The organism is Cypionkella sp. PAMC25878 (assembly GCF_058135695.1).
Genome location: NZ_CM176871.1, coordinates 2,657,177 through 2,714,193 on the forward strand (window position 1 = coordinate 2,657,177; position 57,017 = coordinate 2,714,193).

50 protein-coding genes and 2 pseudogenes (1 of these 52 cut by a window edge) are annotated in these 57,017 nt (G+C 60.0%); 22 read left to right on the top strand and 30 right to left on the bottom strand.

The window, feature by feature from the left end; translation table 11 throughout:
* From ACS5RD_RS12875 to ACS5RD_RS12885, 3 genes are all read right to left on the bottom strand, one after another.
* Window positions 1–233, bottom strand: partial view of a hypothetical protein gene (locus ACS5RD_RS12875; protein ID WP_489927759.1) — the 5' portion only. Its footprint begins 169 nt before the window's first position; the window shows 233 of its 402 coding nt (coding positions 1–233); the start codon lies at window positions 231–233; its stop codon lies off the left edge, out of view.
* Window positions 230–1,258, bottom strand: coding sequence for an ABC transporter permease (locus ACS5RD_RS12880; RefSeq protein ID WP_489927760.1), 1,029 nt, complete (start codon window positions 1,256–1,258; stop codon window positions 230–232). The genes ACS5RD_RS12875 and ACS5RD_RS12880 overlap by 4 nt, the downstream gene beginning before the upstream one ends.
* Window positions 1,259–1,364: 106 nt before the next feature.
* Window positions 1,365–3,437: an ABC transporter substrate-binding protein gene (locus tag ACS5RD_RS12885; RefSeq protein WP_489927761.1), complete on the bottom strand. Its 2,073-nt coding sequence runs from the start codon at window positions 3,435–3,437 to the stop codon at window positions 1,365–1,367.
* 193 nt (window positions 3,438–3,630) lie between these two features.
* On the opposite strand from ACS5RD_RS12885, the gene ACS5RD_RS12890 reads away from it, so the two are divergent.
* Together ACS5RD_RS12890 and ACS5RD_RS12895 are read left to right on the top strand one after the other, a co-directional pair.
* Window positions 3,631–4,545: a helix-turn-helix domain-containing protein gene (locus ACS5RD_RS12890; protein WP_489927762.1), complete on the top strand. Its 915-nt coding sequence runs from the start codon at window positions 3,631–3,633 to the stop codon at window positions 4,543–4,545.
* Window positions 4,546–4,634: 89 nt separating this feature from the next.
* Window positions 4,635–6,053: a trehalase family glycosidase gene (locus ACS5RD_RS12895; RefSeq protein WP_489927763.1), complete on the top strand. Its 1,419-nt coding sequence runs from the start codon at window positions 4,635–4,637 to the stop codon at window positions 6,051–6,053.
* A gap of 140 nt (window positions 6,054–6,193) precedes the next feature.
* On the opposite strand, the gene ACS5RD_RS12900 is transcribed toward ACS5RD_RS12895, so the two are convergent.
* From ACS5RD_RS12900 to ACS5RD_RS12910, 3 genes are all read right to left on the bottom strand, one after another.
* The gene (locus ACS5RD_RS12900; RefSeq protein WP_489927764.1) at window positions 6,194–7,195 is read right to left on the bottom strand and encodes an Lnb N-terminal periplasmic domain-containing protein; all 1,002 of its coding nucleotides are present in this window, start codon (window positions 7,193–7,195) and stop codon (window positions 6,194–6,196) included.
* A gap of 90 nt (window positions 7,196–7,285) precedes the next feature.
* The gene (locus ACS5RD_RS12905; RefSeq protein WP_054008760.1) at window positions 7,286–7,567 is read right to left on the bottom strand and encodes a YiaA/YiaB family inner membrane protein; all 282 of its coding nucleotides are present in this window, start codon (window positions 7,565–7,567) and stop codon (window positions 7,286–7,288) included.
* A 45-nt stretch (window positions 7,568–7,612) separates the two neighbouring features.
* Window positions 7,613–8,281, bottom strand: a complete 669-nt coding sequence (locus ACS5RD_RS12910) for a PspA/IM30 family protein (RefSeq protein ID WP_489927765.1) — start codon at window positions 8,279–8,281, stop codon at window positions 7,613–7,615.
* A 106-nt stretch (window positions 8,282–8,387) separates the two neighbouring features.
* On the opposite strand from ACS5RD_RS12910, the gene ACS5RD_RS12915 reads away from it, so the two are divergent.
* Window positions 8,388–9,002, top strand: a complete 615-nt coding sequence (locus ACS5RD_RS12915) for a TetR/AcrR family transcriptional regulator (RefSeq protein WP_054008822.1) — start codon at window positions 8,388–8,390, stop codon at window positions 9,000–9,002.
* Here the strand turns inward: ACS5RD_RS12915 and ACS5RD_RS12920 are convergent.
* Together ACS5RD_RS12920 and ACS5RD_RS12925 are read right to left on the bottom strand one after the other, a co-directional pair.
* Window positions 8,999–9,871, bottom strand: coding sequence for a DMT family transporter (locus tag ACS5RD_RS12920; protein WP_489927766.1), 873 nt, complete (start codon window positions 9,869–9,871; stop codon window positions 8,999–9,001). The genes ACS5RD_RS12915 and ACS5RD_RS12920 overlap by 4 nt on opposite strands.
* On the bottom strand, window positions 9,868–11,358 hold the full coding sequence (locus ACS5RD_RS12925) for a GMC oxidoreductase (RefSeq protein WP_489927767.1): 1,491 nt from the start codon (window positions 11,356–11,358) through the stop codon (window positions 9,868–9,870). The genes ACS5RD_RS12920 and ACS5RD_RS12925 overlap by 4 nt, the downstream gene beginning before the upstream one ends.
* An 809-nt stretch (window positions 11,359–12,167) precedes the next feature.
* On the opposite strand from ACS5RD_RS12925, the gene ACS5RD_RS12930 reads away from it, so the two are divergent.
* Genes ACS5RD_RS12930 through ACS5RD_RS12940 form a run of 3 tightly spaced genes read left to right on the top strand, consistent with a single transcriptional unit; the run spans window position 12,168 to window position 15,249 of the window.
* The gene (locus ACS5RD_RS12930; protein WP_489927768.1) at window positions 12,168–13,364 is read left to right on the top strand and encodes an efflux RND transporter periplasmic adaptor subunit; all 1,197 of its coding nucleotides are present in this window, start codon (window positions 12,168–12,170) and stop codon (window positions 13,362–13,364) included.
* Complete coding sequence (locus tag ACS5RD_RS12935; protein ID WP_489927769.1) at window positions 13,364–14,572, top strand: ABC transporter permease; 1,209 nt, start codon at window positions 13,364–13,366, stop codon at window positions 14,570–14,572. The genes ACS5RD_RS12930 and ACS5RD_RS12935 overlap by 1 nt, the downstream gene beginning before the upstream one ends.
* On the top strand, window positions 14,569–15,249 hold the full coding sequence (locus ACS5RD_RS12940) for an ABC transporter ATP-binding protein (RefSeq protein WP_489927770.1): 681 nt from the start codon (window positions 14,569–14,571) through the stop codon (window positions 15,247–15,249). The genes ACS5RD_RS12935 and ACS5RD_RS12940 overlap by 4 nt, the downstream gene beginning before the upstream one ends.
* A 39-nt stretch (window positions 15,250–15,288) precedes the next feature.
* Here the strand turns inward: ACS5RD_RS12940 and ACS5RD_RS12945 are convergent, their stop codons facing one another.
* From ACS5RD_RS12945 to ACS5RD_RS12955, 3 genes are all read right to left on the bottom strand, one after another.
* Window positions 15,289–16,149 (bottom strand): DUF6920 family protein, encoded by an 861-nt coding sequence (locus tag ACS5RD_RS12945; protein ID WP_489927771.1) that lies wholly within the window; start codon window positions 16,147–16,149, stop codon window positions 15,289–15,291.
* Between the two features lie 100 nt (window positions 16,150–16,249).
* Entirely contained in the window at window positions 16,250–17,362 is a 1,113-nt protein-coding gene (locus ACS5RD_RS12950) for an Acg family FMN-binding oxidoreductase (RefSeq protein ID WP_489927772.1), read from the bottom strand.
* Window positions 17,363–17,416: 54 nt separating this feature from the next.
* Window positions 17,417–20,035: a cation-translocating P-type ATPase gene (locus ACS5RD_RS12955; protein WP_489927773.1), complete on the bottom strand. Its 2,619-nt coding sequence runs from the start codon at window positions 20,033–20,035 to the stop codon at window positions 17,417–17,419.
* Window positions 20,036–20,222: 187 nt separating this feature from the next.
* Here ACS5RD_RS12955 and ACS5RD_RS12960 point away from each other — a divergent pair, with 187 nt between their 5' ends.
* Genes ACS5RD_RS12960 through ACS5RD_RS12980 form a run of 5 tightly spaced genes read left to right on the top strand, consistent with a single transcriptional unit; the run spans window position 20,223 to window position 26,032 of the window.
* On the top strand, window positions 20,223–21,671 hold the full coding sequence (locus ACS5RD_RS12960; RefSeq protein WP_489927774.1) for a YfcC family protein: 1,449 nt from the start codon (window positions 20,223–20,225) through the stop codon (window positions 21,669–21,671).
* Window positions 21,672–21,679: 8 nt separating this feature from the next.
* Window positions 21,680–22,903 (top strand): arginine deiminase, encoded by a 1,224-nt coding sequence (locus tag ACS5RD_RS12965; RefSeq protein ID WP_489927775.1) that lies wholly within the window; start codon window positions 21,680–21,682, stop codon window positions 22,901–22,903.
* A gap of 10 nt (window positions 22,904–22,913) precedes the next feature.
* Window positions 22,914–23,912 (top strand): ornithine carbamoyltransferase, encoded by a 999-nt coding sequence (argF, locus tag ACS5RD_RS12970; protein ID WP_489927776.1) that lies wholly within the window; start codon window positions 22,914–22,916, stop codon window positions 23,910–23,912.
* 36 nt (window positions 23,913–23,948) lie between these two features.
* Entirely contained in the window at window positions 23,949–24,935 is a 987-nt protein-coding gene (gene arcC, locus ACS5RD_RS12975) for a carbamate kinase (RefSeq protein WP_489927777.1), read from the top strand.
* Window positions 24,936–24,994: 59 nt separating this feature from the next.
* On the top strand, window positions 24,995–26,032 hold the full coding sequence (locus ACS5RD_RS12980; protein WP_489927778.1) for a zinc-dependent alcohol dehydrogenase family protein: 1,038 nt from the start codon (window positions 24,995–24,997) through the stop codon (window positions 26,030–26,032).
* A 27-nt stretch (window positions 26,033–26,059) separates the two neighbouring features.
* Here the strand turns inward: ACS5RD_RS12980 and ACS5RD_RS12985 are convergent.
* A pseudogene (locus ACS5RD_RS12985) lies at window positions 26,060–26,798 on the bottom strand (Crp/Fnr family transcriptional regulator).
* 195 nt (window positions 26,799–26,993) lie between these two features.
* Here ACS5RD_RS12985 and ACS5RD_RS12990 point away from each other — a divergent pair.
* The gene (locus ACS5RD_RS12990) at window positions 26,994–27,233 is read left to right on the top strand and encodes a hypothetical protein (protein ID WP_054008774.1); all 240 of its coding nucleotides are present in this window, start codon (window positions 26,994–26,996) and stop codon (window positions 27,231–27,233) included.
* A gap of 12 nt (window positions 27,234–27,245) precedes the next feature.
* Here ACS5RD_RS12990 and ACS5RD_RS12995 read toward each other — a convergent pair whose 3' ends face one another.
* Entirely contained in the window at window positions 27,246–27,602 is a 357-nt protein-coding gene (locus tag ACS5RD_RS12995) for a hypothetical protein (RefSeq protein WP_489927779.1), read from the bottom strand.
* Window positions 27,599–28,537 carry a DnaJ C-terminal domain-containing protein gene (locus ACS5RD_RS13000; protein ID WP_489927780.1) on the bottom strand — a complete coding sequence of 313 codons (939 nt, stop codon included), beginning with the start codon at window positions 28,535–28,537 and terminating at the stop codon, window positions 27,599–27,601. Before ACS5RD_RS13000 ends, ACS5RD_RS12995 begins: the two co-directional genes overlap by 4 nt.
* Window positions 28,538–29,359: 822 nt before the next feature.
* On the opposite strand from ACS5RD_RS13000, the gene ACS5RD_RS13005 reads away from it, so the two are divergent.
* The 5 genes from ACS5RD_RS13005 to ACS5RD_RS13025 all read left to right on the top strand — a co-directional run bounded on the left by ACS5RD_RS13005 (window position 29,360) and on the right by ACS5RD_RS13025 (window position 33,820).
* A complete protein-coding gene (locus ACS5RD_RS13005; RefSeq protein WP_489927781.1) occupies window positions 29,360–31,003 on the top strand; it encodes a flavin monoamine oxidase family protein in 1,644 nt (547 codons plus the stop codon).
* Between the two features lie 277 nt (window positions 31,004–31,280).
* A complete protein-coding gene (locus tag ACS5RD_RS13010) occupies window positions 31,281–31,406 on the top strand; it encodes a hypothetical protein (protein ID WP_489927782.1) in 126 nt (41 codons plus the stop codon).
* Entirely contained in the window at window positions 31,403–32,182 is a 780-nt protein-coding gene (locus ACS5RD_RS13015; protein WP_489927783.1) for an SDR family NAD(P)-dependent oxidoreductase, read from the top strand. The genes ACS5RD_RS13010 and ACS5RD_RS13015 overlap by 4 nt, the downstream gene beginning before the upstream one ends.
* Before the next feature lie 18 nt (window positions 32,183–32,200).
* On the top strand, window positions 32,201–32,941 hold the full coding sequence (locus ACS5RD_RS13020) for an SDR family NAD(P)-dependent oxidoreductase (protein ID WP_489927784.1): 741 nt from the start codon (window positions 32,201–32,203) through the stop codon (window positions 32,939–32,941).
* A gap of 141 nt (window positions 32,942–33,082) precedes the next feature.
* Window positions 33,083–33,820 (top strand): GntR family transcriptional regulator, encoded by a 738-nt coding sequence (locus ACS5RD_RS13025; RefSeq protein WP_489927785.1) that lies wholly within the window; start codon window positions 33,083–33,085, stop codon window positions 33,818–33,820.
* Between the two features lie 31 nt (window positions 33,821–33,851).
* Here ACS5RD_RS13025 and ACS5RD_RS13030 read toward each other — a convergent pair whose 3' ends face one another.
* The 6 genes from ACS5RD_RS13030 to ACS5RD_RS13055 form a co-directional block, all read right to left on the bottom strand.
* Window positions 33,852–34,619 (bottom strand): amino acid ABC transporter ATP-binding protein, encoded by a 768-nt coding sequence (locus ACS5RD_RS13030; RefSeq protein ID WP_489927786.1) that lies wholly within the window; start codon window positions 34,617–34,619, stop codon window positions 33,852–33,854.
* Window positions 34,616–35,584 carry an amino acid ABC transporter permease gene (locus ACS5RD_RS13035; RefSeq protein WP_082351815.1) on the bottom strand — a complete coding sequence of 323 codons (969 nt, stop codon included), beginning with the start codon at window positions 35,582–35,584 and terminating at the stop codon, window positions 34,616–34,618. Before ACS5RD_RS13035 ends, ACS5RD_RS13030 begins: the two co-directional genes overlap by 4 nt.
* Before the next feature lie 5 nt (window positions 35,585–35,589).
* Entirely contained in the window at window positions 35,590–36,891 is a 1,302-nt protein-coding gene (locus ACS5RD_RS13040) for an NAD(P)/FAD-dependent oxidoreductase (protein WP_489927787.1), read from the bottom strand.
* 77 nt (window positions 36,892–36,968) lie between these two features.
* The gene (locus tag ACS5RD_RS13045; protein ID WP_489927788.1) at window positions 36,969–37,784 is read right to left on the bottom strand and encodes a transporter substrate-binding domain-containing protein; all 816 of its coding nucleotides are present in this window, start codon (window positions 37,782–37,784) and stop codon (window positions 36,969–36,971) included.
* Window positions 37,785–37,882: 98 nt separating this feature from the next.
* Window positions 37,883–38,686, bottom strand: a complete 804-nt coding sequence (locus ACS5RD_RS13050) for a PfkB family carbohydrate kinase (RefSeq protein ID WP_489927789.1) — start codon at window positions 38,684–38,686, stop codon at window positions 37,883–37,885.
* A gap of 21 nt (window positions 38,687–38,707) precedes the next feature.
* Entirely contained in the window at window positions 38,708–39,721 is a 1,014-nt protein-coding gene (locus ACS5RD_RS13055) for an SIS domain-containing protein (RefSeq protein ID WP_489927790.1), read from the bottom strand.
* A gap of 365 nt (window positions 39,722–40,086) precedes the next feature.
* Here ACS5RD_RS13055 and ACS5RD_RS13060 point away from each other — a divergent pair, with 365 nt between their 5' ends.
* Complete coding sequence (locus tag ACS5RD_RS13060) at window positions 40,087–41,643, top strand: D-aminopeptidase (protein ID WP_489927791.1); 1,557 nt, start codon at window positions 40,087–40,089, stop codon at window positions 41,641–41,643.
* A gap of 179 nt (window positions 41,644–41,822) precedes the next feature.
* Here the strand turns inward: ACS5RD_RS13060 and ACS5RD_RS13065 are convergent, their stop codons facing one another.
* The 7 genes and pseudogenes from ACS5RD_RS13065 to ACS5RD_RS13095 form a co-directional block, all read right to left on the bottom strand.
* On the bottom strand, window positions 41,823–42,698 hold the full coding sequence (locus ACS5RD_RS13065; protein ID WP_489927792.1) for a metallophosphoesterase family protein: 876 nt from the start codon (window positions 42,696–42,698) through the stop codon (window positions 41,823–41,825).
* A 79-nt stretch (window positions 42,699–42,777) separates the two neighbouring features.
* Window positions 42,778–43,080: a DUF6634 family protein gene (locus tag ACS5RD_RS13070; RefSeq protein WP_489927793.1), complete on the bottom strand. Its 303-nt coding sequence runs from the start codon at window positions 43,078–43,080 to the stop codon at window positions 42,778–42,780.
* Complete coding sequence (locus ACS5RD_RS13075; protein ID WP_489927794.1) at window positions 43,077–43,220, bottom strand: hypothetical protein; 144 nt, start codon at window positions 43,218–43,220, stop codon at window positions 43,077–43,079. Before ACS5RD_RS13075 ends, ACS5RD_RS13070 begins: the two co-directional genes overlap by 4 nt.
* A 219-nt stretch (window positions 43,221–43,439) precedes the next feature.
* Window positions 43,440–43,817, bottom strand: coding sequence for a M41 family metallopeptidase (locus ACS5RD_RS13080; RefSeq protein WP_489927795.1), 378 nt, complete (start codon window positions 43,815–43,817; stop codon window positions 43,440–43,442).
* 192 nt (window positions 43,818–44,009) lie between these two features.
* Window positions 44,010–44,767 (bottom strand): IS5 family transposase gene (locus ACS5RD_RS13085; protein ID WP_489927796.1). Its coding sequence is split into 2 segments (ribosomal slippage): window positions 44,010–44,449 and window positions 44,449–44,767, totalling 759 coding nucleotides; the frame shifts between segments, so codons are not numbered across the junction.
* A 270-nt stretch (window positions 44,768–45,037) separates the two neighbouring features.
* Window positions 45,038–46,007, bottom strand: a pseudogene (locus ACS5RD_RS13090) (IS5 family transposase).
* A gap of 328 nt (window positions 46,008–46,335) precedes the next feature.
* Window positions 46,336–47,364, bottom strand: a complete 1,029-nt coding sequence (locus tag ACS5RD_RS13095; protein WP_489927797.1) for an IS110 family RNA-guided transposase — start codon at window positions 47,362–47,364, stop codon at window positions 46,336–46,338.
* A gap of 656 nt (window positions 47,365–48,020) precedes the next feature.
* Here ACS5RD_RS13095 and ACS5RD_RS13100 point away from each other — a divergent pair.
* The gene (locus ACS5RD_RS13100) at window positions 48,021–48,551 is read left to right on the top strand and encodes a LuxR C-terminal-related transcriptional regulator (RefSeq protein WP_054008894.1); all 531 of its coding nucleotides are present in this window, start codon (window positions 48,021–48,023) and stop codon (window positions 48,549–48,551) included.
* Window positions 48,552–48,959: 408 nt separating this feature from the next.
* Here the strand turns inward: ACS5RD_RS13100 and ACS5RD_RS13105 are convergent, their stop codons facing one another.
* Genes ACS5RD_RS13105 through ACS5RD_RS13115 form a run of 3 tightly spaced genes read right to left on the bottom strand, consistent with a single transcriptional unit; the run spans window position 48,960 to window position 52,752 of the window.
* On the bottom strand, window positions 48,960–50,489 hold the full coding sequence (locus ACS5RD_RS13105; protein ID WP_489927798.1) for a nucleoside/nucleotide kinase family protein: 1,530 nt from the start codon (window positions 50,487–50,489) through the stop codon (window positions 48,960–48,962).
* Window positions 50,486–51,910: an MATE family efflux transporter gene (locus tag ACS5RD_RS13110; protein ID WP_489927799.1), complete on the bottom strand. Its 1,425-nt coding sequence runs from the start codon at window positions 51,908–51,910 to the stop codon at window positions 50,486–50,488. Before ACS5RD_RS13110 ends, ACS5RD_RS13105 begins: the two co-directional genes overlap by 4 nt.
* Window positions 51,907–52,752 (bottom strand): AAA family ATPase, encoded by an 846-nt coding sequence (locus ACS5RD_RS13115; RefSeq protein WP_489927800.1) that lies wholly within the window; start codon window positions 52,750–52,752, stop codon window positions 51,907–51,909. The genes ACS5RD_RS13110 and ACS5RD_RS13115 overlap by 4 nt, the downstream gene beginning before the upstream one ends.
* A 615-nt stretch (window positions 52,753–53,367) precedes the next feature.
* Here ACS5RD_RS13115 and ACS5RD_RS13120 point away from each other — a divergent pair.
* The 3 genes from ACS5RD_RS13120 (at window position 53,368) to ACS5RD_RS13130 (ending at window position 56,768) form a co-directional block, all read left to right on the top strand.
* Window positions 53,368–54,213, top strand: coding sequence for a hypothetical protein (locus tag ACS5RD_RS13120; protein ID WP_489927801.1), 846 nt, complete (start codon window positions 53,368–53,370; stop codon window positions 54,211–54,213).
* Between the two features lie 43 nt (window positions 54,214–54,256).
* Window positions 54,257–55,513 carry a glycosyltransferase gene (locus ACS5RD_RS13125; protein ID WP_489927802.1) on the top strand — a complete coding sequence of 419 codons (1,257 nt, stop codon included), beginning with the start codon at window positions 54,257–54,259 and terminating at the stop codon, window positions 55,511–55,513.
* 97 nt (window positions 55,514–55,610) lie between these two features.
* Window positions 55,611–56,768, top strand: coding sequence for an O-antigen ligase family protein (locus ACS5RD_RS13130; protein ID WP_489927803.1), 1,158 nt, complete (start codon window positions 55,611–55,613; stop codon window positions 56,766–56,768).
* Window positions 56,769–57,017 lie beyond the last annotated feature (249 nt).

The window sequence follows — 57,017 nt, forward strand, 5'->3', positions numbered from 1 at the left end:
AATCTGATCCGGCGGAGCGAAAGAGGTGTGTTGGCGTTGGGGTTCATCGGCGCGAAGAAATTGGCGAAGATGGCGATGATCAGCAGAGCGCAGACCAAGGTGAAGCCGACCATGCCGGGGATGGATTTGCGGAAGCGGCGCCAGACGAGGGCGGGGTAGCTTTGCGAGGTCGAGGGCGCGGTGGAGAGGCGGTCGTCGGCGGCTTCACCTGCGTGGATATGGGGGGTGCTCATGCGTCTGCTCCGACACGAATACGGGGATCGAGGGCGACCAGCAGCAGGTCGGCGATGATGTTGCCGATGATCAGGGTGGCACCTAAGACCAGCAAGAGGGTGGCGGTGACATAGACATCACCGATCGCCATCGAGCCGACAATGGCCGGGCCGATGGTGGCGAGGCCGAAGACGATGGCGACCTCGATTTCTCCGGTCAGCATGTAGGGCAGCACGACGCCTTGATAGGCGATCAGCGGGTGCAGTGCGTTCGGCACCGCGTGGCGCAGGATCACAGCGCCTTCGCCAAGCCCCTTGGCGCGGGCGGTTTCGACGTATTGCGCATTCAGGGTGTCGAGCAGATTTGCCCGCATCACCCGCATGTTATAGGCCAGCCCGCCGATGGTGGCGACCAAGATCACCGGCCAGATATGCTGGATCAGGTTCCAAAGTTTCGCCCAGTTGAAGTCAAACCAGCCCAACCAATAGGCCTGCCCGCCGAACTTTGACGAATAAAAGCTGCCGATTTCCTGCACGTTCAGTTTGTAGGCCAGCACATAGAGGATGATCAGCGCCAGCAGAAAGCGCGGAATCGTCATGCCAAGGAAAGAGATGAACGACAGCACGGTGTCGACCCAAGTGTATTGCTTCACGGCAGCAAGGATGCCGAAGGAAATCCCCAGCAGCGACGCCAGCAGATGGCAGGTGAGCGCGATGGCAATGGTGGCGGGCAGGCGCTGCATCACCACATCCAGCACCGGTTTGTTATAGGCGTAAGACTGGCCAAAATCACCATGCGCGAGGATGCCCCAAATCCAGCGGCCATATTGCAGCACCATCGGATCGTTCAGCCCATTAGCCTCACGGTAGGCATTGGCGGCAGCGGTGGCGGCTTCGGGGGTGGCTCCGCCTTGCACGATCATATTGGCGCGGATGAAATCGCCGTAATCGCCCGGAGGGGCTTGGATGATGGCGAAGGTGATGATGCTCATCACCATAAGCACGGGAATGGATTGCAAAATGCGGGTTACAAGGAAACGCAGCATGGGCTGACCTGACGAGTAAGGGGCGGGTCCGGTGGGCAGGCATGCCCGCCTACCGGGGAGGTTTGGCCTTATGCGGCCTGACCAAGCAATTCGGGTTTAACCGGAATTACTCAGCTTTAATCGTGCCTTCGCCTAGCTTCCCGGCGAGTTCGCCCGGATGCAGTTCGGCACCGATTTGTTTATCTGCGGGCACATAGACGCGCTCGCGGATGATGTTGTCTTCCGCCCAGTTGTACATGAAGATCGGCGCGCCCAGCGGGATATTGGCGAAACGCTTGTTGACGATCAGCGCCCCCGGATAGGCGGTAAGGCCCACCGCATTGACGTTTTCGGTGAAGGTTTTCTGATAATCCTTCATCGCATCGGCGCGGGTGGCGGCATCTTGCGTGCTGTTGAACGCGGTGATGTCATCAACCAGCTTCTGCTCATAAGGCAGCAGATCCAGCTCACCCTTCGCATTGGCATAGTGCCAAGTCGCAGTCGCGGGGCCAGTGGGGGCAAGACGGCTAATGCCTTGCACAACCGAGACAAACTCTTGGTCGTTGCGGCGGATATACCAGTCGTGCTTGCCACCTTCGCGGGCGTTGTCATAGTCTTTGCCCGCAAGGCTGTTCAGCGTCACCTTGACGCCCGCATCCGCCATCATCGCCACCACACCTTCGGCGATGTTCTTGTCGGTGGCATAGTCGGCGTTGACCAGCAAGGTGACGTTCAGATCATCGCCGCCGGGCAGGTTGACCACGCCATTGCCGTCCGTATCTTCCAGCCCGGTCGCCTTTAACGCTTCCTTGGCGCTGTCGAGTGAGAAGGGATAGAACACCGTCGAGGTCGCATCATAGTAAGAGGTCGATGTCAGCAAACCGCCCGCGTAAAGTGCTGTAAACGGGCCTTTGACAAGGCTGTCGCCGATGCGTTGACGATCCACCGCGTAAGTCACGGCTTTGCGGAAATCGAGGTTGCGGTTCAACTCACGCACGGCTTGGGCGCGGGCATCGGGCTCACCCCAGCCATTCGCCGACAGGTTGAAGAACAACTGATAACCGATCGAACGCGGACCAAACGCCAGTCGCGCCGGGCTGGCGGGATCGGCGGCTTTCTTCAGGCTTTCGACAAAGTTTTCCGGCTGTTCAAGGTTGGAAAAATCGCCGGTGCCAGCCACAGCCTGCACGTCGCGGTCGCCCCAAGTCGACAGGCGATACTGCACCTCATCCAGATAGGGCAGCTGCTGGCCGGATTCGTCGACCTTCCAGTAGTAGGGATTGCGGCGGGTGACGATGATGTCATCCGGGCGATGCTCGACCACCACCCAAGCCCCCATCACCGGGAAATTCATCATATCGGCGGGGAAGGCATCGTGGAACGCGGCATAGCTTTTGCCGCCGTATTTCGGATGCTGCGGTTTCAGCATATGGCTCGGCCCGGGGCAGAAGTTGCCGTAAGCCATCGCGTAGAGCACGGCTTCGGGGAAGGGTGTGGTGAAGGTCATCTTGAAGGTGTAGGCGTCGATGATCTCCAGCGTGGTGCCTGCGCCATAGGTTTCCTGCGACGCCCCCATCAGCGGGGTGACTTCCGGGTCCATCACCACATCATTCCAATAGAAATCAATGTCTTCGGTGTCGAACGGGTCGCCGTCTGACCATTTTGCACCTTCAATCAGATGCACGGTCAGCGATTTGCCGTCCTCGGCCCATTCCCATGATTTCGCAAGATTCGGCATCGGTTGCAGATCGGCGGCATTGACCTCGAACAGCGGCCCGGTGCGGGTCAGGCATTCGACCAGCGCAATATCAATGCCGCCCCAGCCATAGGTTTGCCCCGCCCAAAAGTTCCAGCCCTCAGGCCGGCCACCGATGACATGGCGCATCACATCGCCATAAACGCCGTTGCCGTCTGGCATGTTGGCGGTCTTGTAAACCATCGGTTCTTTCGGCAGCCGCTCGGCCACTGGCGGCAGCTTGCCCGCATCGACAAAGGCCTTGACCCAAGCCGGCTCGCTATACGCGGGCAGCGCCTTGAACTCGGCGATATCGCTGCGATTGACGTAAACAGGCTCGACCTGAGCGTCGAATTTCGGGGCGTCTGGCGGGGCGGTCGCGGCCATCATCTCGGCCTGCATCGCGGTCGCGGACACACCCAACAGTAGCGCCGCCATAGCAGCGCGCCGGAGTGGATAGATCATCGTTCCTCCCTTGGCCGCGTTTGGCGGCCGGGTTTCTGTCTGGTTAAGATCGCGTTCTTGATTTTAAGCTTGCCCCAACCGCCGATTCCTCCCGAGGTTGGCGGCATCACTCTGCGGCATCAACGGGCTTTACAACAATATCGGATTGGCAGATTGTTTTCTGGTTTCCTAAGATCAACCGGGAGGGGAAGCCATGAAGGACGCAACTACGGCACGATCCGGCATGGCGGTGCTCAGCCATGAGCGGCATTTCTACTCGACAAAACGCGCCTTTGGCCGCTTTGGCATCCGCATCTTTGATCCGGTTCTGATGACGCAGCCGCATTGGCATGGCCATATCGAGGCCAATTTCGCCACTGATTTTGAGATGGAATATCAGGTCGACGGGCAGGTGCTGACCCTGCCTGCTAACCGTCTGGTGGTGTTCTGGGCGGGGGTGCCGCATCAGTTGACCAAGATCACCAAGCTGCCGGGATATAGCCAAAAATTATGTAATATTTACCTGCCGTTAGATGCGTTTCTGATCATGAACCACATCGCCGGATTGCAGGTGGCTTTACTGGGCGGCGGTATGATCGTACTGCCTGAATCGCTTTGTTCGGCAGAGCAGTTGAAGCGCTGGTATGCTGATTACCGCTCGGGGGATTTTGAGCGCGCCGAGGTGGTGAAGATGGAGCTGAACGCGCTGTTCCGCCGCGCGGCTTTGGGCGAGTTGACCTTCCTGCGGCCGCCGCAACATGATGCTTCCGGCGATCGCGCGCTAAGTTCGGCGCATATAAGACATGTGATCGCGATGGTGCGGCATGTTCTGGAAAATCTAGAAAAGCCGCTGCGCAATTCCGATATCACGGCGGTGACTGGCCTGCATGAGAATTACGCCTTGTCACTGTTCACCCAAGTGATGCGCGCGCCCTTGAAGCAGTTTGTGATCCGCATGCGGCTGATGCGGGCGCGGGCGCTGCTGGTGGAAAGCTCGCTGGCGATTGCGACGGTGGTGGAAGCTTCGGGGTTCTCCTCGATCAGCCAGTTTTACGCACAGTTCAAGGCGGGCTATGGTTTGTCGCCAGCCGCCCTGCGTGAGCAATATTTACGGATGGAGCTGCGCTAGGGGGCGATTTTTATGCTTGCCAGAAACACCGCCCTTGCGCGCGGAATTTTAATGCGCTTTGGAGAGGATAGACCGCTGCGGAGGACATCTTGGAACATTTAGAGCACAGCTTAGGCGATCTGTTCAAAGACCTGCATCTGTCAGGGATTTGGCCGGATGAGAAGGCGATCTCCGATTCAATCTTGCTGTCGCCAGCACCGGAAATCCTGCGCGCCTATCATGCCGCAAAGGTGCGGGGTGCTGTCGATTTGAAAGCGTTTTATGCCGGTCATTTTCGCCCCGTGGCTGCCTTCGAGGCCGCCTATCACACCGATCCCACGCATAGCCCCAAACAGCATCTGGCGGCGATCTGGCCGCATCTGATCCGACCCGCCGATGATCCAAACGAACGCTCCAGCCGCTTTGCTTTGCCGCATCCTTACGTTGTGGTCGGCGGGCGGTTCCAAGAGGCGTATTATTGGGACAGCTATTTCACCCAACTCGGCCTGCTGAAAACCGGACAAACCGCGCTGGTGCGCGATATGCTGGAGAATTTCGCCTATGCGATCAAGGAGATCGGCCATATCCCCAACGGCTTTCGCAGCTATTTCCTGACCCGCGCGCAGCCGCCATTCTTCGCGCAAATGGTGCAGGATTATGGCCGCGCCGTGGGCGATCTGCCTGCGGCTTACGCCCGCTATCTGCCTGCGATGCAACGCGAATACGGATATTTCATCCATAGCGACCACACGTATCAAAGCCTTGCACGTTACTGGGATGAAGCCGCGGGCCCGCGTATTGAGATGTATGGCACTGATCTGGAGGCGCAGCACAACGGCGTCGCCGACGGCTATTTTCGCAACCTGCGCGCGGCCTGCGAAAGTGGTTGGGATTTCTCGGCGCGCTGGCTGACCGATCCGCAGGATCTGACCACGATTCGCACCACCGATCTCTGGGCGGTGGATCTGAACTGCTTACTATTGCGCTATGAGGAAATCCTCGCCGAAGCCTCGGGCGACCACTCTTATGCCGCCGTTGCCGACCAGCGGCGCGGCGCAATCTCAAAGCGCTTTTACAGTGCCGAAACGGGCTATTTTCATGATGTACTGATCGCTGATGGCACACCGAATCTGCTGACCACCGCCGCAGGGATATTTCCGCTTTACGCAGGGGCCGCGACTCAAGCCCAAGCCGAAACCGCTGCTCGTTGGATGGAAACCCATCTGCTGCGCGCGGGGGGATTGCTGACCTCCAACATCACCTCGGGCCAGCAATGGGATAGTCCGAACGGCTGGGCGCCCTTGCAATGGATCGCCGTGCAGGGGCTGCGGCGGTATGGCTTGGATGATCTGGCGGAAACGCTGCGCCTGCGCTGGCTTGCGACCTGCGATGCAGTGTTCTATGCCAGTGGTAAATTCGTTGAGAAATACAATGTGTTAGACCCGCTGGCACCCAGCACAGGCGGCGAATACGCGCTGCAGGACGGCTTTGGCTGGTCGAACGGGGTGTATCTCGATCTCGTGGATTAGCCTCAAAACTCGCTAACCTTATCTAAAAGTATCATCCTCTGTGCTCAAATATCCCACGGGGTTTGCCATTGGTTCAAGAGACCAATGGCATGGGTGTGTGAACCCTCCGGCTTGGTCGATGCAGTAAAGCTGCGCAAAACCTACTGCCCCCGGATCAGGGCCGAGAAATCCTGCCCGGCCTGCCACGTCTGCGCCAAAGCACTGATCGCCGCCAGCTTGCGACGCTGATCCATCGGTATATCGCCCGGCAGCCCACCCAATTCATCAATATATTTCGGCAGTTGTCCCGAAAACAGCAACCGAGAGTCCAAGGGCATATCCGGCTTGATCACCTGCACCAGACTGTACACCGTCGAGGCGCAGTTGGCAGTGACTGTGTTGTAAAACACTGGGGCCGCGGCCAGTTGGTTGCCGAAAGCGATATAGCGCAGCAACAACGCGCGGCGTTGCGCGGCGTCAAGTTTGACCGGGAACAGATGCACATCTTCGCCCCGGAAATTGGTGCGAACCTTCACCACATCGGCCTCATCCGCTGCAATCAGCACCAGTTCAAACTGCCGGAAAAACCCGCCGATTGAGGAGAAACCCTCCCCCTTCTCTTTGCGAATCTCGACCGAGAAGGCGACGTGATTGCCGCCCTGAAAGCCAAAGCTGACGATCAGATGCGCGATGTTCGGGTCGCCCCAGGTTGAGGTGATCATATCGACGGTTTCAAGCTGGCTCAGATCATAGCTGCGGCTTTCCCAAAGCGGGATCGCCTCTGCATCCGAGGTCCAGTCGAAATCCCGCACATTGTTGAGCGTCACTTGATCGCCTTCGACCACGCCCCACACCCCATGTGCGACATCCGGTGCCCAGTCGCGGTCTTGCCTTGGATGGATGGTCATGTACCAACCAGCCACCGCCAAGGCCACAATCGCAAAGCCCAGCCAGCCCAAGCGGCGTTTTCCAAAGCGCAAGGTCAGCACTGCCGGCACGGCAAATCCCAAGGCCACCCAAGCGGCGATCTGCACCCAGCCGTGCAGTTGAATATAAAGCGCGGTCGCGGTCCAAGCCGTGCCAAGCGCCAGCAGGAGAACAAAGCCAAGATGGCCAAGCCCGCGCCCAAAACGGCGCAGCGGGGTGAGGGGCTGGGGGGGCATCATTATCTCCAACAAAGCACTGTGTCTCGAAAGCGTGGGGTCGCGAAAGCACGAGGCCGCACCGATGGCGCGACCCCGGTTCACCTAATCTTAGCTGCGTGGCGTGTTGACTTCCATCAACAGACGCTCGGTGCGGGCCTCGTCGATCTTGTTGTGCAGGCGCTGCGATTCCTCGGCGTCGCGGATGGATTTGGTGATTGCGGCGGTGGAACTGACCAGCATCAGCGCGGCCATGGCATAAAAGCCCTTGGCGGCAAAGCTGGCCTCAAGGAAATAGATCCCGCCTGCCATCATCACGGCGGCGACGACGAAGTTAAGGTAGGTGAACATGGTCCAGGCGGACGAGGGTTTGGCGGCGAGCACGTCGTTCATTTTCTTAAACCTTTGAATGGGTTGAGGGGATGTCGGCGGCGCGCCTTACGCCGCGCGGGCCTTCAGGCGTTGAAGAACTGACGCCGCATCGGGGCGCAGGGGTGCGCCACAGCCCGCAGCAGCCAGACGGTTCTGCATCGCTTCGGCATTGGTCGAGGCGGAAAGCTCCAACATAGCGGCGCGGGCGGTGTCGAGGTTGGATTGGCGTTCTTGCAGGCGGGCGAGGGTGGCTTCGGCCTCGGTCAAGGTGGCGACGGCTGCTGCCCCATGCAGGCGCTGGGTATGATCGGTGGCAATCGCAAGGCGTTGGCCGCGTTGTAGATCACGCAAACGGGTCTCGGCATCAGCCAGAACGGCGCGAAGGTGGGCAATCTCGGCGTCATAGGTCGCCAAAGCGCGGGCGGTGGTGGCAGCCTCAGCCTCCAGTTGCGCAATTGCTCCTGCGGCTTCGGTCGCCAGATCGTCGCGGCCCTGCGCCAAGGCGTCCAATGCGCGGGTTTCCAGATCGGCGAGTTGCGCGCTGATGCGGGCCGAGGCTTTGCGTTCCCGCTCGGCATAGGCCATCACCATCGCCACAGCGCGGCGGGCGGCCTCGACACCACCGGCGCAATCGCGCAGCTGTTGGCGCAGGATCGGCAGCGCCAGCGTATCGGTCAAAGCGTCGGCCGCATCGGCGTTGCGACCGCGCAGCAGGGTGACAAACAGTTTGAACATTTCAATCTCCCTTGTTATGAACCGTGTTCATGAACTCTGTATGGCAGAAGCGTGAACGCCGTTCAAGAATATAATGAACATCGTTCATGAAGCAATTGAGGGCGAAATGCGCAACAATCGCGAAGAACAGCGCGAAGGACTGAAGCAACGGCTGATCGACGCTGCCGAGGCCAGAATCGCTTTGGGTGGTCTGAACGGGCTGAAGGCGCGCGATGTGACGGCGGATGCGGGCTGTGCTTTGGGTGCGCTCTATACCGCGTTTGAGGATTTGGATCGGTTGATCCTGCAGGTGAACTCGCGAACCCTCGCACGGTTAGGGGTGGCGTTGCAGGCGGCGGTGGTGCCGGGGCATGGGCCGCGCGCGGTGATGGCCGAACTGGCGCAGGGTTATGTTGGCTTTGCCTTGCAGAACTTCCGGCTGTGGGCGGCTTTGTTCACCCATCGCTTGCCGGAAGGCATCGAGGCCCCGGATTGGCACCGGGATGAACATGCGGTGCTGATTGCGCAAATTATAGCGCCGCTGTCAAAGCTGCGCCCCGATCTGGCGGGGGCAGCCCTGCGCCAGCGCGCACTGACGGTGTTTGCCGCCGTGCATGGCGTGGTGATGCTGGCGCTGACTGCGCGCTTTGTCGCCACCCCGCGCGAGCAGTTGCCGGGCGAGGTCGCGGCTTTGGTCGAGGCGATGACGCGGGGGTTGGAGGGTCGGGGGCTGGAGGGTTAAGCGCGCTTGGCCCGGATGGCATTGGCGATACCCGAGGTGCAGACCAGCGCCATGCCGACCAGGCTGATCGCATCCGGCGTATGGCCAAAGATCACCACGCCAAGCCCTGCCGCCCAGACCAGATGCAGATAGTTCACCGGGGCGAGCAGCGAGGCCGGGGCTTCACGATAAGCGGCGGTGAATAGGAAATGCCCCAGCGTCGCCAGCACGCCCAAAGCTGCCATCCATGCCAGATCGGGGGCTGTGAAATGCAGCTGATCCAAGGATGTTAGCGAACCGATCCCGAAGAACACCGAACCCACCAGTGCGGTGTGAAACAGCATTGCCATCGTGCTTTCATGGCCCGCCAGTTTGCGGGTCAGCAGGTGATAGCCGGTGGCAAGGCAGGCGTTCATCAGCGCGAAGGCTACACCCCAAGGGTCAAGACCGCCACCGGGGCGCAGGATCAGCAAAACGCCGGCAAAGCCAAGCGCAGCCCAGAGCCATCCCATCGGGCTGACCTTCTCGCCCAGCAATGGGATCGCCAGCAACATCACGGCAAAGGGGGACAGATAGACAATCGCCACCGTCTCGCCGACCGGCATCAGCCGCAGCGCAAGGCCCATGGTCAGCGAGGCCAGTGCAAGGCAAAACCCGCGCACAAACACCAGTTTGAAGTTTTGCACGCGCCAAAGCTGCGGCCCGATACGGGGATAAAGAAACAGCAACAGTAAGCCCAGATTGACCAGATAGCGCACCGCAATCACCACCGGGATCGGGTGGTTTTGCGTCAACCTTTTGGTCAGCACATCAGCACTGGCAAAGGCCAGTGTCGCCAGCACCACCAGCAGAATGCCTTTCAGCGGGCGGGCAGGGCCTAAGCTGTTCACTCCTGCGCCTGCAAGATATGCCGCGCGGTGCGCAACGCCAAAGCCGCGACGGTCAGTGAGGGATTGGCCGCCGCAGACGTCGGCAGCACCGAGGCATCGACGATGAACAGGTTCGCCAGATCATGGCTGCGGCAGAACGGGTTGACCACGCTTGTGCTAGGGTCCGCCCCCATCCGCGCCGTGCCGCATTGGTGGCTGGGGGTGCGTTTCTCAAAGGTCTTGGTCAGCACCAGCGGCCAGCCCGCCTTTTTCAGCACAGCTTTCAGCTTAGCGTTCAGTGCCACATGCGCCTGCCAGTTGGAGCGTTGCCATTTCAACACGATCTGGCCATCGCGCAGGAACACCCGGCTTTCGGGGTTCGGCAGGTCTTCCGACATCGTCATCAGATGCACCGAATGATCCGCCAGCCAGCGCGAGATTGGCAAAGGTAGGCCGGATTCCGCCGCCATGATCTCGCCGGTGATCCGCCCCAGCATTTGCACATTGCCCAGAGGCTCACCCTTCGGGCCACCCGTCAGATACCAGTCGTTCATCTGGATGGTCTTTTCATAGACCGAGCGGTTGCGGCGGAACGGGCTGACCCCCAGCACAGCAGTAATATTGTGGTTCATAAAGTTTCGCCCAACCTGATCCGAGCTATTTGCCAATCCAGTCGGATGCGAGCTGTCTGCCGAGGCCAAAAGCAAACAAGCCGATTTCACCGCGCCCGCGCACAGGCAGACAAGCGGGGCCGAAATTCGCAGCGTCGCGCCGTCCTGTTCATATTCTACCGCTGTGATCTTGCCGGCCTCAGCGATCAAGCGCGTCACCTTCGCCTTGGTGATCAACGTCACATTCGGGTGTTTCAAGGCGGCGGCAAGCCCAATGGTCTCTGCATCGCTTTTGCCGCCACGGGTGTTGGGAAAGCCGTCAAAGGTCAGCGGGCCTCCTTTGAGCCACAGATCAATATCGACACCCAACGGCAGCGGTCCCGGATGTAAACCCTGCGCTTTCAGACGGTTGCACAAATTGAGCATATCGGGCTCATGCGGCACCGGCGGGAAAGGGTAGGGGCGGGAATGGTGCGGCTCGGTCGGATCTTCACCCATTCTGCCGCGCACTTCGTACATTTCCTCCGCCGCTTGATAGTCGGGCTCAAACTCATCATAAGACATCGGCCAGCCGGGAGCGGTGCCGCCCATGTGCCGCAGGGGTTGGAAATCTTCTGCGCGGTAGCGCATCAGCACCGCGCCATAGAATTTCGAATTGCCGCCGGGATGGTAGTAATTGTTCGGGGTAAACGTGCCGCCTTCGGCATCATACCACGTCTCTTTTGGGCTGAAATGCCCCGAGCCAAACACCGCCCAAGGATCGCGTGCCTCGGGGCAATCGGCCAACCAATCGCCGCGCTCAAGGATCACAATCCGCTTGCCCGAGGGTGCCAAAGCCGCCGCTAGCGTCGCCCCACCCATGCCAGAGCCGATGATCAAAATGTCAGGGGAAGTCATGCGGGCCTTGCCTTTGTTGCGGGACCGTGGACAAAAGCCCGATCCACCGAAACGGCAAGGGTTTGATCCACCCGCATCCGCGTGGTGACAAAGACGACAGCTCCACCGCGCACCGCGTCATCATAGCGAATGTGTCAGAGCTGCCAAGCAGCGTCACCCCAAATCGCCGATGGCTGGGAAAGGAAATCGAGAATTTCGGCTGTGAAAGACGATCGTTACCGCAAACACACAGGAAAATCCGTGGAAATCGCTGAAAACTCGGAAAAATCTATAGGCTGAATGAAGGAGATGCGCCGCGCTCCCACAGCATAAGATCGCGCATATGACCTCTGCATTCTGATAAAAGGCCGCGCCGTGCACTGCCTAACAAACAAGATTGCCCGCCCGGTGCTGCAACAAGGGGGGGCAGGCGCACCGGGCATGGCGGTCTTGCGCCAACGCGTCTGGGGATAGAGATGCGTTGGCAGGTCGTGGCTGATGATTGCGCAGATGCGCTGTCTCGGCACTGCTTCAGGTTGGTTTTCGACCGCAGGACAGATATTTTTTAGCGCTTGGCTGTTGTGCCAAACTGAAACGACAGACGGCTACGCATGTGCGCCGCATCCTGCAATGACCGCACCCTCGGTGTTGCGGCGGCGCGCTGATCCAGATCAACGCGCTTCAGGTTCGGCTTAGCTATGCTGCCCATAGTGCGACTTTCGTTTGCAGGAAAGATCCCGTGAAACCAACTCAGCCATCGTTTCGGTGCTGCCCGTCTGCCGCGCGGATGGTGGCGGTGGAACGTCTTGCGGTGTCGCAGTGGTGGGCGGATGTCTGATACCAAAACACCCAGCAGCGCAGCGCTTAGCATGGGCGTCGACCTCGCGACGCCAAACACGGGTGGTCAGTTGACAGTGTCGCCGCAAAAGCCGCCGTCGCCGACGCTCAGCCCGAGGCAAACCCCCAAGCGGTGTATCTGGGCGGGTCTGGTGGTGCTTTTCCTCGTCGCGGCGACGCTTTGGTATGTTCAGCCTTGGGCGAGCAAGGGGCTGGCTGTGACCGTTGAGACGGCTACGCCTGCGCCGCTGATCTTGGTTCTGGCGGTGAACGGGCGATTGGCCCCGCAGCATCTGGTCGCTGTGAAACCCACCGTTGCTGGCACGGTGACAGCGGTGCTGGTCGAGGCGGGTGCTGTCGTTCAGCAAGGCGAGATTCTGGCGCAGATGGATGCCTCGGGGCAGCAGGCGCAGGTGCGTCAGGCCATCGCGGGGTTGGATGCAGGCTTGGCCGCGCAAGCGCAAGCCGAGGCCAATCTTGCGCGGGCCGTGGCTTTGGGCGGCAACATCACCCGCACGGCGCTGGGCGATGCCAGAACAGCGCAGCAGACCGCCACGCAAGAGGTGGCCCGCCTGACGGCCTTGCTGGATCAGGCGCAGATCGGTCTTGAAAAATACACGATTGCGGCTCCGGTCGCGGGCAAAGTGTTAAGCCGGAACGCCGAAGTGGGGCAAGTCGTCGATGTCACAACCGCGTTGTTTTCCATAGCTGACCTTGGAAAGCTGATAGTTGAGACTGATGTAGATGAGGGCTATGCCGCGCGCATCACTCTGGGCTTGCCCGCCGTCTTGCAGTTGAAGGGCGATAGCGCCAAGCGGGATGGCCGCGTCAGCTTTGTGGCGGCGCAGGTCGATGCGGCGACGGGTGGTCTGGCGGTGAAGATCGCCTTTGATGATCCGGTGGCGGCACCCGTCGGCCTGACAGTGACGGCGAATATCATCGTTGAGACGCAGGCGGCGGCAATCGCCGTGCCGCGCGCCGCAGTGATCACCGATGCCACGGGTGCGGCGGTGTTCGTCGCGGTGGCAGGCCGGGCCGTGCGACGGGAGGTCAGCGTGGTGGATTGGCCCGCAGACCGGGTGCAAGTGACCGCTGGGCTTGCGACGGGCGATGTGGTGATCACCGATGCGACGGGTCTTTCGGACGGGTTGGCCGTCAGCGTGCCCACCGCCGCCAAGGTCGATCCCTGATGCTTTACGCGCTCAAAATCGCTTTCCGCTATCTGTTGTCCAGCAAAGCGCAATCCGCGCTGTTGGTGCTGGGAGTCGCCTTGGGCGTGTTCATCTTTATCTTTATGAGCGCGCTGATTGGCGGTCTGGCGAACTTCATCCTCGCCAGTATCGCGGGCGATCTCAGCCATGTCAGCATTGTCGCCGAAGTCGAAGACCCGGTGCTTTTGCTGGATCAAAACTTGGGACACATCCTGTTCGCACAGGAAAAATCCGCCCTCCGGCAGGCGTTTCTGCGCGACGCGGCGATTTATGTGCCGATGATTGCCGCCTTGCCGGGGGTGGTGGCGGTATCCCCCCAGATCACCGGCAGCGGTTTCATCACCCGAGGTGGCCAAGTGGCGCAGGTGGCAATCAACGGTGTCGAGCCGGGCAAGGAATCGGCGATTGTGCAACTGGACAGCTACATTGTCGCAGGCTCTGTCCGGCTTGGCACCGGGCTTACCATCATCGGGCAGACGCTGGCCGATGATCTTGATCTGACGGTGGGCGATACCATCCGGCTCGATTCAGCCCAAGGGGTCAACGCTTTGCTGACGGTATCGGGCATCTACAAGATCGGGCAGGGCGGCTTTGATCGCGCGACTGCCTATGTCAGTCTTGATACCGCCCGCACCCTGATGGCACTGCCGCAGGGGGTGACGCGGATCGAGATCAAGCTTGCCGATCTGATGACGGCGGATGCCACCGCGCTGCGGATCACTGCGATCACCGGCATGAAGGCAAAGTCTTGGACCGAGCAAGGCGCGCAAGTGATGTCAGCGCTGCAGGCGCAGGGCCAGACTGGGCTGCTGTTGAAGACATTTGCCATGGTGTCGATCGTGATCGGCATCGCGTCGTCACTGTTGCTGTCGACCTACCGCCGCAAGGCCGAGATTGGCATCATGCGGGCGATGGGGGCCAGTCGTCGCTTCGTGGTGTTCGTGTTCGTCAGTCAGGGCGCGTTGGTGGGCTTGCTGGGTGGGCTGTTGGGTGCGGGGTTGGGCTATATCGTGCTACAGGCGTTTCCGCCGCGCGATGCGGCGCATCCTTCTGTGATGCCGATTGATATCCACGAAGGCGCGTTCGCGTTGGCGGTGCTGTTGACCGTCACCATCGCCACCTTGGCCGCAATCCTGCCTGCGCGTGCTGCGGCGCGGGTGGACCCTGTTACGGCCATCGGACAATGACCGAGGCGCTGTTGCAGGTGGAAGGCTTGGTGAAAACCTTCGGGTCGGGTGAGGCCGAAACCCGTGTGCTGCGCGGGCTATCGCTGCGGATGGACAAGGGCGAGTTGTCGGCGCTGCTGGGGCCATCCGGCTCGGGCAAAAGCACGCTGTTGACCATTCTGGGCACGCTGATGCAGCCGACATCGGGTAGCCACACTATGTTGGGGGTGGATCTGACCACGGCCAATGATCGCGCGCTGACCGATTTTCGCAACCGCCACATCGGCTTTGTGTTTCAGTTTCACAACTTGCTGCCCGACTTTACTGCGCTGGAGAACGTGATCTTTCCCACTGCCGTGCGCGAGGGCCGCGAAACCGCTGCGGCGCGGGCGCGGGGGCGGGATCTGCTGAGTCGGATGGGGCTGGCAGATCGGGTGGATTTTCCGTCAACCAACCTGTCAGGCGGCCAGAAACAACGTGTCGCCGTGGCGCGTGCGCTGATGAACTCCCCCGAGTTGGTGCTGGCGGACGAACCCACCGGCAACCTTGACCGTGCCTCTGCCATTCAGGTGATGGAGCTGATCGGCCAGATCAACCGCGACGAAGGCACCACCTTCCTGATCTCGACCCATGATGAGAAGATCGCGGCGACATGTCGGCGGCAGATCGTGGTGGGGGAAGGCGTGGTGACGGGATGAGCGGCCAGTGGCTTGCGCCATCACCTTCACGCCTGTTGATTATTGCTCGAACGTATAGGCCAACCGCGTGATCTTGCCGCGATAATACGGCTTCTCACCCTGCGGGGTCTGCCAGATCACCTCTCCCATGACAGGCACTAGCATACCGTCTTGCCGCCGATACTCTGACATCCGGCAGTCCCACGGCATCATCACCACGCTCTTGCCCACTATGCCGCCGCGCGCGTCGGCATGGACCTCGGCTACCAGCCCATCCGCGCCAAACCGAAACAGCAGGGTCAGGCTGACCTCGCCATCGCTGATCGTGGCGCGGGCAGAGCTGTCATCCGCCGCCTGCCAGACCACGCCCTGACTGGGCAAAAGTGCTGTCGGATACCAGACCGCTTCGGCGAAATACCGCATCAATTCGCCGCGCGCGATCTCACCCTTGCCCTGCACTGCCCCCAAGGGAAACAACCCGAGGATCGCGGGGCGCAGCATGCCCTCGCCCGCGATATAGGCATCCACCACCCGGACCGCCACGGCAGGAAACATCAGGATCGTGGCGTCCCAGACAAAGCCGGGGCGGGCGGTGGTGACCTGCTGGCGCGCTGTGAACGGCTTCCACTGCGGGGTGACAAGGCTCAGGTTGAAGGTGCCGCTTTGGCTGAGGTCAACCGCGCGGATGATCGGCTGGCCGTGGCGCAGCGCCCGTTCAAAATAACGGCGCACTGGGGCGGGCAGGCCCACAATCTCTGCCGCATCGTAACGCGTGACCCCACCCTCCAGCCGCCTCGCACCCAGCGCTGCCACAAGCGCGCGCATCGCCGCCTTCCAGCGCCACGCGCCAAAAGCAGCCAGGCCCGCGTAGCTCAGCGTGAGCACGGCAAGGCTGACGGCAAACCATTTCAGGATATCCATGCGGTGTTCCTTTGCATCATGGTGTGGGCTTCCCACTTAGCGAGACCAAGAGGGCCGCAATACCAGACCACCCTTCTGTGCCGGACGCCCGACTGCCCGGTCACAACAACACCGCATCAACTGGCCTCCGCGCCGCATAGGGCATCACAGCCCCCCGCCCGAACCGCATCACCAGATCAGGCCTGCGCCCCGGCACACCGATCAGCGCTGCAAGCTCAGGTCGCAGAGCCGCCACCTCGACCGGCTGGTTCAGGAAAGCCTGTTTCAAACCCATCGCCGTCGCTTGCAAGGCAAAGCGCTGACAGACGCGGCCAGCCTGAACCCAGTGTTCTGCATCCTCTTTGGCCGCCACAAACACCGCCAGCCCGGCAGAGGAGGTGATCTTAGCCGTATTCGTCTTGTTCTCGGCCTCCGCCGTATAGGCCCAATCCAGCACCAACCGGCCCAGCCAATTAGGCATCACCGGATTGCCGCTGGTGGCACTGAACAGACCATCGCCTGGGTCCAAGGCATGGCGCGGAGTGAACCGCATCCACTGTTTCAACTCGGCCATGAAGGCCGGGTCGGCGATCTGGGCAGTATTGCCTGTCGCTATCAGATCACCGAGTTGAGCCATCTGGTCGGGGTCCGTGATCAGGATCAGATCAACACCCGGCATGCGGGCGGCCTCTGCCAGGCGGCTAAGCTCCGCCGGGCTCACGGCTGATCCATCATACATCCCCCGCGTCGATTGCCGCAGCGGGATGGCATCCGACAAGGCGGTGTCGGTCGTCGCTCCGGCAGCGTACGAAAAGCTGAGCGTACCGCCAGCGTCTCGATCAAACCGAACCTCGCCCTGCATCCCGCGTGAGGCGGCGGCGATGCACAGGTTTTCGGCGGCACAGCCCAGACTGACGAACAGGTGGTGATTGTCAGGGTCCACCACCGGTGTTGCGCGGGTAAGATCGGGCAGGAGGGTGATGCTGTTGCCCGCCGCCCGAAAATCCCAAGCTTGGGTGTTGTGGCTGTTGGCGGCCAAAGTGGCAAAGCGGATCAAATCCCGCGCCTCTGGATTGGCGGGCAGCGGCCTGCGCAGGGCGGTCACGGCGGCGGTATAGTCCGCCATCGAGCCGATCTGACGCAGGCCAAACCCCGCAGCGCCTGCTCCGGCAATCAGAGTCGCGCCGCCCGCGATCAGGAGATTGCGCCGCTTTAGCATTGATTGGTTTAGCATGGACGGCCCTCCTGTGCCGTGTTGCGATGACCTGCATCGCGGCGTTGATCAAGATCAGGCAACGGGGCGATCCGCAGAAAGCGGCGGTGCCCTGCGCGCCGCTCCGCTGATCAGGGCTGCGTGCCGCCAGATCGGCTTAAGCAATTCCAAGATCAGCAAAACCAGCACCCCCGCACCCAAGGGCGCCACCAGCCACTGCGGCTCTAGCGCGCCAAAGCTGAACAAAGCGCGGGCTGGGGCCCAGAACACCGTCACCGCCAGCAGCACCGCCACAATCGGCAAAGCCACCGCTAACGCGCGGTTGGGTCGGGTGATCGCTGTGATAATGGAGGAGGAAATCGAGCGGTTCACGAAGATCAGCGCCACCACGCAAAGCACTAGGGCGTGAAAGCTCAAGGCGCGGACCTGATCGGGGTCAAAGCCATAATCTGGGGCAAGAAACAGGATCGTGGTGACAATCCCGAGCACCAACGTGCCTTGCAGCAGGCCCCAAAGGATCGTTGGCGGCGAAAACAGTGGCTCGGACACCGGACGCGGTGGGCGCGTCATCACGTTGTCTTCCTCGGTTTCCGCCTCGAACACCAAGGAACACACCGGGTCGATGACCATTTCCAGAAAGGCGATATGCACCGGGCCGAACAGCAGCGGCATCCCGAACGCCAGCGGGATCAGCGCAAGGCCCGCAATCGGCACATGCACCGCCAGAATGAACGCCATCGCCTTGCGCAGGTTGTCATAAATCCGCCGCCCCAGCCGCACCGTGGTGACGATGGCGCCGAAATCATCGTCGAGCAGCACGATCGCCGCAGCCTCCCGCGCCACATCAGTGCCCCGTCCGCCCATCGCAACGCCAATATCGGCGGCTTTCAGCGAGGGCGCATCATTCACCCCGTCACCCGTCATCGCCACAATCGCGCCACTGGCCTGCAACGCGCGCACAATGCGCAGCTTTTGCTCTGGCTGGATGCGGGCGAAGACGGTGGCGGTCTGTATGGCCAAGGCCAGATCGGCGTCGGTCATCGCGACGAGTGCGGTGCCGTCAATCACCGTATCCCCACCAATCCCCGCAGCTTGCGCAATCGCGAGTGCGGTGGCCGGGTAATCTCCGGTGATCATGATCACTTTGATCCCTGCGGATTTGCATTGCGCAACGGCTGCGGGGGCCGAAACTCGCAACGGGTCGGCAAGCCCGACAAGCCCCAGAAAGCGAAAGTTGAAATCATGCTGATCGGCAGGCAGGTTTGGGCCTGCAAAGCCCGCCTCCGCCACGCCGAGGATGCGCAGGCCTTTGCCGGCCATGCTGTTCACGGCCTGCATCATCGCTTGCCGCGCTGTCGCCGACAGATGGCAGAGATCAGCAATCGCCTCGGGCGCGCCCTTGGCGGCGACCATGTGGTTGCCCTTGCCATCAGCACGGTCCCACACTTGCGACATTGCCAGCAGTTTGGCCGACAGTGGATAGGATCGGATCAGCGTGCGGCCCTCGCCGGGCAGAGTCTCGCCCTTGCGCAGATCCCTTGATGCGAGGCTGTGAAACGCCTTTTCCATCGGGTCATGCGGCTGCGGTGACGAGGCCATCACCCCCGCCGCCGCTAGTTCGCGAAAGGCATCTGGCACGGGGTCAGGCCCGATCAGAAACGCTTGGCCCTCTGGCAGATGCAGCGCCGCCAGCGTCATGCGGTTTTCGGTCAGCGTGCCGGTCTTGTCGGTGCACAGCACCGAGGCCGCTCCGAGCGATTCAATCGCCGAGGCCCGGCGTGTCAGCACCCGCGCCTTGGAAATCCGCCATGCCCCCATCGCCATGAACACCGCCAGCACCATCGGAAATTCTTCCGGCAACATCGCCATGCCGACCGCAATCCCCGCCAGAACCCCGTCCAACCAATCGCCGCGCTGCCAGCCGTACAGCGCCACGACCAACAGCGCCACCGCCCCGCCGATCAGCGCAAAGGCCAGCACCAGCTTGCGCATCTGGCGTTGCAAATGCGGCGTGCCGGTTTCCAACTGGTTCAGCGACGTGCCGATCTTGCCTATTTCACTGTTTGCACCGGTTGCCATGACTTCAGCCAGCCCCTGACCGCGCACGATCAACGTGCCGGAGAACACCAGCGGTTGATCCTCGCCGCCCGGACGGGCGGTGGCCCCCGCAGCGCCCACCGCCTTGCGCACCGGCACCGCCTCCCCCGTCAGCAGGGATTCGTCCGCCGACAAGTCTGCTGCCTGCAACAGCCGCGCATCGGCGGGCACTCGGTCGCCCTCGGCCAACACGATCAGATCGCCGCGCACCACATCGGTGCCCGCGATGCGCAGCCGTTCGCCACCGCGTATCACCAGCGCGCGCGGGCTGGTCAGATCGCGCAGCGCATCGAGCACACGTTCCGTGCGCGCCTCTTGCACGACGGTGATGGTGATCGACATGCAGGCGAAGGCCAGCAGGATCAGCGCCTCGGCCCGGCTGCCCAGCAACAGATAGACTACGCCGCCGCCCAGCAGCAGCGCCAGCATCGGTTCGCGCAGCACATTCAGGATGATGCGCAACGGCGCGCGGCGCTTGGCGCGGGGCAGGGCGTTGGCTCCTTCGGCGGTCAGGCGAGTGGCGGCCTCAACCGGGGAAAGCCCTGACAAAGCGGCGGGGTTTGGCAAAGTCGCGGGGCTCGGCAGGGCGCTGTCCATAGATCGTCTCCGCGAAGGGCGGCCACCGACGCGTCGGACATGGGCGGCATCGCGGCGAGCCATGCGCGTTTTTTGCAGGCCACGCATTGATCTGCATCAGGGCGGGCCGGGATCAGCGGCCCTATGGCTCAAAGCAGCGTCAAGGCGGGCCAGTTGGCGCTGCGCGGCGCGCGAAAGGGGCGACCTCATGCCACTGACATCTGATCCTGCACCCGTTCCAGCGCCGCCCGCCACGGGCTTCCGCTTTCCCTCTGCCTTCACCATCCTATTCGCGCTGATCATTCTGGTGGCGGCGCTGACTTGGATCATCCCGGCGGGGCAATATGCCCGCGTCGCTTCCGAGGCTTTGGGCAAGGATGTGCCCGTGGCGGGCACATATGCGCTCACGGAGGCAAATCCGCAGGGCGTGTTTGATGTGATCCTCGCTCCCATCGCCGGGTTTTACGACCCCGACAGCTATGCGGCCAACGCCATCGACGTGTCGCTGTTCGTGCTGATCATCGGTGGCTTCATCGGCGTGGTCACAGCCACTGGAGCGATAGATGCAGGCATCGCGCGGGCCATGATCAAGCTCAAGGGCCGCGAGAACTGGATGATCCCGTTCCTGATGGCACTGTTTGCGCTGGGCGGCACCACCTATGGCATGGCCGAGGAGACACTGGCGTTTTACGTCCTGCTGATCCCGGTGATGATTGCGGCGGGCTATGACGCCGTAGTGGCGGTGGCGGTGATCCTGCTGGGCGCGGGGGTTGGCGTGCTCGGCTCCACCATCAACGCATTCTCGACAGTGATTGCGTCGGATGCGGCGGGGGTGACCTTTGCCGATGGCCTGGCGCTGCGGCTGATCATCCTAGGGCTGTGCTGGCTGGTCACGGTAGCGTTCGTGATGCGCTATGCTGCACGGGTGAAGGCGGACCCATCCAAGTCATTGGTCTATGACAAAAAGGCCGCGAACGAGGCGCATTTTCTGGGCGGCAAGGCCGCAGCGGGAACCGCGTTCACCGGGCTTCATCAGATAGCCCTGATCCTGTTCGCGCTGACCTTTGCAGTGATGATCTGGGGCGTCTCCAGCCAAGGCTGGTGGATGGCGCAGATGTCAGGCCTATTCCTGATCGCCGCCATCCTGATCGGCGTGATCGCCCGCCTCGGCGAAGCCCGGCTGGTCGAGGCGTTCCTGAACGGCGCGCGGGACCTGCTGGGCGTGGCGTTGATCATCGGGCTTGCGCGCGGTATCGTGGTGGTGATGGATGCAGGCCATATCACCGATACCATCCTGCACGCGGCGGAAACCACGGTGGCCGGGTTGCCAAAGGTCGCCTTCATCAATGTGATCTACTGGATCGAGGTCGGCATGTCGTTCCTTGTGCCCTCCACCTCGGGCCTCGCCGTGCTGTCGATGCCGATCCTTGCCCCGGTCGCCGATTTCGCGGGTGTGAAACGCGACTTAGTGGTGACAGCCTTCGCCACCGGCAGCGGCATCGTCAACCTGATCACCCCCACATCCGCCGTCGTCATGGGCGGCCTCGCCATCGGCCGGGTGCCCTATGAACGCTGGCTGCGCTTCATCGCACCGCTGCTGCTCGCCCTGACCGTGATCATCATGGCGGCGCTCAGCCTCGCCGTCGTTATAGCATAGGAAACCGCATGGCACTCACCTACGGCGTTCATTCCGAAGCCGGCCCGTTGCGCCGCGTCATGGTGCATCGTCCGGGCACCGAGATGGCGCGGCTGACCCCGGAAAACCGCGAGGAACTGCTGTTCGACGATGTGATCTGGGTGAAACAGGCGCGGGTCGAACATATGACCTTCTGCGATGTATTGCGTGAGCGCGGCGTCGATGTGGTCTTTCTGCGCGCCCTGCTGACCGAAACCCTGCGCGATATGGAAGCCCGCAGATGGCTGCTGTCGGCGCGGATCAATGACAATACCGTCGGCGTCGGTCTGTCGGAGGATCTGTTCGCCTGCCTGATGGAAATGGAGGCGGATGCGCTGTCGTCGATCCTGATCGGCGGCATGAACCGCGCTGAATTGCCGATCCCGCGCGCAGGCGTGCTGATCCCGATGCTGCGGCCGCAGGATTTCGTGCTGGCCCCACTGCCGAACCATATCTTCACCCGTGACACCACCTGTTGGATTTACGGCGGCGTCACGCTGAACCCGATGCACTGGGCGGCGCGGCGGCTGGAGACGCTGAACCTAGCCGCCATCTACAGGTTCCACCCGGATTTCAAGGATGCGGGCTTTCCGATGTGGTGGGGCGATCCGCTGTTGGATCACGGCCCGGCTACGTTGGAGGGCGGTGATGTGATGCCGATCGGCAATGGCGTGGTGCTGATCGGCATGGGCGAACGCAGCACGCCGCAGGCGGTGGGGCAGGTGGCGCAGGCCTTGTTTGCGCAGGGGGCGGCGAGCCGGGTGATTGCCTGCCAGTTTCCGCGCAGCCGATCTGCGATGCATCTGGATACGGTGTTCACCTTCTGCGACCGCGATCTGGTGACCGTGTTTGCCGAAGTCACCGATGCGATCCAGAGCTATTCCCTGCGCCCCGGCAAGGCGGGCAAGATCGACGTCACCGAGGAAACCCAACCGTTTCTGGCCGTGGTGGCCGAGGCTTTGGCTCTGAAATCCCTCCGCTCTGTGCCGACAGGCGGCGATTCGTATGAGTCGCAGCGCGAACAATGGGATGATGCTAACAACCTGCTCTGCCTCAGCCCCGGCGTGGTGGTCGGCTATGAACGCAACACCCATTCCAACACTCTGCTGCGCAAAGCCGGGGTCGAAGTGATCACCATTCCGGGGGCCGAATTGGGCCGGGGCCGGGGAGGATCGCACTGTATGAGTTGCCCGCTGATCCGCGACCCGGTGTAAGGAGGATAACATGCCCGAGAACCTACATGGCCGCAGTTTCCTGAAATTGCTCGATTTTACGCCCAGCGAAATCCGCCACCTGCTGCAACTGGCGGCCAGCCTGAAACAGGCCAAGTCTGCCGGAACAGAACAACCGCTGTTAAAAGGCAAGAATATCGCGCTGATCTTTGAGAAAGACAGCACCCGCACGCGGTCCGGATTCGAGGTGGCGGCTTATGATCAGGGCGCGCATGTCACCTACATTGGCCCCGCTGGCAGCCATATTGGCCATAAGGAAAGCATGAAGGACACCGCCCGCGTGCTAGGGCGGTTCTATCATGGCATCGAATACCGTGGATTCGCGCAGACGGATGCCGAAACCCTCGCCGCGTTTTCGGGTGTTCCGGTCTACAACGGTCTGACCGATGATTTTCACCCAACGCAGGTGCTGGCCGACCTGCTGACGATGCACGAATTCACCCATAAGCATCTGTCGGATATCAGCTTTTGCTTCATGGGCGATGTCGGCGGCAATATGGCGGCGTCTTTGATGGTAGGGGCGGCGCTGATCGGGATGGATATTCGGCTTTGCGGCCCGCAAAGCCTGTGGCCGGACAAAGCGCTGCTGGAACAGTGCGAAGCCATCGCCAAAACCAACGGCGGGCAGATCACTCTGACCGAGGATGTGGCACAGGCCGTCAAGGGTTGCGATTTCATCTATACTGATGTCTGGGTCTCGATGGGAGAGCCGGATACGGTCTGGGCCGAGCGGATCAAACGGCTCACACCTTACCGCGTCACCGCCGCCGTGATGGCCGCCACTGGCAATCTGCACAGCAAATTCATGCACTGCCTGCCCGCGTTTCACAACCGCGATACCGAGGTGGGTGAGGCGACGTTCCAAGCCCATGGCATCGACTGTATGGAAGCGACGGACGAGGTGTTCGAATCGCGCGCCTCGGTGGTGTTCGATCAGGCGGAAAACCGGATGCATACGATCAAGGCGGTGCTGGTCGCCACGTTGGGATAGTAAGATTGGCCCAATAAAATTGGAAGGAACCTGAAAATGCGCATCGTTGTAGCTCTTGGCGGCAATGCCCTGCTGAAACACGGCGAGCCGATGACCTATCAGGCGCAGCGCACCAACGTGTGGATCGCGGCACTGGCTTTGGCGGATCTCGCAAAGGATCACCAGATCATTGTGGCGCATGGCAACGGCCCGCAAGTGGGCCTGCTGGCTCTGCAGGCGGCCTCTTACGCACCGCAAGCTCTGTGGCCGCTGGATGTGCTGGGGGCGGAAACCGAAGGCATGATCGGCTATCTGATCGAGCAAGAACTGATGAACGCCCTGCCTACGGGGGTGGAATGTGCGACCTTGCTCACGCGGGTCGAAGTCGACCGCGCGGACCCTGCCTTTAATCAGCCGACCAAACCCATCGGGCCGATCTATACTGCGAAAGAAGGCAATCTGATCAGAGCCGAACATCTATGGTCGATGGTGGCAGACCCGAAAGGTGGTCTACGCCGCGTGGTGCCATCGCCGCTGCCGCAGCGGATTTTGGGGCTGGCGGCGATTAAGCTGCTCGTCGAGGCGGGTGTCTGCGTGATCTGCGCGGGCGGCGGCGGTATTCCAGTGGTCCGCAATGATACAGGTGGGATGGAAGGCGTCGAAGCGGTGATCGACAAAGACCGCACCGCCGCTTTGTTGGCGCAAGAGTTGAAGGCCGATGCCCTGCTGATGCTGACCGATGTGGTCGCGGTGATGCGCGACTGGGGCACCAAGGCGGAGGCCGCGATCCGCACGATCACCCCCGACGCGCTGGACAAGATGAACTTTGCGCCCGGTTCGATGGCCCCGAAAGTCGCCGCTGCCTGTGCCTTTGTGCGGTCGGGCGGCGCAATGGCCGGGATCGGCACCTTGCAAGATGCTCGCTCTATTCTGGAAGGCCGGGCTGGCACCCGGATCACGACAGTTTCACCGATAACCCGCGCAAGCGCCAAGGATGCAACACACCAGCAGCCCGCAGTCCAATCTGGATCAGTGCGGGCATAGGCCGCTTGCGCGACACCTGTTCAAGCGCAGCCCACCGCGCGATATAAAAGGACGCTACGATGAAAGCTCTGATCTATACCGAAAAAGGCAAGATGGCGCTGCAAGATCGGCCCAAGCCGGAAATCATCGCCCCCACCGATGCCATCGTGCGCGTGACCAAGACCACGATCTGCGGCACCGATCTGCATATCATCAAGGGCGATGTGCCCACCTGCGCGCCGGGGCGGATTCTGGGTCATGAAGGCGTTGGCGTCATTGATCAGGTCGGCCCAGCCGTGACATCCTTCAAGAAGGGCGACCATGTGCTGATCTCTTGCATCAGTGCTTGCGGGAAATGCGACTATTGCCGCCGCCAGATGTATTCGCATTGCACCACCGGCGGCTGGATCTTGGGCAACAAGATCAACGGCACGCAGGCCGAGTTTGTCCGCACGCCTCATGCCGACCTTAGCCTTTACCACATTCCCAAAGGGGCTGATGAGGAAGCGCTGGTGATGCTGAGTGACATTCTGCCCACAGGTTTTGAATGTGGCGTGCTGAATGGCAAGGTGGCCCCGGGTTCTGCGGTGGCGATCATCGGCGCTGGGCCGATCGGGCTCGCCGCTCTGCTGACCGCGCAATTCTATTCGCCCGGCCAGATCATCATGATTGACCTGGACGACAACCGCTTGGAGGTTGCCAAAAATTTTGGTGCGACCTCGACCATCAACAGCGTCGATGGCAAGGCGGTAGCGGCGGTGATGGCGCTGACCGAGGGGCGCGGCGCGGATACAGTGATCGAAGCGGTGGGTATTCCCGCCACGTTTGAGCTGTGTCAGGACCTGATCGCCCCCGGTGGCATCATCGCCAACATCGGCGTGCATGGCAAAAAGGTCGATCTGCATTTGGAAACCCTGTGGGACCGCAACATCGCCATCACCACCCGTCTGGTCGATACCGCGACGATCCCGATGCTGTTCAAAACGGTGGCGGCCAAAAAGATCGATCCGACTCTGCTGATCACCCACCATTTCAAACTGGCGGATATTCTGGAGGCCTATGCCACCTTTGGCAATGCCGCCAAGACCAAGGCGCTGAAGGTGATCATTACAAACTGATCAACTATGCCATGGCGGGCTGTCGCCTCAGCGTAGCAACGGCCCGTCCTGATCCAAATACGTCTTGTCGAAATCGGCCAAAGCCACCTGCCCATCAAAATCATCGAACGTCACACGGCCTTTTTGAAAGGTCAGAAGCCCTTTCTCACGCAACTGGCGCAATACGCGATTCACATTCACGGCACTTAGCCCCAGCGCATCGGCCAGCATGTATTGCGAGAGCGGGCAATCGTAACCACTTTTAGTCGCCAACCCCATCAGTTTCATACGCGCGTTCATACGCGCGCCAAGCTCCAGCAGGTAATGCGCGGTACGTTCCAGCGCAGCTCTCCGCCCGACGCCGACCCGGTGTTCAACCACCATCGCCTCGTCGCGCGAGGCTGCCCACAACACGGCGGTCGCCAAACGCGGGCTGTTGGAAAAGGCGTCTAGCAGGTCGGCTGCAATCACCTCCGATGCTTCGACCGGCGTGATCGGCTCAATATTCCGGTCAGCGGCGCGAAACAAACCGAGCGCAGGCCGAGAAAATCACCCGGTATCTGGAAATCGACAATCTGGCGGTCGCCATCGGGCGTATTTTATGCGAGCAAACCCACCCCTTGGCCAAGATGTAGGCTGCCTGATTGACCTGCCCCTGATGCACCAGATCAACCCCGGCCACAAATCGGCGGCGGCGTTGGTGCAGACGCTCAAGCGTGCTCAGGTCTTCATTTGACAACACGACGAAAGCCGCAAGTTTGCGCGCAAGGGGGCTGGTTTTGATCATTGGTTAGGTCTCATCCGAGCTCTGAGGCAGACTCTCACATTTTGTCCATTTAAGCGTCCCATTTTGACGGTTGAAGCGCGCGGCAAAGCTGATGTTGATCAGTCCGCAATAAATTAATTCTGTCAGATTGAAGGAAGTGCCCGCATCATTGGCGTCCCTGTCCGGGACAGCGCAACATTGGAAAGATAATCTCAGATGGCCCAACCGAACGATGTTTCCGGCACTGCAGCGCTTGCTATATGCGAATCCCTGCTGCTGGCCCTGAATGACCGCAATATCCTGCCGGAATCCGAGATCATCGGCATCCTGAAAGACGCAGCGGCGGCACATCATCACGCGCCAAAAGGCGAGAATGGCATCTCTGAATTGCACGCTGCCGTCGCCAATTTGATCAACGGCATCCTTGCCGGCGGCAATTCGGTGCGCAGACGCTAGCAGCCAGCCGCCTCACACAGCAAGTAAACCGATAAACCGCGCACCGACCCGCGCACGCAGATCTTGCGGTTCAACTTCCAGCGCCTGCGCCATGGCGCGCAGGTGTTGGCGGGTGGAGTGCAACTGGTCGATCAACTCGATCACCACAGCCAAAGCATCGCCCTCCAGATCGAAATGCTCGGCGAGATCACACAGCAGAGCAAGACGCGCCACATCGACGGCGCGAAACATTGCACCTTCGGGCGAGGGGTGAGCGGCAATAAGCCCCTCCGCCAGAAACACATCAAGTTGGGAATGTGACAGACTTGGTACAGCGGCGAGGGTCTGAGTTTCGCTGAAATATTGCGGTTCGTTGAAATACTCGATCATTCTGCTGCCTCCTGCATCATCGCCTTGCGCGGATCATTGGCATGGCTCTTGCGCCATTCAGCCAGAAAATCGGAAAGTGCGGCGTCAATGGCGGGCGGCGTCACGATGCGCAATTCGATTAGCGCATCCCCCGCAGGACCGCTCGCGCGCGCAACGCCGCGCCCGCGCAGGCGCAGGATACGCCCGCTGTTCGCTCCCTTGGGAATGTTCACACTGACGGGCCCGTCGATGGTCGGCGCGGTAACTTTGCCGCCCAAGACAGCCTCATCTATGGTGATCGGCAGCGTGATCAGAATGTCATCGCCCTCCCGCCGGAACACCGGATGCGGGCGGATTTGCACTGTGACAAGCGCGTCCCCCGCAGGGCCGCCGTCATAGCCCGCGCCGCCGCGCCCACGCAGCCGCAGGCTTTGGCCGTCTTGCATGCCTTTGGGGATACGCACCTCAAGATTGCCGCCTTCGGGCAGGCTGATCCGGGTCTTGCTGCCAAGCACCGCATCCAGAAACGCCACGTCCAACGAATAACGCAGATCCGGGCCGGGTTGCGGGTAACCGCCATCACCGCCACGGGCGCGCTGCCGCAGGATATGGGCGAAAATATCAGATGGATCGCCGAAATCGCCAAAGCCCGAAGTTGGCCCCGACCTTTGGCCAAACCCTTGTCCCCCCGCGTCGGCATGATCTCGGTAATAAGTGCGGGGCGGACGCTCCGCCCCGGTCGCATCAATCTCGCCCGCATCAAACCGGGCGCGCAGTGCCGGGTCCTTCAGCAGATCATGCGCTGCAGTGATCACCTTGAACCGCGCCTCGGCCCCGGCATCATCGGGATGCAGATCAGGGTGCGACGTGCGCACCAGCTTGCGGTAAGCCTTCTTGATCTCCGCCGCCGAGGCGGATTTGCTCAGACCAAGGGCAGAATACGGATCGTCGCTCATCTGGTCCCCGAAACGGAATTTTGCCTGAGCCTACAACAGTTCCAGCGATGCACCTTGACCCAGATCAGCCTGGGCCCCAAACGGGCCTGCATCTTTGACAAGCCAGTGCGAAGCCACGTCCGTAGCTTGTAAGGTGCGTACACCGGGCGGATAAGAAATGAATAAGGGGTCAGCTATTTTTAGCTAACCCCTTGATTTTTCGGCTCCGGCGGTAGGGATCGGAGTCAATTTTTAAACGCCGTAACACATTGAAATATATAGGGAGAAGCTTTGTCTGTCCGTGGGTTTATGCCACAGCATGATGGAATACTTTTAGGCCCACTAATTCGGTCTGGCAATTCCGTTTACGGGACAGTTCGATGAGTCCGTCAGGGGAAAGGAAATACCAACCTCGGGCTAGTTCTTGCAGAGACGGATGCGCACTCACGGAGCGCGCCGTCATCCCGCAACGTGGTGCAAAACTCCAAACCTTGGAGACCATCGGGCGGTTTCTCCACCACGCCACAGAATGAGCGCATCCGCGATTTCCTCAGCAAGGTATTGCAGCATTAGTCGCGCCAAATTTTTGCGATTTCGAATGAAATGATGTGCCGCAACAGCGCGTAAACGACGAAGGTTTTTCTGTCGCGCGTGTTGGTGCGGACGCGCGCGCGACGATGGTGGTCTGGTTGGCCGCAAACGGCTTCTCCGAGGTCCGAAATGGGACCTTAGGAACTGTCGAACTTTTGGCGTGGCTATTCACAAGTTTTTTTCATAGCACTGCACCAACTCCATGGCGCTGTGTTAGTCATGGCCCGAGATTATTTCCAGTAGGCAGCCCGAATGACAGAACTCTCCGCCTTTGGCCCCGACTTTCCCTTTGCCTATGACCAATGGTTGACCCACCCAGCGGGCCTCGGCAAGATCCCCGCAAACCGTCACGGCGAAAACGTCGCAATCATTGGCGCAGGGGCGGCGGGCGTCACGGCTGGGCATGAGCTGATGAAGCTGGGCCTGCGCCCGATCCTGTATGAATCGGGGAAATTCGGGGGCCGCCTGCGCTCCGAAATCTTTGAAAGCACCGAAGACGTTATCGCCGAACTGGGCGGGATGCGCTTTCCGGTTTCGTCCAAGGCCTTCTATCACTACGTTGACCTCGTTGGCTGCGAAAGCGCGCCTTTCCCCAATCCGCTGACCGAGGCCGCAGGCTCGACCGTCATTGATCTGGAGGGGGAAACGCTGTTCGCCCGCACGCTTGCGGATCTGCCAGAGCTCTACCGCGAGGTCGCGCAGGCCTATGATGCGGCGCTGCAAGAGGGCGCGCGCTTTTCCGATCTACAAGCCGCGATGAAGGCAAAGGATGCTAAGCGGGTCAAGGAAATCTGGGATCCGCTTGTTGCGGTCTGGGATGAACGGACCTTCTATGATTTCATCACCTCATCCAAATCCTTCGGCGCCTTGTCATTTCGCCACCGCGAGGTCTTTGGTCAGGTTGGTTTTGGCACTGGCGGCTGGGACAGTGATTTCCCGAATTCAATGCTGGAAATCCTGCGCGTCAACCTTTGCGGGCTGGACGACAATCAGCGCTATATCAAGGGCGGTGTCGAGACGGTTTTGCAGCGGCTGTGGCGGCAATCCGCCGCTTGCGCGCATTGGCCTGAGGGCACAACACTGGCCGGGCTGAATGGTGGCGCGACACGGGCGCGCGCGGTCAAAATCGCCCGTGATCCTTCCGGGGCGATTGCGGTGACCGATTGCTGGGGGCGCAAGGATCTCTACGATGCCGTGCTGGTGACCTGTCAAAGCCACCTGTTGACCACCTCGATCGAGACGGACGAGTCCCTTTTTGCGCAACCTTTGTGGATGGCGCTCGACCGCACGCGGTATATGCAAGCGGCCAAGACCTTTGTTATGGTGGATCGTCCATTCTGGAACGACATAAACTCCGAGACCGGTCGGCCAGTTTTGTCGATGACGCTGACCGACCGCATCACGCGCGGCACCTATTTCTTCGACAACGGCCCTGACAGGCCCGCGGTGATCTGCCTGTCCTACAGTTGGATGACGGATGCGCTGAAGGTGCTGCCGCACGGTGCGGAAAAGCGGGTCAAGCTGGCGCTTTCGGCGCTCGGGCAGACCTATCCAAACGTCGATATCGCCAGCCATATCCGCGGCAATCCGATTTGTGTCAGCTGGGAGGCGGACGAGAATTTTCTCGGTGCGTTCAAAGGCGCGCTGCCCGGTCATTACCGCTATAATCACCGCATGTATGGGCATTTTGTCCAAGATGACCTTCCCGTGCAGCAACGTGGCATCTTCCTTGCGGGCGATGGCATCAGTTGGACGCCCGCTTGGGTCGAGGGCGCGGTGCAGACGGCGTTGAATGCTGTCTGGGGGATAATGCACCATTTCGGTGGCACATCTTCAGATGCAAACCGCGGACCCGGGGATGTCTATGCGGATCTGGGGCCCATTTCACTGGACTAGAGTTAGGACTTTGGTAACGGGCATATCACTCATCCCCATCGATCTTGATCGGTCGCGCTATGGAGCGCTGCAACAACGGTTTGAGGCGGACAGATGAGCTTCGCTTTCTCGGCTAAAATGCTGTATTAACAGTGAAATTCAGGAATTCAATGCAAAGATCGAACGCTTGGAACTTGTCGTTGCGAACACAGATACACTGAGCTAATGGGATAAACTGCCTTGCCACCCAACCGCAGCTATCGTTACGCAGATCGGTTGGAGAGAAAGGAGTAGTCCGATGGATATCACGGTTCTTGGGATTGCTCTGGGCAAGACGGTCTGTAGCCTGGCGGACACCATGCTGTCAAAAGCGTTGGCAGCGGGCATTGTAATCATTGAGGCCACCGAAGGATCCGACGGATGAGTGAACAAGACGAGCGGCCGGTTGCTTTGATCGCTGGGGGGGCTGGTGGCATGGGGAGTGCTATCTCCGCGACATTTGCCCGACAGGGCTATCGGGTCGCAATCGCGGATTTGGCCTCAACAGCGCTTGATCAAGCTATTCTCCGGCTTGGCACTGACACACGGAGCGCGCTTGCGGTGCCGCTCAATCTGCGGCAGCCAGGGTCTTGTGAAGATGCGGTCTCGCAAGTGATCGCTTGGGCGGGCAGGGTGGATGTGCTGGTCAATGCTGCGGGTGTCTGGCGCGAAGGCGATGCGGTCAACGTGACGGAAGCCGATTGGGATCTGGTGATGGACGTGAACCTGAAGGGCGCGTTCTTTCTGATCCAAGCTGTTTTGCCGCATCTGCAGGCGGGCGCATCAATCATTAATATTGCATCGGATGCAGGCTTGGTTGGCAATGCGGGGGCGGCGCTCTATTGCGCATCGAAAGGCGGGCTGGTGCTTTTGACAAAGGCGCTAGCGCTGGAGTTGGCACCGCAGCAAATCCGGGTGAATGCGGTATGTCCGGGCGATGTTGCAACCCCGATGATCGAATTCCAAGCTCAGCAATATGGCATGGGCGATCCAGAGGGCTACAAGCGCCGGTTGCTGTCGCATTATCCGCAGGGTGCAGCGGCCAGGTTCATTACCGCTGATGAAGTGGCGCGGTTTGTTGCCTATCTTTGTGCGCCGGAGGCCGCCCCTATTACCGGTGCGGCGTTGTCGATGGATTTTGGCGTCACGGCTGGGTATTGAGCGATGTCTGAGGATCTGATGACTGCCGTGATTACCGGCGCCGGGGCTTTGGATGGCATTGGCATGGCGTGTGCGCGCGGGCTTGTTGCCGAAGGCTTTGACGTGCATCTGGTGGCAACCAGCGACAGAATTTTGGATCGGGCGGCCGAATTGCGGTTCGAGGGACATCGCGCCACTGGGCATCTTTGCGACTTGACCGATGGCGCGGCGGTGTTGCGCCTGCGCCAAGCAACTGGGCCTGCAACAGTCTTGGTGAACAACGCTGGAATGGGAAATCAGAGCCAGCCAGCTTTGCAGCGATTGTTCGTCGATCTCGCGGAAGCCGACTGGGATCGCGGCATTTCGGTCACCCTGAAGACGACCTTCCTTGCCACCCGTGCCTATCTGCCCGACATGATCGCGTCAGGTTATGGCCGGGTGGTGAATGTGGCTTCGGTGACCGGCCCCTGCGTCGCCAATCCGGGCGAAACGGCCTATTCGGCGGCAAAGGCGGGCATGGTCGGCCTGACAAAGGCTTTGGCGTTGGAGGCGGGTCCGCATGGTGTGACAGTCAATGCCGTGGCCCCCGGATGGATCGAAACCGGCGCGTCTACGCAAGACGAGCGGCGGGCGGCGACCGCCACGCCGCCTGGCCGCGCGGGACGGCCCGAAGAGGTTGCCGCGGCCGTGGTTTTTCTGGCATCTGCCAAGGCAAGTTACATCAATGGCGCCATGCTGGTGGTAGATGGCGGCAACATTTTGCAAGAGCGCAAGGCTTAGGCGGTGCTGGTGCATATTTTCTAGGCATCGATGCTGATTTTGCGGCGCGGTAAGCGGTTCGGCCCGCCAGTGCGCTTGCCGGAGGCTTCTCGGCTGTTGTAAGATGACTGACAAAAATGTGGTCACCGGGGTAGGGGCGCGATGCTGACGGCCAAACCGCTGCGGTCAAAGAAAAAAATGGCCGAGCAGGTGCGCGACGCGGTCAGCGACTATATCCGCGAACATGGGCTGAAAGCCGGGGACCGGATTCCCACCGAGGCCGAGTTATGCGCGGCGTTTGGGGTGTCGCGTCCTTCGGTCCGCGAGGCGTTGCGGCTTTTGGAACAGGAAAGGCTTGTCGTCACCGCGCATGGACGCGGACGATTTGTCACCGCAGTTGCGGCCCTGAATGTGGCGCGCCCGATCACGGTGTTTGAAAGCATCACCAAGATGTTGGCGGCGCTGGGCTATGCGGCCAATACCCGGGTGCTTTCTGCCAAGACCATGCTTGCCGCGTCTGACCCTTTGGCGGCGGTCGCGCTTGGCCTGCAACCGGGCGCGCAGGTCTTTGTGCTTGAACGGCTGCGCGAGGCCGGAGGGCAGGTTCTGGTCTATTCCATTGATGTGATACCGCAGGCTCTGCTTGGCGAGTTGCCGGGTGGGATGGAGTTGGAAGGCTCGGTCAATGAGTTTCTGGCCAGTGCTGACCAAAAACCGGTGATGTCGAGTGCCAATGTCGCGGCTGTGTTCCTGCCGGAAGGCGTGTTGAGCGGGCCTGCGGTCACCGAGCCGTGGTTGCTTGTCTCGGAAACCTGCCTGTCCGAGATTGGCACCCCGGTGCTTTACGCCCGCGATTATCACCGCGGGTCGCTGATTTCATTTAATTTCTCGCGCCAATAGGCGTGACGGCCCGATAGTGGCGCGACCCGGTTCAGTGCAGCACTTGTTGCAGGAATGCCTTTGTCCGCTCACTTTTCGGCGCGGTGAAGAAGGAGGCGGGCGGGCCTTGCTCGACGATCCGACCCGCATCCATGAAAATCACCCGATCCGCGACTTGGCGGGCAAAGCCCATCTCATGCGTCACCACCGCCATCGTCATGCCTTCTTCGGCAAGCGTCACCATCACGTCGAGGACTTCCTTGACCATTTCCGGGTCCAGCGCCGAGGTCGGCTCGTCAAACAGCATCACCTCGGGCTGCATCGCCACGGCGCGGGCGATGGCGACGCGCTGTTGCTGGCCACCCGAAAGCTGGGCGGGATATTTCAAGGCTTGCTCGGGGATGCGCACTTTCGAGAGGTAATGCATCGCGCGGTCCCGCGCCTCTGCCACAGACAACCCGCGCACCAGCCGCAGCGGCAAGGCGCAGTTTTCCAGCACCGTCAAATGCGGGAACAGGTTGAACTGCTGGAACACCATGCCGACCTTGCGGCGGATATTCTCGACCACCTGCTGATCGCGGTTCAGCGTGATGCCCGCCACCTTGATCTCGCCGGCCTGGAAGCCTTCCAAGGCGTTGATCGTGCGGATCAGGGTGGATTTGCCCGAACCAGAAGGGCCGCAGATCACCAGTCTTTCGCCCTGCGCAATCATCAAGTTGATGTCATGCAGCACTTGCAGGCTGCCATACCATTTGTTCAAGCCGGTGATTTCAATGGTGGGGGCGGCGGTTTCGGCTGCCGGGGCTTTTGCAAAGGTCATCGCGTTGCCGCCTTGTTGAAATGGGTCTCAATGCGTTTTTGCGCCAATTCCAGCACAATCGACATCAGCCAGTAGATCAGCGAGGCCGTCACCATCATTTCGATATGGCGGAACTCGGTCTGGCCTTGGGTGCGTGCCAGATACATCAGCTCCCACACGCCGACGACTGAGACGAGCGAGCTGTCTTTCAGCATCGAGATAAACTGGTTGCCGGTCGGCGGAATGATCACCCGCATGGATTGCGGCAGGATGATCCGGGTCATCACCGAGGTGGGCCGCATGCCGAGGGCGCGGGCGGCCTCCCACTGGCCCTTGGGAATGCTTTCGATCCCGGCGCGGAAAATCTCGGTCATATAGGCACCATAGCACAGCGACAGCGCCGCGATCCCGGTCGGCACCGCATCGACGACATAGCCAAGCTGCGGCAGGCCAAGATAGATCATATATATCTGCATCAACAGCGGCAGACCGCGAAACAGCGAGGTGTAGAAATGCGCGATGCCCTGCGCGATGCCGTTGGAGGACAGTTTCGCCACCGCCCCCATCAGCGCCAATACCGTGGCGATGGCGATCGACACTGCCGAGATATACAGTGTGGTCACCAGACCTTGGGTGATCAGAAAGCCGATCTTGCGCTGAATGAAGGCAAAGCTGAGATCAAAGGAATAGAAGAACAGCAAGATCAGGGCTGCCAATTCTCCCCAGACCAGCCAGACCTGCTGGCGCAGCGGCAGCCGCATCACCACGAAGATGTTAAAGCCAACCAGCACTGTCACAAAGGCGGCGGTCAACAGGTTCAGCGGGTTGCCCTCGGCCCAGGGTGCCATACCCAGAACCAGCCGCCCGATGGCGCTGTTGCCCGCCTGAAACCACCATAAGCCGCCAAAGATCGCGGTCAGCAGCGGCACGAACACCGTTGGCCGGGTCAACATCGGGGGATAGTCGATATTGTCTCTGAAATGCATCTCGCTTAGCCTTTGCGTTCGCGCCAGGCATCCATTGCCTGATACCGCCAATACGTCAGTTGCACCGCCGCCATGCCGACGATGCCGCCGGTCCACTCCAGCCCGAACGGGGCAAAGCTGCGGTAGCGCTCGGATTGGCCAAGGATGCCCTCGGCAACCACACGGCCACCGATTGCAGTGGCGTTCATGCCATGGCCGCCAAACGCCGTGCAGTGCCATAGACCAGAGGGTAGCTTGCCGATCTGTGGCATCCGGTGGCGGGCGTAGGACATCAGCCCGGTCCAAACCGTGTCGATTTCCAGCCCGGCAAGCTGCGGATAGGTGTCGGTCATGGTTTGGTGCAGAAGCTTGCCCAGATCGCGCGGCTCGGTGGTGCGGGTGGTGATCTTGCCGCCCCACAACACGCGCTTGCCATCATCGACCAGCCGATAATAATCGCCAGCCCGGCGGTCATCGCCGATGGCCGAGCGGGTGTGGATGGCGCTGGCGATCAGTTCGGGGGCTGCGCGGCTGATCATCACATAGGTGGCAATCGGCAGGAAGGCGCGGTGCAGGTCAGGCACCAGCCGGTCGGTATAGCCGCCGGTGGTGACAACCACCTCGCGCGCCGAAATCCGGCCCTGCGGGGTGGTGACGGTCCAGCCGCCTTTGGCCCCCTCGATCTTGTCAGCGCTGGTGGTTTCATAGATCACAGCACCTGCCGCCTCTGCCGCACGGGCGAGGCCGAGGCAATAGGCCAGCGGATCAAAATGGAAGGCGTTCTGATCATGCAGCGCCTGATGGTAGCGCGGCGAGCTTAGATGTTCGGCAAGTGCTGCGCGATCCAGATGTGCCACCTGATAGTCAAATTCCCGCGCCAGCCAGTCGCGGTGATCTGCAAGACCCCGGCCTGCATTATAGCGCACAGCGCCAAGGATGCCGGGGCAGGGGTTGGCGGCGGTGATGCCAAGCGCGCGGATATTGTCAGCCACGATCTGCACGCCTTCTACCGACATGCGAAACAGATCTTTCGCGGCAGCCGCGCCGACGCGGGCGACGATGCCTTCATAGCCGAGCGAGAAACCGGGGCTGCAAAATCCGCCGTTACGCCCCGATGCGCCCCAGCCAATGCGGCGGGCCTCGACCACAGCCACCTGACGCCCGGCCTTGGCCAGGTGATACGCCGTGGTCAGTCCGGCAAGCCCGCCACCGATGATGCAGACATCGGTTTCAATCCGCTGGTTCAGGGCAGGTTGGAGCGGAATATCGGAAGGGGCTTGGCGGCGATACCAGACATCAGCGTAATCGGTCGAAGGCGTTGTGATCATTACGGTCTCTTGGGAATATACGGGTCTGGGCGGGGATGAAGAACGGCGCGCGGGGTCTGCTGCGCGCCGTTCGTGGATTATTTGCTGTAGTCTTTGCCATACCATTTGGTGGTCAACTGACCCAAAGTGCCATCGGCTTTCATCGCATCAATCGTCGCGCCAATTTTGGCGGTCCAGTCCGCATCGCCCTTGTCGGCGACAATCGCCAGCGGCTCGCGGAAGGCGTAATCGCCCGGCAGAATCTTGATCGGATAGCCGTTCTTGATCGCACCCAGAACGGTCTGCTCGCCTGCAATTACCGCATCAACCCGCACGCCATCGCCCAGACGCAGATCGTCAAACGGCAGCATCGAATCGGCGTAGGTTTTCACCTCGCCGGGTTCCAGCCAGTATTCGACAGGTGCCACGCCCGGCGCGTCGATCACCAGACTGCGGTTGACGTATTCTTCCGAAGTGGTCGCGGTTTCGACGCCGATCTTCTTGCCATTCAGCTGTTTCGGATCGGTAACTTTGCTGTCGGCATTCACCGCGAAAACATAGGGCGTGTAATAATAGATCGCGGCGAAATCCAGAACCTCTGAGCGTGGCTTGGTCGGCGTGATCGAGCCCACGGCCACATCCCAACGTCCGCCCCAACGCCCGCCGGTCATCACGCCCCATTCCGGAGTGTCGAATTCCGCCGTCACGCCAAGCCGCTTGGCAATCTCGTTGGCGACATCAATGTCAAAGCCGACAAGATGGTTGCTGTCATCAAGATAGCTTTGCGGAGGCCAGCCAGCATTGGTGGCCACCTTCAGCACTTTGGTCGAATCGACCCGGTCCAGCGTTTCCCCTGCAAAGACGGCAGGGGCCATCAACACGGCGGCAAGCGCGCCGATCAAAGCCAGTTTCATCTCAGTCTCCTCCTCGTGAAATTTCTGCGGACTCCCGCAGCCTCGGCTTCAGTGGACACATGTTGTCATACGTCTGTCAACATTGATCTGGCGGCGGGTCATAGCGCCCGCTGGGTCTGGGGAAAGCCACCGACATGGCCGCAAGTCCGCGCCGCGGAATCGCGTCCAGAGGCGAGGCAAGCGGCGAGAGGTTGCGCGCGTTTCCACGCCGAAAGAAAGCCCGCGATAAAGGTATCACCTGCCCCGGTGGTATCCACGACAGACGGCAAAGCGCGAATACCGGTTGCCACCACATCGCCGCCGTCGCTGGCCATGCTGCCCATCGCGCCACAGGTCACCACCGCCACCCGACAACCCAAGCCAAGCAATCGCTGCAATGCCGCCCGCGCCAAAACCTCGGATGGGCCGACGGATTCAAAGCCGATCTCCAGCCCGGTGGCATCGGGATTGACGGCAACATCCTGCGAGAAACTGACTCCACTTGCCGCCAGCGCCTGCCGCAGCGCGGCTGCGCCTTTGAACCAGCCGATATGGATGTGATCCATCCCCGCCAGCGCCGAAATATCCTGCGGGGTTGGCTGGTAAAGAGCCGAGGTGCCGAATTCTTCAAAGCCGATGATCCGCTCCCCCGTCGTATCGACATCAATGTTAGTATAGGCAGTGGGCGCGTCCAACTCTAGCAGATGACGCACGTTGACGCTGTTGTCGATCAGCGCCTCGCGGGTCCAACGTCCGGCCTGATCCCGGCCCACCGCGCCGAAATAACTGCAATGCTCACCCGCCAGCGCCAGTTGCACCGCGACATTGATCGCATTGCCGCCCACCGTCGCCTGCGCCAGCGGCAGATAGCGGTCAATGCAATTGTCGCCCAAACTGGCAAAGCGGGGAGATATTTGGGTCATGGCAGGCTCCCCTCACTGGCCTTAATAGGCGACGCGCTTGTAGTAGCGCCGGGTCACCAGCGGGTGATTGCGCATCACCTCCAGATGGGCCGAGAGCCGCTCCAGGATCGTTGCCATGAAAGCCGGAGAAAGCAGCGCCCGCAAGCGGGGAGAGGTCGCTTCGGGCACGAAGTCTGCGGTGTCGAGCACGGTGAAATGGTCGGTATATTGCGGCGCAAAGCTGGCCACCCGATCAGCCAACGCGCCCGCTTCATCCTCGCCGCGCAGCAGGATCAGGCTGACGCTTTTGTCGATCAGCTCCAGCGGGCCGTGGAAGAAATCGGCGGCATGGACCGGGCGGGTGCGGATCCATTGCATCTCTTCCAGAATGCAGGTCGCGTAGTAGTTGGTGGCTGGCCACATGTTTCCGGCGGCGGTGAACATATGGTAATCGGCCCTGGCGATGATGCGGGCGAAGTCATCGGCCTTCGGCTCAAAGCCGCGTTTGGTGGCCAAAAGTGCTTGCGGCAGGCCCTGCATCTCGGCCAGCACCGCGTCGTAATCGTCGATCTCAGCCCGGGCTTTCATGACTGAAAGCGCCACCAGCAGCGCCTGAATGTAGAACGATTCGCTGGAGGTATCATCCGCCGCAAAGTTCACCAAGGCCGGATTGCCGCCAAGGCCCAGCGGGGTGTCGGCATGACCGATCAGGGTGATCACCTGCGCGCCGATCTGTTTCAGCTGGTTCAGCATCGCCACGCTTTCCTTGGTGGTGCCGGACAGCGACGGCATGATAACGATCGAACGCGCCGTCAGATTGCGATTGCCGGACACCAGCAGTTCTGCGGGGTAGTCGCGGAACACCTGAAAGCCCGAGTGGCGCTGCAAAAGCTGGATGGCGGGTTCCATCAGGTAAGCAACGCCGCCAGTGCCGAGAAAGAACAGATTCTCCGCCCCCGCGGCAAGGGCCGCAGAGATCGCGGCGTCGATCTGGGGAGCAAGGGCCACGGCGCCCTGCTGGATGTTCAGAAAGCGGGCTTCGTCGAAATTGAGCATGGCTGGTCCTGCTGATGCTGCCCCAACGGGGCTGTTTCATGTTGTCTTACAACAATGTTGTCTGACAACATGAAGCACCAACAAATTAGTCTGTCAACGGGAAAGGCCGCCCAGATTGACCAACGGATGAGGCTTGAAGGCGGCGAGCGCGCCAGCTTGTACGCACCGTATAGCAAGTGCTGTTTGGTGCTTTATATCTGTTCAAGGTCAGCGTCGTCCGCAACCGACCCAATGCGAACGGTTAGAAGTTGCTGCTGCGGACCAACATGGGGCCTGGAATTATGATTAAGTAGCCAAACAGCAATAGCCCCAATGGGTTTCATCTCAACCCCAACCCACTGCCGAACTGGAACAGGTGACGTGCCATGACGAAGATCGACCTTGATGCCGTGACTGCGACCCTTGATAAGCTGCCCAAACTCTATCCCGGACTGGGTGGTGTGGCGGGGGTGATGCTGGATGGCAAGGTGATTGCTGCCCGCGCGTGGGGGTATGCGAATGTTGATACCGCGCAGCCGATGACCATCGGCACGCGGCTGCCGATCTGCTCGATCTCCAAGCAATTCACCTGTCAGGTGCTTTTGGCCACTCTGGGCGAGCCTGCCAGGCTAGATGGCAAAGTGTCTGCGTTCTTGCCGCAGTTCACCGGACCACTGCCAACCGTCAAACAGATGTGCGACAACCAGTCTGGCCTGCGCGATTATTGGGCCTTGACGGTCTTGCAGGGCGCTTTTGCCGAACAGCCGTTCCGGCGCGAGGATGCGCTGCCGCTGATCGCGCGGATGAAGACCGGGCATTTCCCGCCCGGCACGCAATACTCCTACTGCAATTGCAACTTCCGCATCTTGTCCGAGATGCTTGAGGCCGAAACCGGCTTGGCGCTGGATGTGCTTTACAAGCAACACATCTGGGGTCCGGCACAGATGAAAACCGCCGTGCTGACCGCCGACACCAGCCGCCCAGAAGATGGTGTGGTGGGCTATGAGGGCAACGACGCGACCGGGTTTTTCCCCGCCGAGAATGCAATCTATTGGGTGGGTGATGCGGGGATTTCCGCCTCGCTCTCGGACATGCTTGCCTATGAAGCTTGGATTGATGCCACACGCGACGATGAAAACAGTCTTTATCGCCGAGTTTCGGCCCCCCCATGTTTCGCGGATGGTACGCCCGCCGCTTATGGCTACGGGCTTTCGCGTGAAATGATCGCCGGGCTTGAGTTCAGCGGTCATGGCGGGGCCTTGCGCGGGTTCCGGGTGCATCGATTAAATGCCCGCACGGCGCGGTTGTCAGTGGTGGTGATATTCAACCACGAGGCCGATGCCCATGGCGCGGCAGAAGCTTTGGTTCAGGCGGCGATGGCCCAAAATCCTCCGGCAGAGCCGCCGTTGCCCGATGGCTGGGATGGCCAGTGGATCGGTCCCAATGGGCTTCTCACGCGCTTGGAATGTGGACGCAACTTTGCCAAATTACGCCATGCCAGCGGGGTCGAGCGACTCACGCTGGCCGCGGACGGCGCGCTGTCTTCGCCGGGGGCGGTGCTTGCGCGCGGGGCGACGGGCGTGACTCTGACGCGCCCGAAGGACAACACCGAAGCCATGTTAACGCCTTTGGCGGTTCTCGACAGCGCCAACGCAGCCGAGATTGCCGGGCACTACCATTCGCCCGAGTTGGACGCCTCGATGGAAATTGAGGCACGGGATGGTGCTGCTTATGCGCGGTTCACTGGCCTGCTGGGCAGCGGACGGATGGAGCGGATGGCACCCGCAGGCCTTGATGTGTGGACAGTTGCCACCCGCCGTTCCATGGACGCGCCCGCACCGGGTGACTGGACGATGGTGATACAGCGAGATGCCAAAGGTGGGGTTGGCGGACTCACTTTAGGCTGCTGGCTAGTCCGTGAAGTGGCCTATCTACGTGTCTGAGCAAATTTGATTATCCCGATGTCGCAAGCCTCTGGCGCAGGGATGGCTGTTTCGTTCGAGTTTGCAACATTGCATATCGCAAGAAGGCGGTGCTGATGCCGATATTGCGATGTCTATGACGTGTCAAAACGCGTCCTCTTGAGCGATTCTGGCCTATTCCTGCGGTCCTTTGCGAAATGCTATAGGGCAACATTCGCCCCCTGCTGAGATGATCGGTCGAAAACACTGCTTCCGCCACTGTCGTTGTAGCTCGCTCTTTGCGCTTTATTATTGTGCCATTTCCCCTCTGCTTGTGTTCTCGTTGAATCCTTGGCCCCGGGGCAGGCTTGCGATCCGCCCCGTAGCTTGCGCTTTTCTTCACAGGCCAAACCTTTGGCCCTGCATTTATGCTGTGATCGCGACCAGCCCGCGCAGAACGTGCGCGGCTTCCGTGCCATCGGCGATCTCATCGGGGTAGCCGAAGGAGATATTGTTGATCGGCACGCCGTGAATTTTGCCGCTGAACTGGCGATGAGTGTGGCCGAAGAACGAGCCGTCGGGGCGACGCGTGCCGATCCAAACCTCCAGATTGGAGGCAAAGCGGCTGAGAGGCCGTTGAGCGGCGCTAGGGCAGCGGCGCATGGGGCGTGATGGGTGATCATGAGGCGCTGTCCGTCCCAAGGTTTGGCCATGGCTTGGCTGAGCCAGTCCAGATGGTCTTGATGGACAGTGATGGTGTTCTCAGGACCGATCTGGCCGCTCGCCATATCTTCGTCGCAGCGGATGCGCCTATAGTCTGGCATTGTCATGCGACTGCGGCGCATGGCGGCATCGCCGTCCAAGTGTCCGTTCCAGTAGTCATGATTGCCCGGAATGATCCAAACCCGCGCAGGATCGATCAAGCGGCCGATGCGCGATAGCGCGCGCGGCCACTGATACATCGGATTGTTGGCGAGATCGCCAGCGATGATCAGGCCGTCAAGATGACTGATGATCGGCGCGGTGGATGCGAATGGATCGCGGCCCTCGCGCATCCAAGCATTGAGATACAGATCGGCGGTGATCAGGATAGTCATAGCGGCACTCCGATCGAGTGAATCCTGCCAAAGGGCACCAAGGCCACTGCGCGGAGCTTTGCGCGATCAAACATTGCCATCACAGCCCCCGATCCCCTGCGCGGGCCTGCGATATGAAATCAGCCAGAATGCTGTCCAACAGCGTCGTGTCATCAAGCGGCACGAAGATGTCAAACTGGGAAGCGCAGGCGCGGCGCTTCTCTTCCGACAGCGTGGCAGGCGGTTGGCCGCTCATGCCGCCGCCCGGAATGGGGTCTGCAAGGCGAAACCAGCGACTGATGCTGCGTGTCCATCCCGCCCTATAGTCAATGGCGATCAGGCGTGACGTGGCCATCATCGTGTCATCAAAGCGCGGATGGCCGCTGACCAGTCCCCAAATCACCGGGCTGCCGTGGCGGCTGAGCAATATGCGCCAGTCCCTGAGCAGGGGGCCTCAGCCATCTCTGCTGGCGTGGGGCCAGCTTCGGCGGCGCGGATGGCGATCAAGACGCGTCTAAGATCATGCTTCAATTCTGGTGCCATGAATGTTCTCCTGAATGCGAAAGGCTAGAGTTTGGGCGCGCGCCGCGCGCGGCCAGTTTTTGTTTGAGAGACGCAGCACGGGTTGGCGCCAGGGATCTGCAACCGACATTGGCGGCTGTCACACATCAACTGCCGCCTCGGAAGCCTGAGGCAAAGCCGGGCGGCGCAGCTGATCCGGCCAGAGCTTGGCCTCTGGTTCCTGAATCTCGCGCGCGATTATCAGCTGTCGTGCCACCGCCTCCAGCAAGTCGCGGTTGACGCTAAGGACATGCAAGGCACGAGCTTCTGCTGCCTCGAGATATTCGCGCACCCCGACCGCCAAGTGGGATCGAGCAGCAGCGCTTTGTCGGCGTCCCCGATCCAGACCGGACCACAGGCACCGAGGCCATATTGCGTGTGGATTGCCAGCGCCATCGCGGTCGCTTCGGCGAGATCGGACGCCGCACTGCCACCCGCACCGCTCGAGATATTGCCGAGCACGAGGTATTCGGCGGCCCGACCTGCCATGTGCTGGGCAAGGATGGCCTCGATATCAATCATCAGGCCCGACTTGGCATCCGGATCCCACTGGACGAACCCGCCGCCCGTCCCGCTCAAGGAAAATTCTGCGCACAACTCCCATCTCAAGTGCCGCACAGACAGTGGCATGGCCACATTCGTGAACCGCCACACTCCAGTCGATGCTGGGATCACTCTGGACGCTAAAGATGGCCTGCAGATCCTTGATCGTGACGGTCTGATCGTGTGCGCGCACACCAGCCCGCAGCTAGGGTCCAGACTCATTGATCGTCAAAGCCAGAACAAGACGGTTGCGGCGAGAGCGACGGCGGAGAGGAAGACTTTTGGGCATCTGTCGTAACGTGTTGCCACCCGCCGCCAGTCTTTGAGACGGCCAAACATGATCTCAATCCGATTGCGGCGTTTGTATCGGCGTTTATCGTATTTGACAGGCTTCGCGCGTGACTTCCGGCCGGGGATGCAAGGCGTGATCCCCTTGTTTTTCAGGGCGTCTCGGAACCAGTCGGCGTCATAACCCCGGTCAGCCAGCAGCCACGTCGCTTTGGGTAAGCTGCCCAGTAAGGCCGCAGCGCCGGTGTAATCGCTGACCTGACCTGCGGTCATGAAGAAGCGGATCGGTCGGCCGTTTTCGTCAGTGACGGCATGCAGTTTGGTATTCATGCCACCTTTGGTCCGGCCAATCAGACGACCGCGCCCCCCTTTTTCACCCCAAGGCTTGAAGCCGTGCGGTGCGCCTTGAGATAGGTCGCGTCGATCATCACCGTCTTCGGGACCGCCGCCTCGGAGGCCAACCCTTCCATCATCCGGGCAAAGACGCCCATGTCGCCCCATCGCTTCCAACGGTTGTAAAGCGTCTTCGCCGGGCCGTATTCCTTCGGCGCGTCAGACCAACGCAAGCCATTGCGATTGATGAAGATAATGCCGCTCAAGACCCGACGATCATCGACACGCGGCACCCCGTGGCTCTTGGGAAAGAAGGGTTTAAGTCGAGCCATCTGCTCGTCCGTCAGCCAGTAAAGGTTGCTCATTGCTCAGTCTCCTTGCGGAGCCTGAATCACGGCTGCGTTGCAAAATCAATAGGTCCTGACCCTAAAACCCAAAATGGTTTAAGCAGTGGCTCGATAATAGAAAAATGACCACTTGGTCCTATCGCTTCGACATTCTAAAAAGCAGGCGAAGACAGGATCCGAAGAAAAGGGCATGGCAATTTTGAAAGTGTTTCCACATGTCGCTGTCCGGATGCTATTTGGAAAATAGAGGATCGACATGTGCAAGTGCCTTGGGCTCTGTTGCATAAATCAGCCCCGGGACGAGTTGCGCCTTTCCTTGGATAGCCTCATCCCACGCGTTGAGTTTGCGGGGGTTCCGAGGGCCGTGAAGCGGTTCAGGATTGCGGCCCTGATCTGTATCTCGGCCACCTGCCTGTCGAAGTCGCGCGCCATCACGCGTTCTCCGAGCAGCTTGAAGCACCGCACTTTGTTTCGATCAGGCTTCGTCGGTGGCAGCCGCTCCACCGCCTGCAGATCGTGCGGCCAAGGCGACGGGTGGCACGGACAGTTTCATTCCTGGCCTGCGCGCCCGGTGTGTTCTCCAGCCATGGCCGTGCATTCTTGCGCGCGGCAATGTCGGCACAGGCGCTGCGCGCCGCGATGGCGGCGTGGCACGCCCGGGTGTCATAAGCACCATCGGCGCTCACCTTGCCGATGGGCTGATCAGTGGGGATCTGGTTCAGCAGTTCGGGCAGCATTGGCGCATCCCCAACCCAGCTACCGGTCACCTCGATGGCGCGGATCTCCAGCGTATCTGCGTCAATCCCTAGGTGAACCTTGCGCCATTGGCGTGGCTTGGAGAGCCCATGTTTCTTGGCGAACCACGCGCCTTCGCCTTCGGCCTTGATCCCGGTGCGGTCAATCAAGAGGTGCAGCGCACCTGTGCTAGGCCGGTAGGGAATGGCGACATCCAGACCCTACCGGCGACGGGGCAGCGTGCCGAAATCCGGCACTGGCCAATCCAGGCCGGCCAGTTCAAGCAGGCTTGCCACCAGCCCCGTCGTCTGCCGCAATGGCAACCCGAACCGCGCCTTCAATGTCAGGCACGCTTGGATAGCAGCGTCGGTGAAGGTGGCAGAGCGGCCCCGCTTTCCGCTGGGCCGCTCTGCCAGACCGTCTCTGAGTCAAACCAGATCAGCAGCGAGCCTTGCTGCTTCAGGGCGGCGTTGTAAGAGCGCCAGTTTGTCGTGCGGTAGGTCGGAGGTGTAGGTTCGCTCATGGCCCTGCCACTAACACCATGGAGTCACACAGGGAATCCCTCGCGATTTGTGCATGTATGGATGCCCCCGTTGGTGCAAGTGGTTTTTGAACGGCTTGAGCGTGTGATCGGGTGCGGTCATGTATCAGGCCTCTCGTTGCGGCGATTGACACAGCCGCGGGCCGGTATGGCGATGCGCGGATCAGAAGCAGATCAACAAACCGAGCTCATTGGCTCCAGCACAAATACTGCCTTCTCTGACCCGGATCTTGCCGATCCTTTGCCCTTACAGTTCATTGACCTCCTCACACTCCCGACGCGCCGGGGCGGAATGGAAGGCGCAGTGTGCCTATGCCATCGTCGCCACGGGGTTCCGGTAATCTTCTTGTTTCGTCATCATGGCCCAGAGGCCACGGGCCATCTTGTTGGCAAGTGCAATCGCGGCAACCATGCGAGGCTTTCGAGCCCGCAGGCGCGACAGCCAACCATTGTTCGGAGTGCCAAACCGTTCGACCGCTTGAAGAACAGCCATCGCGCCGGAGACCAGGAGTGTGCGGATATCTCGCTGCCCCATCTTCGACGTCTTGCCCAGCCGGGCTTTGCCGCCCGTCGAGTGCTGTTTTGGCACGAGCCCGAGCCACGCGGCAAAGTCGCGCCCGCGCCGGAAGGTCGCCAGATCAGGTGCAAATGTCTCGATCGCAAGCGCCGTGATCGGACCCACGCCCGGCATGGTTTGGAACCGCCTCGCCAGATCGGCTTCTTTGGCCGCGCTCCTCATCTTCTGGTCAAGCTCGGAAACCCGAGCATTCAGCCCTGCAATTTGCACCAGATACATCTGGCCCAGGTTCCGGACGCCCTCGGGCAAAGCTATATCGCTATCTTCAATCGCATCCGCGAGCCGCTTGAGTTGCGCTGTCCCCGTCGCCGCGACCAGTCCATGCTCAGCGAGGTGGCCGCGCAAGGCGTTGATCATCTGGGTGCGCTGGCCGACGAACATCTGCCGCGTGCGAAACAGCATGGCGCGGGCCTGCTGTGCTTCCGTCTTTACCGCGACCGGGCGCATGGTGGGGCGCAACGCCGCCTCGACAATGGCCTCCGCATCCGCCGCGTCGTTTTTCTGGCGCTTTACGAACGGCTTCACATAGATCGGCGGGATCAAGCGCACATCGTGTCCCAGCTTCTCAAACTCGCGGCCCCAGCCATGGGCCGTGGCGCAAGCCTCCATGGCGACAACGCACCTGGGTTGCTGGGCAAAGAACGCCAGCAACTGCCCCCGAGAAAGCTTCTTGCGAAACACAACCGACCCGTCGGCGCGCGCGCCATGCAACTGGAAAACGCGCTTTGCAAGGTCAATGCCGATGATGGTAACTTCCGACATGGATGTCCTCTCTTCCTGTGATGGCTTCAACAATCATCACATTGGCACATTGCGATGCCGTCAGGAGGGGGCATCCACGCCATCAACAGAGCCGTGGAGGCTCCTCAAGCATCTTGTCGAGAAAATTCTACTTCTGCAGCCTTTTACCTTTTGAGGGGGATACCCGTATAGATTTAGTGATATCAGATTTAATACAATCTAAAATTGTAATTTGATCCGTTTCCGCAGCAAAACTCTGGCAACGTCACCCGAACGTAGGACCTGCGAGGATCGAACAGACGGCAACGAATCCAAGTTTACGTTTGCTCTAATTTATGTTACACTTTTGCCACTGATACTTTAGTGGCACCCAAGGAGTTTCATTTCTCATGTATAAAGTTATTTCGCCTTAGTTATTTATTCCTTGTTGCTGAAATATTTGAAATTGTGTTCAGTGCCATGGAGGAATTTTTGTGAGGAAAATATATCAAATATCTATTGTGGATCCTAATTCGCTTTCCAGTGAAGGCGTTAGGCATGCCTTGAATGGGCGAGGCTTTCACATCGTCGACCGGTGGAGAACGGTTGATGAAGCCATCGACTGCGCTCCACCAGCTTTTGATCTTGAGGCCATTCTCATAAATCAGGCAAAAAACGCATTACCGCGGGAGCATACCATGATGGAGCTTCGACAGGCCTATCCCGGGACGCGGATAGCGCTTATTGGCGAGTCTCCTGATCCAGAGCGCATTCGGGATGCAATTAAGGCTGAATTTGATGGCTTTATACTTGAAACAATCCACATCACAGCATTTCCAAAAGCAATTGAGCTGTTGATACTCGGCGAGCGGGTCTTTCCGCCCCTGCCGCTTGAGACACCCGTCAAAACCTCTTCTGTTACGCTATTAAGACCTAAGACTGCAGCGCTTGAGGCGTTATCGGCGAGTGAGATGCGGGTGCTAGCTTTACTTTCGACTGCCTTGGCAAACAAAGTCATTGCCCGTGATCTTGGCATTTCAGAGTCGACGGTCAAAGTCCATGTGAAGGCAATTTTACGCAAAACGGGATCACGAAATAGAACAGATGCAGCACTTTTGGCACAAGGCATAGAAGCCAAACCCTATTTTGATGATTTAGCAAGTAAGAAGATTGAGGGAGTTCTGAAATTTCCGCCACTCGACGGAGCGTCAAGCATGGAAAGACATTAGTTCGCGCTTGATATTAATGCGAGTATGAAAGTGCCTCCTATGCAGCAAGCACAGGTTCGAAAATAGTTGTCTTAGGTGAATAAATTATTCTTAAATATGTGCAGTTCTTGATTGTTCGATCAGTCGAACCGCTCGCCAGAGTGAATAATTCAGAACTTCGCGATCATTGCAATGAGCGAACCGTATATTTCTCTGTTAAAATATGATGATCCCCAACCCGAATACTACTTACCCTCGCAAGAGGATTCTTGAATCGCAACTTTTGAAATTGACGCATTCATTGCGAATCTCAAAACTACTCATATTGTCACTGCCCTATTAACGTTATCCATGGGCTTCAACGATAAAACAAGATACCTGGTAAGAATGGATGGCAATATTGATACTGGGCATTGGAGGATGTTTATTTCAAATTCCCCCCCATACTGCATATAGAACCTCTGCGACTGACTGTTCCAGCGGCCCATCGGTATTGATCACCAGAACTGGAATGTCCGCAATCTCTGCCATCGTCTCAAGGTCCCGTCGCCGCAGGACACTGTCGGGATCTGGACCGTCAAGCTTACACCGGGACGCATCGCGCAGCAGCGTGGTCTGGATCGGCGCAGCCAGTCGAATCACCATATCCGGTTTAGGAAGATCGTCATAAAGCTTTGCTTCCAGCCGCATTAGCGCCGCCTTCCATCGCGATCCACAAGCCGCAATGGCAGCCTCGCCAAACTGTCTGCCATCAATGGCACCAATCCCCGAGGGAGGATAACGATCCGTGATGACCACTGCGCCAGCCGTCGCCAAACGCCGCGACTTGAACAGCAGAGCTCTGCGGTCGTGGGCCAGCAACAGCATGCGCACCACATAGGCATATGAGAAATTCAATTCCACACGACGTTCCGGCTTCTGGTATTGCCCCGAACGCTCGCCCGGAAGCAGGCGGCGCAGCATCGGCAACAGCAGTCTGAACGGCGCTGAAAGCAAAGTTGCTGGCGGTTTGCCGATATGGACCCGGCGCACATCAAGTTGTTTACCAAGCCGATCTTCCAAGGCTGCTCCAAGCGTTGACTTGCCGCTCGCCTTTGGACCTATCATGGCGACAAGCGCGCCGCCCGAGACAAGGCTCACTGACTTGTGCCTCCGCAGGCGGGATGCAACCAACATGCCGATGCGGCGAAAACGCGAGGCAAACCCTGCGAAATAGCCCAAGCGTCGCCATTCTCGCAGCCGCCACGCCAGCCCGACGCCGATCCGAATGCGCGCAATTTTATGCGCAGAATTGGCGATGGTTGCGATCACCGCCTCGAACTCTCCCTCGCGCGCAGCTGGAACGCACTCCGCCCAAATCTGCTTGGCAACGGTTGCATCTGCTTGATCGCGCAGCCAAGCGAGTTCGCGAGGAACATCTGAATAATGCCGGTTCACCATGTAGAACTCAACCAAACTGGTGTGCTTGAGCGCAATACGAAGCAAGAACACCACCAATTCGGCCTCGGCGACGGGCACCGGAAGACCCATCAACTCACGCAGGTTCGAGAATAGGATTTTTTCAAGCGGCAGATGGTAGCTTTTCACCAGACTGTCGCCGGTCACGATTTGGAAATAGGCATGAACATGCACCAGCCGCAGACTATTCGGATCCAGCGCAAAGGCATGTAAAACTCCGGGGTGACCACCGCCATCCCGCGACCGCGCAAGCTTGAATCCACAGTCAATCAATGCCTCAAAGAACTGCGTGGCGTCAGAGCGCAACACCAGCAAATCCAAATCTTCCTTACCACTGAGGCTGTCGCCCAATCGGATATTGCTTTTCCAATGGCAGTAGCACACCTGACGTTGCTTCAATGCCGCAACCAGATTGCGGATCGGGCCAAGCTCTGACCCACCGTGTCCTGTCTGAGTGCTCTGTGCACCGTCTATATTCTGATTGCGCAATGCTTCATTCATGACTGCCCCCGCATTTTCAAGACTGCTTTGCCCAACCGTGAAAATGTCACTGCCACAGCTTTAAGTGATAGATTTCCGCCGCAGGCGAGGCCAGGACGCAGCTTAAAACGGCGGGACAGGAAAATTGCCATGCCGATATTCCAGCCGATCATGCTGAGAGTCGTTGCCACAGCGACACCCATCATGCCGAATGGAATCACAAGCAGGGCCGCGCCAAGGATTGTGACCGCGGCAGCTGTTGCCATCAGAGTAGCGCCCTGCCGTTCGTGACCTGTCATAGTGAAAAGGTGCTGCTGTGGTCCGGCCGCCGCCGCCGCGAGTTGTCCAAACACCAAAACAATAAGCACCGGCCCGGCTGTGACGAATTGCGGCCCGAACCACGGCAGAAGAATCGGCGCTCCGGCGATCAACGGCAGCGCGACCACGAGCGTGGAGGCAAGTGACAGCGCCGCAGATCGCGCCATCAGTCGTTGCAGTGCCACCATGTCTCCTCGGGCATAAAGCGCAGAAACCGTCGGCGCAAAAAGCGCAGAGAGCGCCATACGAGGCAGGGCCACCAACTGGGCAAGGTTGAAGGCGACGGCAAAAATCCCGGCGCCTAGCGTGTCATTTCGCAACCCGATGATCAGAATGCCAGCACGCGACATGATTGTGTCGGCCAACATGATAAGCGTGAGTGAAACGGCGGGGCGCAGCCAGTCGCGTATTGAATAGCAAGGTGCGGCGGTGACCAGTTCCGGTGGCTTTCGGCTTATCAGGAACCGCTGGATGAACAGCACGGTGATGAACGCCGTAGCAAGGGTCGCGGCCATTGCGGTGACTGCATCGGGCGGCGCGAGACCGCCCAGCACCAACGCCGCGAGTATGAGGAATGCGATCAAGTCCCGCAAGATCCGCTCTGGCAGCATCGAGACGATGATAGCGCCAAATGCGCGCAGTGCCGAAGCGCCAATAAGCCGGAGCGTCATCAGTGGCACCACTATGGCTCCGATCAGCAAGGCACGGGCAAGTTCGCCCTGCGCGTGAAGCAGCAAACGCTCTGCTGCGATCGCAAGGGCTGCCACTGCAATCCCGGTCAACGCCCCGCCTCGAAACGCGAAGCGCATCACGCCATGCGCCCGCGCCCAGTCGCCGTGCACGCGATAGGTCGGCAACAAGCGAAGCAGCGAGGTGCTAAGCCCAAGCGTGGAAATATAGGCAAGCATAGTTACCCAAGCGATCACATAGGCAAAGATCCCGAAGCTCTCGGCTCCGATCAGGCGCACGGTTCCCAGTTGCACACCAAAACTCAGCGCGGCTCCCGCCACCAGAACCAAGAAAGCGTAGGAACTGGTTGTCAGCAGTCGAACGCCAGCCAATGCCGATTCAGGATGGTGCTGTGGCAAAGTGGCATCTGCCTTGTGTATCACATCAACCTTCATGGGAGGATTGCCCCATGTGATCGCGCGAGTCGGCGCGCTTGGCCAAGTGCCAGAGCAGTAGTGGTAATCAATGCCACAGCGGACTCGAGGTCGTTTTGATCTCTGCCAGAGACTTGAAGGACGCAAAGGTTCCGCTTCTGCAACTTGGCATAAATCGCAGCAAAAATATCGTCGAGACCTTTGGTGTCCGCGGGCGGGCGCTCAAGCGCTCGCGCCGCAAAACCTTGCTTTGCATGTCTTTGACCAAGCCTTATCCCAGAGATATCGGGTGAAACGCACAGCCTCACTGCAATATTGGGAAGCGGAACCACATCGAGCGCCCGCGCCAGCACCCGATCATCAGAGCGCTTGGAGTCGAGCGCCAAGCCTGCGATTGCGCAGAGATAGCCTTGGTCTTGCACCAATAGCCCCTTCACCGAGGCAAATCGCGTCAGGCCCGCGATGTATCGGCGCCGACGCAGTGAAGCCGACCAGTGTGGCAGTGGCATCAACTGCAGCAGAGCTTCCGTCACTGGATCGCTCCAAATGATTTGCGACACCGCGCCCCCCAGTTTGGAGAGCCTCGACGCCAGTGCAGATCTGCGACCCGCCCCGGATTCATCTGGACGCGCGCTGATCGCAAGCCGCACTGCCAGACCATGAAGCGCCAAATCCGCCGCCACCGCACGCGCGAGCGTGGTCTTCCCGGCTCCTGGCGGCCCAAAGATTTCAATGGTGATCCGTTCGCCTAAGCTGTCAACCGCCTCCCGGCCATCGGAGGCACTGCCGTTCGCATACGGCATCTGGATATTTTGCGTCGCTTGGCCCCGGATCTGTTCCAAAGAACTGCCGCCGAGAGTCACGGCACCCACCGCGAAAACCAAGCAGCCCTAGAGGGTTGCCATCTTACGAGATTGGATAGGCAGACCATAGCGGCGTCAGGACCAGGATTTTTAATTTGCTGCCTGTCTAACGGGCAAAACGGAAATAGGTGGAAATCCATAGCAACCTTCCAACTTCCAAATTCCAAAAACTCTTTTAGCTACACCTAGCTACACCAGCCTAGCGCCCCGCGACGTGGCGGTGAAAGAACTCTTAAGAGTAGATCGTTTGCATGTGATACCCCCAAGAAGGGGGTTTCTACCTCTCAAGAGTTAGCCTCTACCCATATGAACACTGTCGAGACGCTGTTGGGCGCGGGATACTGCCTGACCAGTCCAAATTTTCGGAACTGGGTGTCTCAGGCCTGTCATTGGCGAAATTAATATGAGGGCGAACCCAATGTTGGGGCCTGCTTGGGATTTGGCGCGGGTTGTCGATTTCCCTCCTTGCCTGACAACGGCATTTTCCCGCTATTTCAAAGGGAGACTGCAATGCGCTATTCTGCGTCAGGGTCCGATCTGGGCCGATTCAGTGCTGATAAAATTGCCCCGACATCACACAAAGTACTGACATCACACAAAGTGTGGAAGCTGCTAATGATCACCATCGTCGGTATGACGGGGTGGTTGTGGCAGGCAACAGCGGGCCGCGCCATTGGCGAGAATGTGCGGCTGCATTTCACGGTAAATCACCGCAAAGACTTTCCGCAAGCCGTGGCGATCGGCTTCAACCTCGCCGATGTCTCAACGGTTGCGGCGCTCGACGCGCTGCCAGATGGCACTAAGGGTATCTTATGGATGCGCAACTACAATAACGCGCTCTGTTCTTGGCAAACCAGCGATGATGAGACAGCGGCAATCGTGCGCGCGGCGCATGGCAATCCCAAGTTCAGCGGTATTTATTTCATCGCGGACACGCCGCATCCAGCCGTTTGCCGGGAGGCTCCGCAGCAAATTGCCGAGCGCACCGCATTGATCCACCAAAACGATCCCGACGGACGCAGCTTTATTGCGGTGAGCGGTGGTTTCAAATTTCCGGCAGAATTTGCGCAATTGGCCAATGCGGCCGATCTGATTGGCGTCGTCGTCTATCCTTGCAACACGAAAAAGCCCCGCTGCGAAATGGACAAGATCGCCGAGCGGGTTGGGCGCGCGCGTTCCGCAGGAATTCCCATTGAGCGGCTGGTGCCAGTTTTTCAGGCCTTTGGTCAGGCCTGCTCGGCTGCAGAGAGGAAATGGTATCGGCTGCCCACCGAGGAGGAGATGATCGAGGTTTTCGCGATCTGGGACAAACTGCTGCCACCGCAGACGCGTCCTTTCGACATGACTTACTCGTGGGGCGAGCAAACGCAGCAAGCTTGTCCAAGCCTCTCCACTGCAGATGGCAGCGATTATCCAGACCTTCAAACGCTTTACGCGAGGTATTTCGCGTCGATGAGATGATCGCATTGCATGTCGTACTGTTTTGCCGAAAGGAATTGCCATCATGACCGCCCATATCCTGTTCATTGCCGGCGTCGACTCTGACCTGCGCTTGCCTTTCGTTCGCGCGGTGCGCGATCACGGCTTTCGGGTCAGTATGGCTGCAAGCGGAGGTGGGGCGGCCTACGAGCGTGCAGGGATTGAATTCGTGCCGTTTCCCTTTGATCGCTTCATCTCTCCACTCAGCGACTGGCGCGCGATCCGCCGTCTGGGCGATATCCTCGCGCGCTTGCAACCTGATATTGCGCAGGGCTTTGACACCAAGCCATGCCTGATGTTGCCGCTTGCCGCGCAAAACCCCGATCTGTTGGTGATCCGCACGATTTGCGGGCGGGGTTGGGTCTATTCGTCGCGTTCTCCTGTCGCCATGTGCGCGCGGCTTGCCTATCGGGCATTGCACGGGTTTGCGGCGCGGCGTACCAATGCCACCGTGTTTCAAAACCGGACCGACCGCGCGTTTTTCGAACAATATGGCATTGCCGGCGCGCAGTCAGTGGTGATCCCGGCGGGTGGCGGCGGCATTGATCCCGAAGGTTTCGAGCAAGCACTGCACGGCGCGGCGACGCCAGCAGCCCTGCGCGCCGAACTCGGGCTGGGGCATGCCGAGGTGGTCATTACCGTCTCAAGAATCACGCGTCAGAAGGGAATACCCGCGCTGTTGAAGGCCGCCGATCTGGTGCATCGGCAGCGTCGTGGCGTGCGGTTTCTGCTGGTTGGTCCGCGCGATAGCGAAGGCCCACTGGCGATTTCTGAGGCCGAGCTTGCGGAGTATGCGCCTACGGTGATCGCCATTGGCCCCCGGACAGATGTGCCCGCTCTGCTGCGGATGGCCGATGTCTTTGCTTTTCCGACGGAATATTCCGAAGGGGTTCCACGGGTTCTGCTTGAGGCAGCCCTGGCTGGCCTGCCGATCGTCACGACGAGCATGCCCGGTTGCCTGGAAGTGATTGAGGACGGGCTGACTGGCAGGGTGGTACCGGCTCGTTCGCCAGAAAAGCTGGCCGAGCAAATTCTGGCAGCTCTGGTTCACCGCGACGAAAGCGCCGCAATGGCAGCCCGGCTGCCAGAACGGGTTCGTGCAAATTTTTCGGTCGCAGGCGGTGCCGAGCGCCATGCAGCTTTGTATCACGCGTTGCTGGCAAATCGGTCTCATTCGAGTGCCATTGTTCCGATCCCGACCGGGGAACGGGAACTTGCACCGGTCGCCACCGCGCGGTCTTACAGCTCGTCTGCACGATCACTGCCCGACACCGACGAATGAGACAGCCATGATCGCAACACTTCTGGCACTCGGATTGGTGATCTCAGCCGCGACGCAACTGCGCGTCGGCGGGCTTCCCTTGGGGCCAGGAGAGATCGTGCTGCTGGTCTGGTTGTGCCTTGCCGGTCTGCGCCAACTGTTGTCGCGTCCGCTGATCCTGAACCCAGCGCTGACTCGGGTTTTGTGCTTTTGGTTTGTCATGGTGGTTAGCTTGTGCGTAGGGATGACCGTGGGTCTGGTGGTGGAACCCTTTCAAGACTATGACGGCATGCTTCGCGATGCTATCGCTTATGCCTTCGTGTTTAGCTTTAGCGCGATGATGGCGCTTACGCTGTCTGACGCGGCGGAAAGACGTCAGCTCTGCTGGCGCATTGTCGTGATTGGCAGCATATCGCTGATCCTGCAAATCGGCGGCGGCTTGGGGAAAATACCGATGCCGGGGGTTGATCCTTGGTACTGGGACCGTCTGAGGGGATGGGCCGAAAACCCCAACCAGCTCGGTTTTTTTGCGCTTTTCATCACGCTTATGGGCCTGCATCTCGCAGATCAGGCCGCCAATAAAATCGAGAGCTTGCAAGCCTTAAGTGCCATTGTGCCCGCATTCGTGGCTGGGCTGATGTCTCGCAGCGACAGTTTCGTTATCGGACTTATCGTGTCGGGCGGGCTGTTTATCACCTTGAAATCCGTGGCCTGGCTGCAAGATACAGAGATGGCTCCTACCCTGCGCGGAGCGGCGGTCGCGCTTGGGCTTTTGGCGCTGCCACTCGCTATCATCATTTCGGTGCCGTTCGCATCCGCGGCGCTCAGCAGCATCGAGCGCGTCTCTAATGAGGTCTACGCTGACAATGAGCAGGGTGACACCCGGCTCCATCTATGGGCCGAGGCCATTAATAAGGGTATCCAGTCGGGGCTTGTTGGTTTCGGCCCCGGCCCGCATCTGACCAGCAAGTCCTTCAAACGCCCTCCACCTGACAAATTCGAGGTTCACAACACCCTTCTCGATCTGCTCACTCAGGGTGGCATTGTGGCGATGGTCGCTTTTGTCTGGATATCATTCACAGCCTTGTTCGCCGTAGCGCGAGCGGGACATCCGGCGTTGGCGGGGCTTGTTGCCGGGCTTTTAGTGTTCAGCATGTTTCACTACGTCTTGCGGCAACCGATTTTCTGGTTCGGAATCGTGCTCTGCCTGCTCAGTATGACGCGATCGGTCGAAAGCCTATCACCCCGTTTGTCGGCGCGGCGCGCAACCCAGTAATCGGCGCGTGCAAAGGCGGTTGCGCTATTTCATAGCAAGGCGGATGACAGCGCCATGAACGAAAATTATTAGGAAACTAATAGCCCACCACCTCTTTGGGGTTAGTGTTCTTACTCCGTATGGTGCTTCGCGCATGTCTCAGGCCGTGCGATAACCAAGTCATATTGCCACATACGCGCCAAAGACGGTGCGAGAGTCAGATGGCGCGTAAAGGCCCTGTAAAAGATAGAAATTAACGTTGAAGCTTTG

Bases quoted from the DNA above. Each gene is read 5' to 3' on its own strand.
- ACS5RD_RS12880 (WP_489927760.1), bottom strand. From the start codon at position 1,258: ATGCTGCGTTTCCTTGTAACCCGCATTTTGCAATCCATTCCCGTGCTT.
- ACS5RD_RS12885 (WP_489927761.1), bottom strand. From the start codon at position 3,437: ATGATCTATCCACTCCGGCGCGCTGCTATGGCGGCGCTACTGTTGGGT.
- ACS5RD_RS12890 (WP_489927762.1), top strand. From the start codon at position 3,631: ATGAAGGACGCAACTACGGCACGATCCGGCATGGCGGTGCTCAGCCAT.
- ACS5RD_RS12900 (WP_489927764.1), bottom strand. From the start codon at position 7,195: ATGCCCCCCCAGCCCCTCACCCCGCTGCGCCGTTTTGGGCGCGGGCTT.
- ACS5RD_RS12905 (WP_054008760.1), bottom strand. From the start codon at position 7,567: ATGAACGACGTGCTCGCCGCCAAACCCTCGTCCGCCTGGACCATGTTC.
- ACS5RD_RS12910 (WP_489927765.1), bottom strand. From the start codon at position 8,281: ATGTTCAAACTGTTTGTCACCCTGCTGCGCGGTCGCAACGCCGATGCG.
- ACS5RD_RS12915 (WP_054008822.1), top strand. From the start codon at position 8,388: ATGCGCAACAATCGCGAAGAACAGCGCGAAGGACTGAAGCAACGGCTG.
- ACS5RD_RS12925 (WP_489927767.1), bottom strand. From the start codon at position 11,358: ATGACTTCCCCTGACATTTTGATCATCGGCTCTGGCATGGGTGGGGCG.
- ACS5RD_RS12930 (WP_489927768.1), top strand. From the start codon at position 12,168: ATGTCTGATACCAAAACACCCAGCAGCGCAGCGCTTAGCATGGGCGTC.
- ACS5RD_RS12935 (WP_489927769.1), top strand. From the start codon at position 13,364: ATGCTTTACGCGCTCAAAATCGCTTTCCGCTATCTGTTGTCCAGCAAA.
- ACS5RD_RS12940 (WP_489927770.1), top strand. From the start codon at position 14,569: ATGACCGAGGCGCTGTTGCAGGTGGAAGGCTTGGTGAAAACCTTCGGG.
- ACS5RD_RS12945 (WP_489927771.1), bottom strand. From the start codon at position 16,149: ATGGATATCCTGAAATGGTTTGCCGTCAGCCTTGCCGTGCTCACGCTG.
- ACS5RD_RS12950 (WP_489927772.1), bottom strand. From the start codon at position 17,362: ATGCTAAACCAATCAATGCTAAAGCGGCGCAATCTCCTGATCGCGGGC.
- ACS5RD_RS12955 (WP_489927773.1), bottom strand. From the start codon at position 20,035: ATGGACAGCGCCCTGCCGAGCCCCGCGACTTTGCCAAACCCCGCCGCT.
- ACS5RD_RS12960 (WP_489927774.1), top strand. From the start codon at position 20,223: ATGCCACTGACATCTGATCCTGCACCCGTTCCAGCGCCGCCCGCCACG.
- ACS5RD_RS12965 (WP_489927775.1), top strand. From the start codon at position 21,680: ATGGCACTCACCTACGGCGTTCATTCCGAAGCCGGCCCGTTGCGCCGC.
- argF (WP_489927776.1), top strand. From the start codon at position 22,914: ATGCCCGAGAACCTACATGGCCGCAGTTTCCTGAAATTGCTCGATTTT.
- arcC (WP_489927777.1), top strand. From the start codon at position 23,949: ATGCGCATCGTTGTAGCTCTTGGCGGCAATGCCCTGCTGAAACACGGC.
- ACS5RD_RS12980 (WP_489927778.1), top strand. From the start codon at position 24,995: ATGAAAGCTCTGATCTATACCGAAAAAGGCAAGATGGCGCTGCAAGAT.
- ACS5RD_RS12990 (WP_054008774.1), top strand. From the start codon at position 26,994: ATGGCCCAACCGAACGATGTTTCCGGCACTGCAGCGCTTGCTATATGC.
- ACS5RD_RS12995 (WP_489927779.1), bottom strand. From the start codon at position 27,602: ATGATCGAGTATTTCAACGAACCGCAATATTTCAGCGAAACTCAGACC.
- ACS5RD_RS13000 (WP_489927780.1), bottom strand. From the start codon at position 28,537: ATGAGCGACGATCCGTATTCTGCCCTTGGTCTGAGCAAATCCGCCTCG.
- ACS5RD_RS13005 (WP_489927781.1), top strand. From the start codon at position 29,360: ATGACAGAACTCTCCGCCTTTGGCCCCGACTTTCCCTTTGCCTATGAC.
- ACS5RD_RS13010 (WP_489927782.1), top strand. From the start codon at position 31,281: ATGGATATCACGGTTCTTGGGATTGCTCTGGGCAAGACGGTCTGTAGC.
- ACS5RD_RS13015 (WP_489927783.1), top strand. From the start codon at position 31,403: ATGAGTGAACAAGACGAGCGGCCGGTTGCTTTGATCGCTGGGGGGGCT.
- ACS5RD_RS13020 (WP_489927784.1), top strand. From the start codon at position 32,201: ATGACTGCCGTGATTACCGGCGCCGGGGCTTTGGATGGCATTGGCATG.
- ACS5RD_RS13025 (WP_489927785.1), top strand. From the start codon at position 33,083: ATGCTGACGGCCAAACCGCTGCGGTCAAAGAAAAAAATGGCCGAGCAG.
- ACS5RD_RS13030 (WP_489927786.1), bottom strand. From the start codon at position 34,619: ATGACCTTTGCAAAAGCCCCGGCAGCCGAAACCGCCGCCCCCACCATT.
- ACS5RD_RS13035 (WP_082351815.1), bottom strand. From the start codon at position 35,584: ATGCATTTCAGAGACAATATCGACTATCCCCCGATGTTGACCCGGCCA.
- ACS5RD_RS13040 (WP_489927787.1), bottom strand. From the start codon at position 36,891: ATGATCACAACGCCTTCGACCGATTACGCTGATGTCTGGTATCGCCGC.
- ACS5RD_RS13045 (WP_489927788.1), bottom strand. From the start codon at position 37,784: ATGAAACTGGCTTTGATCGGCGCGCTTGCCGCCGTGTTGATGGCCCCT.
- ACS5RD_RS13050 (WP_489927789.1), bottom strand. From the start codon at position 38,686: ATGACCCAAATATCTCCCCGCTTTGCCAGTTTGGGCGACAATTGCATT.
- ACS5RD_RS13055 (WP_489927790.1), bottom strand. From the start codon at position 39,721: ATGCTCAATTTCGACGAAGCCCGCTTTCTGAACATCCAGCAGGGCGCC.
- ACS5RD_RS13060 (WP_489927791.1), top strand. From the start codon at position 40,087: ATGACGAAGATCGACCTTGATGCCGTGACTGCGACCCTTGATAAGCTG.
- ACS5RD_RS13065 (WP_489927792.1), bottom strand. From the start codon at position 42,698: ATGACTATCCTGATCACCGCCGATCTGTATCTCAATGCTTGGATGCGC.
- ACS5RD_RS13075 (WP_489927794.1), bottom strand. From the start codon at position 43,220: ATGGCACCAGAATTGAAGCATGATCTTAGACGCGTCTTGATCGCCATC.
- ACS5RD_RS13095 (WP_489927797.1), bottom strand. From the start codon at position 47,364: ATGTCGGAAGTTACCATCATCGGCATTGACCTTGCAAAGCGCGTTTTC.
- ACS5RD_RS13100 (WP_054008894.1), top strand. From the start codon at position 48,021: ATGATGGAGCTTCGACAGGCCTATCCCGGGACGCGGATAGCGCTTATT.
- ACS5RD_RS13105 (WP_489927798.1), bottom strand. From the start codon at position 50,489: ATGAATGAAGCATTGCGCAATCAGAATATAGACGGTGCACAGAGCACT.
- ACS5RD_RS13110 (WP_489927799.1), bottom strand. From the start codon at position 51,910: ATGAAGGTTGATGTGATACACAAGGCAGATGCCACTTTGCCACAGCAC.
- ACS5RD_RS13120 (WP_489927801.1), top strand. From the start codon at position 53,368: ATGATCACCATCGTCGGTATGACGGGGTGGTTGTGGCAGGCAACAGCG.
- ACS5RD_RS13125 (WP_489927802.1), top strand. From the start codon at position 54,257: ATGACCGCCCATATCCTGTTCATTGCCGGCGTCGACTCTGACCTGCGC.